This window comes from Kluyvera sp. Awk 3 (genome assembly GCF_028069715.1).
Taxonomy (GTDB): domain Bacteria; phylum Pseudomonadota; class Gammaproteobacteria; order Enterobacterales; family Enterobacteriaceae; genus Kluyvera; species Kluyvera georgiana_A.
This window is the reverse complement of sequence record NZ_JANEWH010000020.1, coordinates 1-48,215: the sequence shown is the minus strand read 5'-3', so window position 1 is coordinate 48,215 and position 48,215 is coordinate 1. Positions and strand designations below refer to the sequence as shown.

General features: G+C 61.1%; 45 protein-coding genes and 1 pseudogene. 33 read left to right on the top strand and 13 right to left on the bottom strand.

Going from position 1 to position 48,215, the window contains the following annotated elements:
• Positions 1-23: 23 nt before the first annotated feature.
• Positions 24-1,382, bottom strand: a complete 1,359-nt coding sequence (locus NNN71_RS06760; RefSeq protein ID WP_271458160.1) for an NtaA/DmoA family FMN-dependent monooxygenase — start codon at positions 1,380-1,382, stop codon at positions 24-26.
• Between the two features lie 231 nt (positions 1,383-1,613).
• Here NNN71_RS06760 and NNN71_RS06755 point away from each other — a divergent pair, with 231 nt between their 5' ends.
• The 12 genes from NNN71_RS06755 to NNN71_RS06700 are packed head-to-tail and all read left to right on the top strand — an operon-like array spanning position 1,614 to position 17,045.
• Positions 1,614-3,236, top strand: coding sequence for an ABC transporter substrate-binding protein (locus tag NNN71_RS06755; RefSeq protein ID WP_065356239.1), 1,623 nt, complete (start codon positions 1,614-1,616; stop codon positions 3,234-3,236).
• Positions 3,233-4,186: an ABC transporter permease gene (locus NNN71_RS06750; RefSeq protein ID WP_271458159.1), complete on the top strand. Its 954-nt coding sequence runs from the start codon at positions 3,233-3,235 to the stop codon at positions 4,184-4,186. The genes NNN71_RS06755 and NNN71_RS06750 overlap by 4 nt, the downstream gene beginning before the upstream one ends.
• Positions 4,187-4,188: 2 nt before the next feature.
• Positions 4,189-5,025: an ABC transporter permease gene (locus tag NNN71_RS06745; protein ID WP_163447920.1), complete on the top strand. Its 837-nt coding sequence runs from the start codon at positions 4,189-4,191 to the stop codon at positions 5,023-5,025.
• A gap of 12 nt (positions 5,026-5,037) precedes the next feature.
• Positions 5,038-6,678 (top strand): dipeptide ABC transporter ATP-binding protein, encoded by a 1,641-nt coding sequence (locus NNN71_RS06740; protein ID WP_271458158.1) that lies wholly within the window; start codon positions 5,038-5,040, stop codon positions 6,676-6,678.
• A gap of 21 nt (positions 6,679-6,699) precedes the next feature.
• Positions 6,700-8,106, top strand: coding sequence for an LLM class flavin-dependent oxidoreductase (locus NNN71_RS06735; protein ID WP_271458157.1), 1,407 nt, complete (start codon positions 6,700-6,702; stop codon positions 8,104-8,106).
• Entirely contained in the window at positions 8,103-9,254 is a 1,152-nt protein-coding gene (locus NNN71_RS06730; protein WP_167576236.1) for an LLM class flavin-dependent oxidoreductase, read from the top strand. Before NNN71_RS06735 ends, NNN71_RS06730 begins: the two co-directional genes overlap by 4 nt.
• Before the next feature lie 27 nt (positions 9,255-9,281).
• Entirely contained in the window at positions 9,282-10,502 is a 1,221-nt protein-coding gene (locus NNN71_RS06725) for an acyl-CoA dehydrogenase family protein (RefSeq protein WP_271458156.1), read from the top strand.
• A 10-nt stretch (positions 10,503-10,512) separates the two neighbouring features.
• On the top strand, positions 10,513-11,721 hold the full coding sequence (locus tag NNN71_RS06720; RefSeq protein WP_271458155.1) for a GNAT family N-acetyltransferase: 1,209 nt from the start codon (positions 10,513-10,515) through the stop codon (positions 11,719-11,721).
• Positions 11,722-11,741: 20 nt separating this feature from the next.
• On the top strand, positions 11,742-13,496 hold the full coding sequence (locus NNN71_RS06715) for an ABC transporter substrate-binding protein (RefSeq protein ID WP_271458154.1): 1,755 nt from the start codon (positions 11,742-11,744) through the stop codon (positions 13,494-13,496).
• A 9-nt stretch (positions 13,497-13,505) separates the two neighbouring features.
• Entirely contained in the window at positions 13,506-15,146 is a 1,641-nt protein-coding gene (locus NNN71_RS06710) for a dipeptide ABC transporter ATP-binding protein (protein ID WP_271458153.1), read from the top strand.
• Positions 15,124-16,053 carry an ABC transporter permease gene (locus NNN71_RS06705; RefSeq protein ID WP_167576241.1) on the top strand — a complete coding sequence of 310 codons (930 nt, stop codon included), beginning with the start codon at positions 15,124-15,126 and terminating at the stop codon, positions 16,051-16,053. The genes NNN71_RS06710 and NNN71_RS06705 overlap by 23 nt, the downstream gene beginning before the upstream one ends.
• Positions 16,054-16,055: 2 nt before the next feature.
• Positions 16,056-17,045 (top strand): ABC transporter permease, encoded by a 990-nt coding sequence (locus tag NNN71_RS06700; protein WP_271458152.1) that lies wholly within the window; start codon positions 16,056-16,058, stop codon positions 17,043-17,045.
• Between the two features lie 10 nt (positions 17,046-17,055).
• On the opposite strand, the gene NNN71_RS06695 is transcribed toward NNN71_RS06700, so the two are convergent.
• The gene (locus tag NNN71_RS06695) at positions 17,056-17,664 is read right to left on the bottom strand and encodes a class I SAM-dependent DNA methyltransferase (RefSeq protein WP_271458164.1); all 609 of its coding nucleotides are present in this window, start codon (positions 17,662-17,664) and stop codon (positions 17,056-17,058) included.
• A 151-nt stretch (positions 17,665-17,815) separates the two neighbouring features.
• Here NNN71_RS06695 and NNN71_RS06690 point away from each other — a divergent pair, with 151 nt between their 5' ends.
• Positions 17,816-18,631, top strand: coding sequence for an SDR family NAD(P)-dependent oxidoreductase (locus NNN71_RS06690; RefSeq protein ID WP_167576243.1), 816 nt, complete (start codon positions 17,816-17,818; stop codon positions 18,629-18,631).
• A gap of 16 nt (positions 18,632-18,647) precedes the next feature.
• On the opposite strand, the gene NNN71_RS06685 is transcribed toward NNN71_RS06690, so the two are convergent.
• The 4 genes from NNN71_RS06685 to NNN71_RS06670 all read right to left on the bottom strand — a co-directional run bounded on the left by NNN71_RS06685 (position 18,648) and on the right by NNN71_RS06670 (position 22,924).
• Entirely contained in the window at positions 18,648-19,547 is a 900-nt protein-coding gene (locus NNN71_RS06685; protein WP_223802284.1) for a helix-turn-helix domain-containing protein, read from the bottom strand.
• A 184-nt stretch (positions 19,548-19,731) separates the two neighbouring features.
• Complete coding sequence (locus tag NNN71_RS06680; protein ID WP_163447908.1) at positions 19,732-20,061, bottom strand: NIPSNAP family protein; 330 nt, start codon at positions 20,059-20,061, stop codon at positions 19,732-19,734.
• Positions 20,058-21,173, bottom strand: coding sequence for an NADH:flavin oxidoreductase/NADH oxidase (locus NNN71_RS06675; protein ID WP_271458151.1), 1,116 nt, complete (start codon positions 21,171-21,173; stop codon positions 20,058-20,060). The genes NNN71_RS06680 and NNN71_RS06675 overlap by 4 nt, the downstream gene beginning before the upstream one ends.
• A 14-nt stretch (positions 21,174-21,187) precedes the next feature.
• The gene (locus tag NNN71_RS06670; protein ID WP_271458150.1) at positions 21,188-22,924 is read right to left on the bottom strand and encodes an FAD-dependent oxidoreductase; all 1,737 of its coding nucleotides are present in this window, start codon (positions 22,922-22,924) and stop codon (positions 21,188-21,190) included.
• Positions 22,925-23,247: 323 nt separating this feature from the next.
• Here NNN71_RS06670 and NNN71_RS06665 point away from each other — a divergent pair, with 323 nt between their 5' ends.
• Positions 23,248-24,153, top strand: coding sequence for a helix-turn-helix domain-containing protein (locus NNN71_RS06665; RefSeq protein WP_271458149.1), 906 nt, complete (start codon positions 23,248-23,250; stop codon positions 24,151-24,153).
• On the opposite strand, the gene NNN71_RS06660 is transcribed toward NNN71_RS06665, so the two are convergent.
• A complete protein-coding gene (locus NNN71_RS06660; RefSeq protein ID WP_271458163.1) occupies positions 24,150-25,868 on the bottom strand; it encodes a cytochrome P450 in 1,719 nt (572 codons plus the stop codon). The two genes, NNN71_RS06665 and NNN71_RS06660, sit on opposite strands and share 4 nt — an antisense overlap.
• A 54-nt stretch (positions 25,869-25,922) precedes the next feature.
• Positions 25,923-26,912, bottom strand: a pseudogene (gene benC / locus NNN71_RS06655) (benzoate 1,2-dioxygenase electron transfer component BenC); the annotation flags it as partial.
• A 244-nt stretch (positions 26,913-27,156) separates the two neighbouring features.
• Here benC and NNN71_RS06650 point away from each other — a divergent pair.
• From NNN71_RS06650 to NNN71_RS06565, 18 genes are all read left to right on the top strand, one after another.
• The gene (locus NNN71_RS06650; RefSeq protein WP_271458148.1) at positions 27,157-27,879 is read left to right on the top strand and encodes a beta-ketoacyl synthase chain length factor; all 723 of its coding nucleotides are present in this window, start codon (positions 27,157-27,159) and stop codon (positions 27,877-27,879) included.
• Entirely contained in the window at positions 27,876-28,697 is an 822-nt protein-coding gene (locus tag NNN71_RS06645; RefSeq protein WP_271458147.1) for a lysophospholipid acyltransferase family protein, read from the top strand. Before NNN71_RS06650 ends, NNN71_RS06645 begins: the two co-directional genes overlap by 4 nt.
• Positions 28,672-28,929 carry a phosphopantetheine-binding protein gene (locus NNN71_RS06640; RefSeq protein WP_271458162.1) on the top strand — a complete coding sequence of 86 codons (258 nt, stop codon included), beginning with the start codon at positions 28,672-28,674 and terminating at the stop codon, positions 28,927-28,929. Before NNN71_RS06645 ends, NNN71_RS06640 begins: the two co-directional genes overlap by 26 nt.
• Positions 28,930-28,940: 11 nt before the next feature.
• Positions 28,941-29,192 carry an acyl carrier protein gene (locus tag NNN71_RS06635; RefSeq protein ID WP_064548954.1) on the top strand — a complete coding sequence of 84 codons (252 nt, stop codon included), beginning with the start codon at positions 28,941-28,943 and terminating at the stop codon, positions 29,190-29,192.
• A gap of 5 nt (positions 29,193-29,197) precedes the next feature.
• Positions 29,198-29,779, top strand: coding sequence for a hypothetical protein (locus tag NNN71_RS06630; RefSeq protein WP_271458146.1), 582 nt, complete (start codon positions 29,198-29,200; stop codon positions 29,777-29,779).
• Positions 29,776-31,134 (top strand): AMP-binding protein, encoded by a 1,359-nt coding sequence (locus tag NNN71_RS06625; RefSeq protein ID WP_271458161.1) that lies wholly within the window; start codon positions 29,776-29,778, stop codon positions 31,132-31,134. The genes NNN71_RS06630 and NNN71_RS06625 overlap by 4 nt, the downstream gene beginning before the upstream one ends.
• Positions 31,121-31,474 (top strand): ApeI family dehydratase, encoded by a 354-nt coding sequence (locus tag NNN71_RS06620; RefSeq protein ID WP_223802278.1) that lies wholly within the window; start codon positions 31,121-31,123, stop codon positions 31,472-31,474. The genes NNN71_RS06625 and NNN71_RS06620 overlap by 14 nt, the downstream gene beginning before the upstream one ends.
• Positions 31,465-33,156 carry a glycosyltransferase family 2 protein gene (locus NNN71_RS06615; RefSeq protein ID WP_271458145.1) on the top strand — a complete coding sequence of 564 codons (1,692 nt, stop codon included), beginning with the start codon at positions 31,465-31,467 and terminating at the stop codon, positions 33,154-33,156. Before NNN71_RS06620 ends, NNN71_RS06615 begins: the two co-directional genes overlap by 10 nt.
• Positions 33,157-33,159: 3 nt before the next feature.
• Positions 33,160-33,582: an acyl-CoA thioesterase gene (locus tag NNN71_RS06610; RefSeq protein ID WP_064548941.1), complete on the top strand. Its 423-nt coding sequence runs from the start codon at positions 33,160-33,162 to the stop codon at positions 33,580-33,582.
• Entirely contained in the window at positions 33,579-34,184 is a 606-nt protein-coding gene (locus NNN71_RS06605) for a LolA family protein (RefSeq protein WP_271458144.1), read from the top strand. The genes NNN71_RS06610 and NNN71_RS06605 overlap by 4 nt, the downstream gene beginning before the upstream one ends.
• A complete protein-coding gene (locus NNN71_RS06600; protein ID WP_271458143.1) occupies positions 34,153-36,465 on the top strand; it encodes an MMPL family transporter in 2,313 nt (770 codons plus the stop codon). The genes NNN71_RS06605 and NNN71_RS06600 overlap by 32 nt, the downstream gene beginning before the upstream one ends.
• A 2-nt stretch (positions 36,466-36,467) precedes the next feature.
• Positions 36,468-37,118 carry a DUF3261 domain-containing protein gene (locus NNN71_RS06595; protein ID WP_271458142.1) on the top strand — a complete coding sequence of 217 codons (651 nt, stop codon included), beginning with the start codon at positions 36,468-36,470 and terminating at the stop codon, positions 37,116-37,118.
• 1 nt (position 37,119) lies between these two features.
• On the top strand, positions 37,120-38,289 hold the full coding sequence (locus NNN71_RS06590; RefSeq protein ID WP_271458141.1) for a beta-ketoacyl-[acyl-carrier-protein] synthase family protein: 1,170 nt from the start codon (positions 37,120-37,122) through the stop codon (positions 38,287-38,289).
• The gene (locus NNN71_RS06585) at positions 38,286-38,762 is read left to right on the top strand and encodes an ApeP family dehydratase (RefSeq protein ID WP_271458140.1); all 477 of its coding nucleotides are present in this window, start codon (positions 38,286-38,288) and stop codon (positions 38,760-38,762) included. The genes NNN71_RS06590 and NNN71_RS06585 overlap by 4 nt, the downstream gene beginning before the upstream one ends.
• On the top strand, positions 38,759-39,490 hold the full coding sequence (locus NNN71_RS06580; RefSeq protein ID WP_271458139.1) for a 3-ketoacyl-ACP reductase FabG2: 732 nt from the start codon (positions 38,759-38,761) through the stop codon (positions 39,488-39,490). Before NNN71_RS06585 ends, NNN71_RS06580 begins: the two co-directional genes overlap by 4 nt.
• Positions 39,487-40,716: a beta-ketoacyl-ACP synthase gene (locus NNN71_RS06575; protein ID WP_271458138.1), complete on the top strand. Its 1,230-nt coding sequence runs from the start codon at positions 39,487-39,489 to the stop codon at positions 40,714-40,716. The genes NNN71_RS06580 and NNN71_RS06575 overlap by 4 nt, the downstream gene beginning before the upstream one ends.
• 1 nt (position 40,717) lies before the next feature.
• Positions 40,718-41,302, top strand: coding sequence for a 4'-phosphopantetheinyl transferase AcpT (acpT, locus tag NNN71_RS06570; protein ID WP_271458137.1), 585 nt, complete (start codon positions 40,718-40,720; stop codon positions 41,300-41,302).
• Positions 41,303-41,431: 129 nt separating this feature from the next.
• A complete protein-coding gene (locus NNN71_RS06565; RefSeq protein WP_064548925.1) occupies positions 41,432-41,668 on the top strand; it encodes a hypothetical protein in 237 nt (78 codons plus the stop codon).
• Between the two features lie 49 nt (positions 41,669-41,717).
• Here NNN71_RS06565 and dsbG read toward each other — a convergent pair whose 3' ends face one another.
• From dsbG to NNN71_RS06545, 4 genes are read right to left on the bottom strand one after another with little or no spacing between them, the layout of a single operon-like run.
• Entirely contained in the window at positions 41,718-42,476 is a 759-nt protein-coding gene (gene dsbG, locus NNN71_RS06560; RefSeq protein WP_163447890.1) for a thiol:disulfide interchange protein DsbG, read from the bottom strand.
• Between the two features lie 43 nt (positions 42,477-42,519).
• Entirely contained in the window at positions 42,520-43,242 is a 723-nt protein-coding gene (locus NNN71_RS06555) for a DsbA family protein (RefSeq protein ID WP_271458136.1), read from the bottom strand.
• Between the two features lie 3 nt (positions 43,243-43,245).
• Positions 43,246-45,270, bottom strand: a complete 2,025-nt coding sequence (locus NNN71_RS06550; protein ID WP_271458135.1) for a protein-disulfide reductase DsbD family protein — start codon at positions 45,268-45,270, stop codon at positions 43,246-43,248.
• Between the two features lie 47 nt (positions 45,271-45,317).
• Positions 45,318-45,680 (bottom strand): hypothetical protein, encoded by a 363-nt coding sequence (locus tag NNN71_RS06545; protein WP_163447887.1) that lies wholly within the window; start codon positions 45,678-45,680, stop codon positions 45,318-45,320.
• 154 nt (positions 45,681-45,834) lie between these two features.
• Between NNN71_RS06545 and NNN71_RS06540 the strand changes: the two genes are divergently transcribed.
• A complete protein-coding gene (locus tag NNN71_RS06540; protein WP_167576262.1) occupies positions 45,835-46,788 on the top strand; it encodes a hypothetical protein in 954 nt (317 codons plus the stop codon).
• A 23-nt stretch (positions 46,789-46,811) separates the two neighbouring features.
• On the opposite strand, the gene surE is transcribed toward NNN71_RS06540, so the two are convergent.
• Positions 46,812-47,687, bottom strand: a complete 876-nt coding sequence (surE, locus tag NNN71_RS06535; RefSeq protein ID WP_271458134.1) for a 5'/3'-nucleotidase SurE — start codon at positions 47,685-47,687, stop codon at positions 46,812-46,814.
• Between the last annotated feature and the right edge of the window lie 528 nt (positions 47,688-48,215).

Here is a 48,215-nt window from a genome sequence, read left to right as displayed (position 1 = left end):
CAAATAAAGAAACTTTATTTCCGCTATTTAATCTGCGCGGGATGATCGGCTGCGGGCTCGGCGCTGCCATCCGGGAATAAGCGCTGGCGCAACGTGGCGGCTTCGCCAGCATTGCCCAACAGCCCCCGCTGTTTTAGCGCGGGTATCACCCAGCGAGCAAAATCTTCAAAGCAGCCCGGCGACAGCCATTGCGCCAGGTTAATGCCGTCGGTGTCGCTCTCCTCCAGCCACTGTTCCAGCTGTGCGGCCACGCTGTCGCCGCTGCCGACAAACGTTTTTTGCCGCCCCAGACCCTGTTCAGGATGAAACACTTCACGCAGCGTGCGGCTAGGTTGCCCGTCTTCGCCGGTCACCATTTTCAGCAGCGAACGGTTAGAGTTTGTCTGCTGCCAGGCGAGCGGCGCATCCAGCGAATGACCGGCGAGATCGACCCCGGTGCTGGCCCCGTAGTGAATCAACGCCCCCTGCAAATCGTAGCGGGCGCGCCGTTCCGCATAGCGCGCCTGCGCGTCATGTTCGCTTTCCCCGGTAATCACCGTCACCGCGCTGATAAACTTAATCGCCCCCGGCGCGCGGCCCAACGCCGCCGCCCGCGCCTTAATTGCCGCCACCTGTCGGCGCACGCCGCTGGCGTCCAGCCCGGCGACAAATACCACTTCAGCATGCTTCGCGGCAAAATCAATGCCGCGCGGCGAGCCGCCAGCCTGGAAAATCACCGGCGTGCGCTGCGGGCTGGGCTCAGAAAGATGGGCATCCGGCACCGAAAACCAGCGTCCGCGATGGTTGACCGCATGCACTTTCTGCGGGTCGCTGTAGATGCCCGCCGCCTTATCGCGCCTCAGCGCCGCACGCTCCCAGGAGTGTTGCCACAATTTATAGCTCACGCTCAGAAACTCATCGGCGCGATCGTAGCGCTCGTCGTGGTCCATCTGTTTTTCCAGCCCCAGATTGCGCGCCGCGCTCTCCAGCTGTGACGTCACCACATTCCAGGCAATACGCCCGCCGGTCAGGTGATCGAGGGTGGTAAATTTGCGTGCCAGCAGATAAGGCTGTTCATAGGTGGTGGAGACCGTGATCCCAAATCCCAGCCGCTGCGTCTGCGCCGCCATGGCGGAAACCAGCAGCAGCGGGTCAATCAGCGGCGACTGAATCCCCTGCGCCAGTGATGCCGCCGGGCTGCCTTGCCAGCTATCAATCAGCCCCAGCGCATCGGCAATAAACAGGCAGTCAAAGCCGTTATCTTCCAGCAGCTTTGCCAGCGCCACCCAGTATTCAATATCGGTATAGCGATAACTTTGGTCCTGTGGGTCACGCCACATGCCGTAGTTAATGTGGGAAACCGCCGCCATCGTAAACCCACTGAGAATAATGTTATTGCGCATTTTATTTACCGAAATAAAAAGAACTGACCTTAAATAAAACAATTTTTATCGACAATGAATAAATCCGGCAAACTAAAGCCAAAAACCGCAAATAAGAAAAGCAGAAAACAAAATCACAAATGCGTATTTATTCTCTTTTTTATCCGGTGCTAGTATCGCCGTCTGACCTGATCCCAATAAAAAAATCAGGCAAATATTAAAAACACCTGCATTCGCAAATCGGACATCGTTATGAAAAACAATCAATTTTCATCCGGGATATCATTATCTCGCCGTAAGCTATTACAGCTCACCGCCATTTCCACCACATTATTTATGGGATTAGGATTACCCGGTTTGTCCTTTGCTGAAGACGGTGATGAGAAATCGCGTTATGGCAAAACGTTAATTATTGGCCAGGCGCTGGAACCGACCATTTACGATCCCAACCGCCAGTATTCTTATGAAACTTACCGGGTAGACAAACATATTTATGAGTCGCTGGTGGCCGAAGATCTCTCGGTTCCGGCGGCAAAGGGCACCCCGCCGATCGTTCCCGGCCTGGCGACCCATTGGGACGTTAACGACAACGCGACCGTCTACACCTTTCATCTGCGTGAAGGGGTTAAGTTCCACGACGGTACGCCGTTTGACGCCGAAGCGGTACGCTTCAACGTGCGCCGCTTTACCGACCCGCAGTTTGAATTCTTCGATGCCCGCTCACAGGCCACCATGGCTCAGGTTTATCGCGACCTGAAAGCGATTGAGGTTATCGACCCGCTTACCGTGCGTTACACCTTCAACCAGCCCTTCCCTGACTTCCTGCGTTTCCTGCCGCAGGGCAACTGGGTTTCCGGCATTTTTAGCCCGGCGGCGTTGAAAAAATGGGGCCAGGACGGTCTGGCGGAACACCCAACCGGGACCGGGCCGTACCGCTTTGTGCTGCGGGTTCGCAACGACCGTACCGAACTGGTGCGCAACGACGACTGGTGGGGCAAAAAACCGTATATGGAACGGCTGATCTTCCGCCCGATTCTCGACGGCAGTACCGGCGTCAGCGCGTTACAGTCCGGCCAGGTGGATATCCTGTCACGGACCCCGACCGACGCGGTCGATCTGCTCTCGCAGAGCGGCTACACGGTGCATGACAGCACCGAAGCTAACCAGCTGTTCCTCGGCTGGAACTTTGCCAATAAATATACCCGCCAGCTGGCCGTGCGCCAGGCGGTGATCAAAGCCATCAACCGTGAAGAGCTGGTGAAGTCGCTGCTGAACGGCCACGCGGTGGCAAGCTACAGCATTCTTAACCGCTCAAACGAAGCCTTCCTCGCCGAGCAGAAAGACTATACCTACGACCCGGAAGGGGCGAAAAAACTGCTGGCCGATGCCGGGTATCAGCCCGGTGAAGTGAGCTTCACCATCATCACTTACGATCAAAACCAGCCGGTGATTGAGTGGATCCAACGCGATCTGAGCAAGGTTGGCATTACCGTGAAGGTGGTGTCACAGGAGTGGATTACCTACAGCTCGCACCTGGCCAACCTCGCCGACGACACCGGGCTATTCACCATGGAATGGGGGCTGATTACCCCGCAGTGGCTGAACGTGGCATGGAAAAACTACGTGGTTTCCCGCGGCAAAGGCGAAAAGGTCATTACCGGCGTCGAGCCGCTGATCGCCGAGGCCAGCGTCACCACCGATCGGCAAAAAGCGTTGACGTTGTGGCATCAGGTTAACCAGCAGTTCCAGCAGCAGGCGGCGTTTGTCCCGCTGCTTGAGCTGAACCGCGTGTTTACCTCGTCGCCCGCCGTCCAGGGCTTTAACGTCCCGGCGCAGAATTTCTACGACCTGACCCGCGTGTGGTTGAAACCATGATTCGCATCGTACTGCTTCGCCTGGCGCAGGCCGTGCCGCTGCTGTTTCTGATCTCGCTGCTGGTGTTCCTGATTGCCAAGCTGGTGCCCGGCGACCCGATCGCCAACGCGCTGGCCGGGCAGCTCTCCAGCGAGGCCATCGAGCAAATTCGTCACGTTTACGGGCTGGATAAGCCTGCGGCGGTGCAGTACCTGCTGTGGCTGAAAAACCTGTTCAGCGGCGACTGGGGCACCTCGCTAACCCTGCGCGCACCGGTGATCGAGGTGCTGAGCAGCGCTTTCGCCAACACCGCGATTCTGACCGGCGCGGCGGTGCTGTTATGCCTGATACCCGGCGTCGCGGTAGGCGTAACGTGCGGCCTGTGGCAGGGCACCCGCCGTGACCGCCTGGTGATGCTGCTGGTCCAGCTCGGCCATAACATTCCCATCTTCTGGCTGGCGGTGTTTTTCATCTGGCTGTTTGCCGTGAAGCTGCGCTGGTTCCCGGTCTCGGGGATGTACGACATGCGCGGCGACCGCGGGCTGGGCGACCTGCTGCACCATCTGTTTTTACCGGCGCTCTCCACGGCGCTGATCTCGATGCTGATTCTCGCCCGTCAGGTGCGTCACAGCGTCATCGACATCATGAATGCTGACTACATCCGTACCTACCGGGCGCTGGGCTATCCCACAGCGCTGTTGCTGTGGCGACACCTGGGACGGAACCTGCTGGCGCCGATTGTCAGCATCACCGGGCTGCAAATTGGCTACCTGCTCAGCGGCGTCATCTTTATTGAGAAGATTTTCGCCTGGCCCGGCATTGGCTCTCAGCTGTATAACGCCGCTGCGGGCCAGGACTACCCCACTATCCAGACCGGGGTGATGTTGATCGCCGTCTGCTTCCTCGCCGTCAATCTGCTGAGCGACATCCTGCAGGACTGGCTGGATCCCCGCCACGAAGGAGCCCGTTAACCATGACCCCTACCCTCTTCCTGCGTCGGCTTTCACGACACGGGCTGGCGCTGCTCGGCCTGCTGATTCTGCTCTGCGCGCTGCTGGTGTCGCTGTTCGCGCCGTGGCTATCGCCCTATGACCCGCTCGCGGCCTTCGACGGCCTGCGTCTGGCGCCGCCGGGTACGCCGGGCCATCTACTGGGGCTGGATAATCAGGGGCGCGATGTCTTAAGCCGTATCATCTGGGGCGGGCGCAGCCTGCTCGCCGCCTCGGTGCTGCCGATTATCTTCGCCGCGCTGGTGAGCCTGGCGCTCGGCATGCTGGCAGGCTTTCGCGCGTCGGCCTTTTCCGAACTGATTATGCGCAGCATGGACATGCTGTTCGCCTTCCCGATGGTGCTGCTCGCCATCGGCCTGTCGGCGGTGCTGGGCAGCGGTTATCCCACGCTCATCATTACCCTGATTTGCAGCGTCATACCCTACCTCACCCGCGTGGTCTATCGCGATACCCGCGCCGAAGTGGCGAAAGAGTACGTCGAAGCGCTACGCGCTCAGGGGGCGTCGACTGCCGACATTCTGTTCCGTGAAATTATGCCCAACGTCGCCACGCCGCTGCTGGTGTACACCACCTCGCTGCTCGGCGGCATGGTGGTGTTCCTCGCCGGCCTGAGTTTTCTTGGCCTGGGCGTGCAGCCACCGCAGGCCGATTGGGGGCGCATGGTCGGCGAAGGCGCACAGATGATGATCCTCGGCGCGCCGCACGTGGCTACCGCGCCTGCCGTGGCGATCGTGCTGCTGTCGCTGGCGTTTAACTGGCTGGGGGACGGCTTGCGCGATCTCCTTGACCCTTACCAATAAGGAGCGGCAACCATGAGCCTGCTGCAGATTGCCCACCTTAACGTGCTTTTCCACCGCCAGAACGTCCAGGCGGTAAACGACGTCTCCCTGACCATTGCCCCCGGCGAAGTGCTGGCGCTGGCGGGGGAATCCGGTTCCGGTAAAAGCGTCACCGCCGCCGCCATTCTCGGCCTGCTGCCCGCAGACCAGGTGACACTGGGCGGCAGCATCACCTTCGACGGCCAGCCGCTGCTGCACCAGTCGACGGCACAGCTTAACCGCCTGCGCGGCCACGATATTGCGATGGTGTTTCAGAACTCGCTCTCCACCCTCGATCCCTCGTGGCGAGTGGGCAAACAGCTTCAGCACAATCTGCGTCGTCTGCACCCGGCGCTGGGGCGACGCGCCCTGCGCGAAGAGGCGATCGCCTGGCTGGTGCGCATGAAAATCCGCCAGCCGGAGCAGGTGATGGCGCTCTATCCGCACCAGCTCTCCGGCGGGATGCGCCAGCGTATTCTGATTGCGCTCGCCGCCATGTGCCGCCCGCGCCTGCTGATTGCCGATGAGCCCACCACCGCCCTCGATGCGACCGTACAGCGCGAGGTCCTCCAGTTGCTCAAAGAGCTGTGCCAGCAGCAGCAAATGGCGCTGTTGATCATCACCCACGATTTCGGCGTGGTGGCGGCCTTAAGCGACCGCGTTGCGGTAATGCAGCATGGGCGCATCGTTGAGCAGGCGGCCACAGCAGAACTTATTGCCGCACCGCAGCATCCCTATACCCAATCGCTGCTGGCGGCGGTGCCGTGGCCGAATATCTCACCGGTCGCCGCGCGACTCGTTGACGGCGCGCCGCTGCTGCAAACCCGCACGCTGGGTAAAGATTTCTGGCGACGCGAGCCACAGGGTTGGTGGCCGAAAAAGGTGCCGGTGACGGCGGTAAACAACGTCAATCTGCGCGTTCAGCGCGGTGAGATTGTTGGCATTATCGGCGAGTCCGGCTCCGGAAAATCAACCCTCGCGCGGCTGCTGGCGCAGCTGATCCCCGCCGATCGCGGCGAGATCCTGTTTGCTGGCGAGCCGGTGCGAACGGCTGATCCGCAGAGCGTCGCCGCCCTGCGCCGTCAGCTGCAATGCGTGTTCCAGGACAGCCTGGCGTCGTTCAACCCGCGCCTGACGCTGGAAGAACAGCTGGTGCGCCCGCAGTTTCGTCTCGGCACCGCCACACAGCGCTCGCAGGCGGTGGCCCGCGCCCAGTCGCTGTTTAGCGAAGTGGGGCTGGACGTCGGGCTGCTGCAACGCTACCCGCACCAGCTCTCCGGCGGCCAACGCCAGCGCGCCAATATCGCCCGCGCGCTGGTGGTGAATCCGCGTTTTCTGCTGCTCGACGAACCCACCTCAGCGCTGGATCTCACGGTGCAGGCGCAGGTGATGACCCTGCTCACCCGTATGCATCAACAGCACGCCCTGACCTGCCTGTTTATCAGCCACAACCTGGCGCTGGTGGCCCAGTTCTGCCAGCGCATTGTGGTGATGGCCCACGGCGAAGTCGTTGATGATTTCCCCCGCCACGCGCTGTATGCCACCGAGCGCCATCCGCTCACCCGGCAGCTGCTGGCCGCCAATTATCTGCTGCCACCGGGCGAGACAGAGACGGCCTTAAAACGATTTGCCTGACCAGTTTAATAAGGACACACCATGACAACCACGAAAAAACAACTGTTATTCAATGGCTTTATGATGAACGTCGTCGGCCACGTCTCCGCCGGGCTGTGGCGACACCCCGACGACCGCGCCAGCGAGTACACCACGCTCGACTACTGGCTGCACATTGCGCGCCTGCTGGATGACGCCGGATTCGATGCGATGTTTATCGCCGACGCGCTGGGGCAGATTGACGTCTACCAGGGCAAACCGGACGCCGCGCTGCGAACCGCCGCGCAGTCGCCGGTCAACGACCCGCTGCTGCTGGTCTCGGCGATGGCCGCCGCCACCCGTCAGCTCGGTTTTGGCATTACCGTCTCCACCACCTACGAACATCCTTACCTGCTGGCGCGCAAGTTCACCACTCTCGATCACCTGACCAAAGGCCGGGTGGCGTGGAACATTGTGACCTCGGTGCTGGAGTCCGCCGCGCGAAACCTCGGGCTGGAAAAACAGATGGACCACGACGAACGCTACGAGCGGGCGCAGGAGTTTCTGGAGGTCACCTACAAACTGTGGGAAGGCTCATGGGAAGACGATGCGGTACGACGCGACCGCGAGGCAGGCGTGTATACCGACCCGGCCAAAGTTCACCCGATTCGCCATCAGGGACGCTGGTTTACCGTGCCGGATGCCCATCTTGCCGAGCCCAGCCCGCAGCGCACGCCGGTGCTGTTCCAGGCCGGCACCTCGGATCGCGGACGGCTGTTCGCCGCGCAGAACGCCGAAGTGGTGTTCCTTGGCGGCACCACGCCGCAGTCCATTGCGCAGAATATCGACAAAATTCGTACCCAGGCGCACGAGCAGGGCCGTGCCGCCGACGCCATTCGTTTTATCACCGCCATCAGCGTAGTGGTGGATGAAGACGACGCCAAAGCCCACGCCAAATTCCAGGACTACCTCAGCTACGCCAGCCAGGAGGCGGCGCTGGCGCTGTTTTCCGCGTGGACCGGGGTGGACTGGTCCGGCTGGTCGCTGGACGCGCCGCTCAAATATATCGAAACCAACGCCAGCCGTTCCGCGCTGGCCGGGCTGACGCGCATCGACGCCGAGCGTCAGTGGACGGTGGGCGATATCAGCAACTATATCGGCATCGGCGGCATTCACCCAACGCTGGTGGGCAGCCCGCAGAGCGTCGCCGACCAGCTGGAAGCCTTCGCCGACGCCTCCGGCGTGGACGGCTTCAACCTCGCCTACGCCATCAGCCCCGGCAGCTTTGAAGATTTTGTCCGCTGGGTGGTGCCGGAGCTGCAGGCGCGAGGCCGCATGCGCCGCGCCGATGGTTCATCCCTGACCCTGCGCGAACGCCTGCAGGGCAACGGGCAACGGCGGCTGCGTGACGATCACCCCGGCACGCGTTTCCGCCAGCTGAGCGAGAGCTATATCCAGGAGGCGCCATGAGCATTCATCTGCACTGGTATCTGCCGACCAACGGCGACAGCCGGGGGATCGTCGGCGCGGGCGACGACTCCCAACATATCAGCGGCATCGGCGGGCAGTTCCGCCCCGCAACACTCGATTATCTGGTGGATATCGCCCGCAGCGCCGAACGTCTGGGCTTTGAGGGCGTGCTGACGCCGACCGGCAGCTGGTGCGAAGACGCGTGGCTCAGCACCATGGCCATCAGCCAGCACACCGAACGGCTGAAATTTATCGTAGCCTTCCGCCCGGGCTTTATTTCACCGACGTTGGCGGCCCATCAGGCCGCGAGCTTCCAGCGGCTGACCGAAGGGCGATTGATGATCAATATCGTCACCGGCGGCGATCCGGTTGAACAACGTCGCTACGGCGACCGACTGGATCACGATCAACGCTACGCCCGCAGCGGCGAGTTCATTGCCGCGTTTAAAGGCGTCAGCCATGCCAGAAATAGCGGCCAGCCGTTCGATTTTCACGGCGAGCACTATCAGCTGGAGCAGGCCACCCTACTGCCGTCGCCGTGGCCCGTACCGCCGGTGTTCTTTGGCGGTTCCAGCCCGGCGGCCCAGCAGGTCGCCGCCGCTCAGGCCGACACCTGGATTAGCTGGGGCGAGCCGCCGGAGCAGGTCGCGCCGCAGCTGGAAACCGTGCGCGCGCTGGCCGCAGCCCAGGGGCGCACGCCGAGCTTTGGCATTCGCTTTCACGTTATCAGCCGCGATACCGAGGAGGAGGCCTGGCGCGAAGCCGCACGCCTGCTCAACGGCATTACCCCGGAGCGTATTCACAGCGCCCAGTCGCTGTTGGGGCGCACCGAATCGGTTGGGCAAAAACGCATGAGCGCGCTGCTGGAGGATATTCAGGCCGAGCAGGTCAATCCAGAAAACGTCCGTCTGCTGGAGGTCGCCCCTAATATCTGGAGCGGCTATGCGCTGGTGCGCGGCGGCGTGGGAACCGCCATCGTCGGCAGCCACCAGCAGGTGGCGGAGAAAATCCAGGCCTTCCACGCGCTGGGCATCGAGCACTTTATTTTATCCGGCCAGCCGCATCTTGAAGAGGCTTACTGGTTCGCCGAGGGCGCAGGCGCCCTGCTACGCCGCAGCGGACTGCTGCATTCATCACATCAACCATAAAAAAACATCGCACCTAAGAGAGGAACTATGAGCCACGCTCAGGACATTTATGCCGGACTTAACCACCAGGAATTCGCCCACTGGAAAGCGGTGGCGCAGGAAGTCGCGGATCGCCTGTACGCCACCTTGCTGGAGCGCGATCGTGCCAACCAGCATCCGTTTGAAGAGATCGACTGGCTGCGCCAGAGCGGCCTGCTCAAATTAGCGGTGCCGAAGTCATTGGGCGGCGGCGGCGCGAATCTGGTGCAGGCGCTGGAGATTGGCCGCATTATCTCCGCGGCCGACGGCTCCCTCGGCCAGTTGATTACCTATCACTACTCCAACGGCGTCTGGAGCTACATTCTCGGCAACCGCGAGCAGTGGGAATTTATCGCCCGCGGCGTGGCGGAAAAAGGCTGGTTCCAGTCGAGCATCAGCAACCCGCGTGACCCGCGTCTGCAGCTGGAATGGGATGGCAGCGACCTGTACGTCACCGGACGCCGTACCTTCGCCACCGGTGCCGCCGTCTCGCAGGTGATGACCATCGCCGTATGGGTGGGCGATGAACTGGTGCAGTATCAGGTCACCGCCGACCAGCCGGGCATTACCTTTAACGATGACTGGGACAACCTCGGCCAGCGCCTCACCGCCAGCGGTACGCTGGAGTTCAACCGCCTGCGCCTGCAGGAGAAAGATCGCCTCACCGGGCTGGAGGAGAAGCCGCACAGCGCGCTGCTGCGCAACGCCCTGCGCAACCAGTTCAGCCAGCTGATCTTCGTTCACTTCTACCTCGGCATTGCCGAAGGCGCGCTGAAACAAGCCGCCGCCTATTTCCGCGACACCGTCCGCCCGTGGCCGGAGTCCGGCGTGGAGAGCGCGCTGCAGGATCCCTATCACCGGCTGAAGGCGGGGGAACTCTCTTCCGACCTCGCCGCCGGGATCGCGCTGGCGGAAAAAACCGCCCACGCCTTCCAGGACGCTTTCCACGCGGGCGACGATCTCAGCGAAACCCAGTGGGGCGAGCTGGCGCTGTTAACCGACCAGGCCAAGGTGATTGCCAACAACGTGGCGCTGAAAATCAGCAATGAAATCTACGAGCTGACCGGCGGACGTTCCACCAGCAATCAATACGGGCTGGACGTGTTCTGGCGCAACGTGCGTACCCATACGCTGCACGACCCGGTGGCCTACCGGACGCGCGAAGTGGGCGACTACGTGCTGAGCGGCAAGCTGCCGACGCCGCGCGTCTACGCGCCGCCGAAACGCTAAGGACGTCACGATGCCGGAGATTCGGACTCTTCATGACCCCGCCGAGCTGCTTGCCGCCGCGACGCTGTTTCGCCAGGCGATGTTCGGCCTGCCGGGAGGCGTTACGCCGGTCGATGGCTGGGCTGAGCGCTACGTGGTGCCGGGGCGCGTTTACGCCGCGTCGCTCGACGGGCAACTGGCGGGCACCAGCAATAGCTTTCCCGGTGAACTGACGCTGCCGGGCGGCCAGCGCGTGCCACATGCCGCCGTCACTCACGTTGGCGTACTGCCGCACTTCAGCCGTCGCGGCGTGCTGCGGGCGCTCTTCAGCCAACAGCTGGCGGATCTCTATCGGCAGGGCGTCGCCGTCGCCACGCTGCGCGCCTCGCAGGGCACGATTTATGGGCGCTTTGGCTTTGGTATCGCCACCGCGATTCAGGATCTGCGTATCGATAAACGTGAACTGCCGTCGCTGCCTGCGGCGGAGGGCGACATTCGTCTGCTGCCCGCCGCGAATGCCTGGGAGGCGCAACAAGCCATCGTCGCTCGCTTTCCACACCCTCACGCCGGCACGTTGGCCCGCTGGCCGCAGTGGTGGGCGCTCCAGCAGCATCGTCTGGCGCACAGCAACCTGAACCATTATGTCGCGCTGGCGCTGAAGGACGGCGAGGCGCAGGGTTTTGTCCGTTATCACGCGAAGCCCGACGACAACTGGCTCTACAGCACCGAGCGCACGCTGGTGGTTGACGATCTGCACGCCGCCGATCCACAGCTTGCCGCGCAGCTGCTCGGCTATCTGCTTCAGCTGGATATCGCGCGCTATATCGAACTGCCGCACCGCCCGGTGGATGACCCGCTCCCGCTACTGCTGGCCAACCCGCGCGCGGTCCAGCAAACGGGGCGCATCGACGAGAGCTGGCTGCGGATCATCAACGTCGAGCAGACGCTTAACGCCCGACGCTACGCAAGCGGCGAAGCGGTCACGCTGGCGATTAACGATCCGCTGTTGGCGGAGAACCACGGCGTCTGGCGGCTATCGTCGGACGGCATTCAGCGCAGCGCGAGCCGACCGGATATCACGCTGGGAATCGACGCGCTCGCCATGCTGCTGCTTGGCGAATACACCGCTCAGCAGCTCGCCAACGCCCGTCGCCTTCAACCGCACCATTCACAGGCCGCCGCGCGTTTAACGTGCCTGCTGGCCTGTCATGAACATCCCTGGTCGGGGATCTTCTTCTAACTTTTTCGGGAGATTTTTTGATGCACAGCATTCGTTGGCCCCTGGCGGGCCAGGCACTTTTCGTCGCGCTGGTCACCGGCGCGATGGTTCCGGCATTCGCCGAAGAGGCCGCCCCACAGCCGGGCGGCACCTTAAAAATCGCCTCATTGCAGCCGGACCTCGACGCCTTCGATCCGCTGACCGGCTATTCGGTAGATTCGTGGGAGATTCTGCGCGCGGTCACCCGCCAACTGGTCACCTACCCCGGCTCGCCACAGAGCCTGAAGGACGACACCACGCTGGTGGGCGATCTGGCAAAATCATGGGACGTCAGCGCCGACGGTAAAACCTATACCTTCCACCTGCGCGACGGCATTCGCTACGCGGGGCCAACCACGCGGCCCATTGTGGCGAAGGACTTCGTCTACGCCATTAAGCGTTTCTGCGACCCCAACAAACAGGTGGCGGCGGTCAACTACTTCAACCTCGCGTTCTCCGGATTTGCCGACTATTGCCAGGCCTTCAGTAAGGTGGCAACCGGCGATCTGGCCGCCAGCAAGGCCTTTATCGACAGCCATGAGATTGCAGGCGTCAGCGCGCCGGACGATAAAACCCTGGTCCTGCGGTCTGACAGCAAGAACTATGACTTCCTCAACATTCTGTCGATGAACTTCGTCACCCCGCTGCCGGAAGAGGTGGCCTCGCGCTACTTCCCGGACTCGCAGGAGTTCCGTAAAAACTTCCCGTCCAGCGGGCCGTACGAAGTCGCCAGCTATGTGAGCGGCCAGAAGCTGCTGCTGACGAAGGTCAAAGACTACAACCACGCGGAAGACCCGGCGCGTAAAGCGTGGGTTGACGCCATCGAAGTGAGCTTCACCGGCAATAACGAAGACAGCGTGATGCAGCGTATTCAGGCCGGCGATGCCGACCTGTCGCTGTACCTCGACGTCCCGCCGCAGGCCGCGGTACGCCAGTATCTGGTACAGAAAAGCCCGTATCTGCATGCCGCCAACAGCGGCGCGGCAAACTTTATCGCCATCAACGCCCAGCCGCAGGCCAAAAGCGCGGGTGCCACCGCGCTGCGCGACCTGCGCGTCCGCCAGGCGTTAGCCTACGCGGTGAACAAGGCGCACCTGGTACAGGCGCAGGGCGGGAAAATTGCCGCCCTGCCGCTGGGGCAGATTATCACCAGCACCCTGCTCGGCCATGAGCCGTTCGATCCCTATGCCACCCCTGATAGCAAAGGCGACCCGGAAAAAGCCAAAGCGCTGTTGAAAGAGGCCGGGCTAACTGATGGGCTGGCGTTGGATCTGGTTTATCGCGCCAATAACCAGTTCAGCACGCTGGCGGTGATCCTCAAAGAAGATCTGGCGCGCGCGGGCATTCGCCTGAACCTGATCCCGGTGCCGCCGCCGCAGTTTATGGCCTATCTGCAAAGCCCGGAAAACCGTTGGGATCTGGCGCTCGGCCAGACCTCGCCGGACTGGCAGGGTCCGGCGACGCGCATGCTGCTCGGCGGCTGGCTGAACTCAGACGCCTCACCGTGCGGGCGCGGCAACGTGTATGCCATCTGCTATAGCAACCCCAAACTGAACCAGCTGGCGAAACAGGCCTACAGCTCGGATAACCCCGGCCCTATCTGGCAAGAAGCCGACCGTCTGGTCTCCGCCGACCTGCCGTGGATCCCGCTGTTTGAGAAACGCCGCATCGCGGTGACCTCCGAGCGCGTGACCCACTGGACGTGGTCCTCTCTCGCCACGCAGGCCGATATCACCAATATTGCCTTGAAGCCTTAAGGGGGCGTGATGCCATTACTCAATGTACGCGGCTTAACGATTAGCCTTGACCCGCACAGCACGCTGGTCAACGGCGTCAGTTTTCACGTCGAACCGGGTGAAACGCTGGCGGTAGTGGGTGAATCCGGGTCCGGGAAAAGCCTCAGCTTACTGGCGGTGCTGGGCCTGCTGCCGACGCCGATGCGCGTGCAGGGAGAGATTGTCTTTAACGACCAGCCGCTGCACGCCTTTACCCCGGAACAGAAGCGTCAGCTGCGCGGCGCGCAAATTGGCTACGTGTCGCAGGATCCGCTCAGCAACCTGCACCCGCTGAAAAGCGTCGGGCGACAGATCGAAGAGGCGATTCTCGCTCACCGCCGCGTGGGGCGTAAAGCCCTGCGCGAGCAGGTGCTGGCGCTGCTGACGGAGGTGGGCATTGCCGATGCCGCCCGCCGCTATCACGAGCGTCCGGCAAAGTTCTCCGGGGGCCAGCGCCAGCGGGTGATGATCGCCATCGCCATTGCGCTGAATCCGGCGCTGATTATCGCCGATGAACCCACTACCGCGCTGGACGCCACCGTTCAGGCGTCGATTCTGCGCCTGTTAAAGCGGCTTCAGCAGCAGCACGGCTGCGCGCTGGTGTTTATCAGCCATAACCTACGGGTGGTTGCCGATATTGCCGACCGGATCGTGGTGATGCAGCACGGTCGCGTGGTTGAACAGGGGGCCACGTGCGCGCTGTTCGATACGCCGCAGCACGACTACACCCGCTCGCTGCTGCAGGCGGGCTGGCATCCGCGCGCGCCCTCGCCGTTTAGCCACGGCGAGGCGACGCCGCTACTCGAGGTGCGTCAGGTTTCGCGCCGCTTCGTTAAACCCTCGCTGTTCTTGTCGGGGAAAGCCGCCGCGCCGGTGCTGAATGACGTGAACTTTCGTCTGCACGAGGGAGAGATCCTGGGGCTGGTCGGCGAGTCCGGATCGGGGAAAAGCACGCTGGGGCGCATTGTCGTCGGGCTGGACGCTCCGGACAGCGGTACGTTGACGCTGTCAGGCCAGCCGTGGCGAGATCCGGGAAACCGCCATCCGGATCGCCACGCGGTGCAGATGGTGTTTCAGGATCCCTACAGCAGCCTGAATCCACGGCGACGCATCGACGACACGCTAGCGCAGCCGCTACAGCTCACCGCCCTGCGCGAACGCGGCCGGCTGCTGTCATCGACGGCGCTACGGGCGGCGATTGACGATCTGCTGGCGCAGGTGGAACTCCCCGCGGCCACCGCCTCCCGTTATCCATCGCAGCTCTCCGGCGGCCAGCGTCAACGGGTGGTGATTGCCCGCGCGCTGGCGATGAAACCGAAACTGATCGTCGCCGACGAGGCGGTGTCGGCGCTGGACATCACCACCCAGCACCGCATCATCCAGCTGTTCACCCGTCTGCGCAGCCGCTATGGGCTGTCGCTGCTGTTTATTTCCCACGATCTCGACGCGGTGGCGGCGCTGTGCGACCGCGTACTGGTGCTCCAGGCGGGGCAAATCATCGAGCAAGGCAGTACCGAACAGATCTTCCAGCGGCCGCAGCAGGCGTGGACCCGGCAGCTGCTGGCGGCCATTCCCGGCGCCGCCTACCGTTTTAGTGAGGAGGTCGGCTATGAGCCAGCCGTTGCTCTCTGAGCCATTCGCCCTCGTACCGTCGTCGTTCTGGCAACGGTTATGGCGAGAACCGAGCGCCCGCCGCGGGCTGGTGATTGTCGCGCTAATGGTTTTAGCCGCGCTGGCCGCGCCGCTGGTTGCGGCATGGCTCGGTCACGGAGAAACCGAGCAGTTTCGCGACAGCGCCCTGTCGGATATGGGGATTCCGCTGGGGCCAACGGCGGCGTTCCCGCTGGGCGCGGACGATAATGGCCGCGATGTGCTGGTGCGCACGCTGTACGGCACCCGCATTTCGCTGCTGATCGCCGTGCCCGCCACCACGCTGGCAATGGTGATTGGTCTGTTCGTCGGGCTGATTGGCGGCTATCGCGGTGGACGCATCGACGCGCTGTGCCAGCAGTTGATCAACCTGGTGCTCTCCTTCCCCTTCGTGGTGACGGCGCTGAGTCTGCTGGCGCTCAACCAGGGCGGCGAGAGCGGGCCGCGCGTCGATCCGCTGTGGGTAGTGATTTTCGTCATCACCTTCTTCTCCTGGGGCTATTTCGCGCGCCTGAGCCGGGGGCTGGTGCTGGATATTCGCCAGCAGGAGTTCGTCGCCGCCGCCACGCTGATGGGAGAAAGCCAGTGGCGCATTCTGTGGCGCGATATCATTCCCGGCGTGCTGCCGACGATGGGCATTTACTGGGCCATCCAGCTGCCGACCAATATTATCGCCGAGGCCACCCTTTCGTTTCTCGGCGTCGGTATTCCGGCCCCCGCCGCCAGCCTGGGCAATATGATTGCCGACGTGCAGCGCTCGGCGATGTATCAGGTGCAACCGTGGTTTTTAGCCGCTCCCGCGCTGGCGCTGTTTATTACCGTCCTGGGCTTTAACTGCCTGAGCAGCGGCCTGCGTAACGTCCTGGACCCTCATCTGGAGCGCCGATAGTCATGACTTTTTCTACGTTACTGAACACGCTGTTGCGTAGCGCCCTGACGCTGCTGCTGGTGCTCATTGTCGCCTTTGCGTTAACCCGTATCGCCTATCAGGATCCGGCGGTAATGCTGGCGCCGCGCAACGCCACGCCGGAGGCCATCGATGCCATCGCCCGGGCGCTACACCTTAACGATCCCTGGTACCAGCAGTTGCGCTATTTCCTGCTGCGCGGACCGGAGATTCAGGGAGCGCCGGTAGGCATGCTGCACTGGCCACCCGCGCTGGGTTACTCGTTCCGTTTCCAGACGCCGGTCACCCAGCTCATTTTGCAAAAAGTGCCGGTGACGCTGTCGCTGGCGCTGGGCGCGCTGGTCATCTGGACGGCGATATCGCTGCTCACCGGCGTGCTGGCGGCGCGCTATCGCGATCGTTTTGTTGACCGTCTGCTGGCATTCTTTGCCTATATCGCGCTGTCGCTGCCCACCTTCCTGAGCGGCATGCTGATTATCTTTTTCCTGTTTTATCAGCTATCGCTGCACAACCTTAACTGGTTTCCGGCGGGTGGCTATGTCGCCCTGCGCGAAGACCCGTGGCAGTGGGCGCGTCATCTGGCGCTGCCGTGGTTGACGCTGGCGCTGGCAGAGATGGGGATTTTCCAGCGCGTGCTGCGCAGCAGTATGCTGGACGTGCTGCACCGGGACTATATCCGCACCGCGCGGGCTAAGGGCGTCAGCGAGTGGCGAGTTTACTTCGACCATGCGCTGAAGCCGGCGCTCAGCCCGGTGCTGATGCTCACCGGGCTGGAGCTGGCGGCGATTATGGGCGGGGCGATTGTCACGGAGAAAATGTTTGGTCTCGACGGCGTTGGGCGGCTGGCGATTGACGCGGCGCTGGACGGCGATTTCCCGGTGGTGATCGGCACCACCATTTTCGCCGCCTGTGTGTTCATCGTCTGTAATCTGTTAACCGATGTGCTTCACCGACTGTTTTTGCGCAGCCATTAACGAGGCATCATCATGCAGTTTTCTGCGCCAGCCACACGGTATGACCACCGCATTGCGGATCTTCCGCGCGCATCTCAAGCACCGTAAAACCGTGCTCTGCCAGCAGCGCCCGATACGCCTCGGGCGCAAGGCTGGCGTGGAATAGCGGTTCGCCTTCAAACTCGCCCATCGAAATGCCGTCGCCGGGGCCGCTGGTGAACATCAGCGCGCTGCCGGGATGGCTGTGGCGGGCAAAGACCGCAAACATGGCGCGCTGATCCGCCTGGGTAAGATGGAAAAAACTGTCCCAGGCAATCAGGCCGTCGAAGGTTTCGCCCAGCGCCAGACCGCGCATATCCTGCTGTAGCCAACGCTGCGCAGGAAACTGCGCGCGGGCGTAAGCCAGCATCGCCTCACTACCGTCGACGCCGGTCAGGGCATATCCCCCGGCAATAAAATAGGCCGCGATCGGATCGCCGGTACCACAGCCCATATCCAGAATGCGCCCCGGTTTGCCGACGGCGGCGAGGAATTTATCCAGCCAGCTTTTTTCAAACAGCGCGCGCGAACGCAGGCGCACGAAGGCATCGGCGTGACGCTGATAAAGGTTGAGAATTTGCTGCGCGGCAGGATGCTCCATCATGAACCTCATGGCGATGATTGACGAACGTCGAGGTTAGCGAAATCACATCCAAAAGTCCCGGTCTGCTTTTCGTTCGTGCCTTCTCTTTCCCCGCTCCACGCCAAACAATGTCAGGGCATCTGTACACAAGAAAAACGTGGAGAAAACCATGACTGAATTACACGTATCCCCGGACTGGCTGGGCCTGCGCGGCCAGGTATTTGCCGTTACCGGCGCGGCAAGCGGCATTGGCGAAGCCATCGCCACGGCGCTGGCGCAACAAGGGGCCAACGTCGCCCTGCTCGACGCGCAGCCGCAGCGCGCCGACGCGGTACGCCTGAAGCTTGAACATCTGCCGGGAAAACGGGTGGCGCTGGCCTGCGATGTTAGCCGAGAAGAACAGGTCAAAGAGGCGGCGCAAAGCGTGCGCGCGCTGCTCGGGCCATGCCATGGGCTGGTCAACGCGGCGGGTATTTTACGCCCGGCGGGGCTGGCGGACATCAGCCTTGAGCAGTGGCAAACGCAGCTTAACGTCAACCTGACCGGCTATCTGCTGTGCGCGCGCGAGTTCGCCCACGATATGCGCGCGGCAAAACGCGGCAGCATTGTGCATATTGGTTCAATTTCCGGACGCATTCCCCAGCCGTGGAGCGGCGCCTATAGTCCCGGCAAAGCCGCCGTTGGCCTGCTGTCGCAGCAGATTGCCGTCGAATGGGGGCAGGATGGCATTCGCAGCAATCTGGTGGCGCCGGGGATGATTGAAACCGCGCTGACCGCCGACTACTACGCCCAGCCGGGCGTGCGCGAAAGCCGCGAAGCGTTTACCGCCAGCCAGCGCATTGGCAAGCCGGAAGATATCGCCAACGCGGTGCTGTTCCTGCTGAGTGAAAAATCGAGCTATATCAACGGTGCGGAGATTGGCGTCGACGGCGGCCTGCCGACCATGCTGATGGGCAAACTGCCGCGTCCCGGCTTCACCCGCTAATGACGGGCCTGCCCGGCTACAGCGCGTGGGCAGGCTCAGCGCAGGTTTGCGTCGGTTTATCGCGAAAATCACGCGGTGAAAAGCCCGTACTGCGGCGGAAAAAACGCGAGAAATAGGTGGCGTCGCTGAAACCGAGATAATCGGAAATCTGGCTGACGGTCATGCTGGTGTACAGCAGGCTGCGCTTGGCTTCCAGCAGCAGACGCTGATGCAGTACGCTGAGGGCGCTACAGCCGTGAAACTCGCGACACAGGGTATTGAGATGCACCCCGGACATGCCGATCTGGCTGGCGTAATGCGCCAGCGGGAAGTGTTCGCGATAGTGATTTTCCACCAGCTGATTAAAACGGCGTATCGCGGCACGCTTGCGCTCCACTTTATCGCTCACCGCGACCGGCGCGGCGGCCTGGCGATTCAGCCAGACCATCAGCGCGCTGAGCAGCGAATGCAGCATCATATCGCGCGCTTCGTTCTCCGCCTGATACTCCAGCTGTAACGTTTGAAACAGGGTATGAATTTGCTCGCCCGCCTCGCCCACCGGCACGCGGAAAGCCCGGTTCAACACCTGTAACGAGCGGCCAAACTGCTGTTCGAACTGCGCCACCAGCGGCGCGGCCAGCGACAGTGAAAACCCCTGGGTTCCCGGCGAAAAGCGAAAACCGTGAACGCAGAGCGCGGGGATAATCTGCACGCAGGCGCCCGCGAACGGCTGGCGGAGGCCTTCGATTTCAATCTCGCCCTGCCCTTGTTGAACGTAGAGGATCTGCACCAGATCGGTGTGCTGATGGGCGCGAATGCTCCAGTCGTAGAGGCTGCTGCGGCTTTGGATCGATTCACAATGCAGGAGATCCGGCGTCGGCCAGTGCCAGCTTTCGCCGTACAGTTTGAAGACCGGGATGCTGTTTGCCAGGTTCATGGTGCCTCCGTGAGTGTGGTGAGCGGTTTTCCCCTCACCCTAACCCTCTCCCCAAAGGGGCGAGGGGACCGATCGGCGCGGTTTGTCACCCTGCCACCCAACATCCAGGAAAACTGAGCGGCGCGGGTTTTCTCCCTCTCCCTTCCAGGGAGAGGGCCGGGGTGAGGGTTATCGCCGCACAAAACTACCCCGCCAACGACGGCATCGCCGTGGCGCGAATCAGCCGCGTCTCCTGCGCCACAATATACGGCTCCGACGCTTTAAGGTAGGCGGCAAAATCCGGATGCGCGTCGCGTAAACGGCTACGGCGCTCGTACTCCGCCAAGCTTTCATAACCCCACAGATGCACGAACTGGTTCTGCGGCCCGACAAAGCTGGTGTAAAACCCCAGCGGATTGCCCAGCGTCTCGCGCAGGACCGGCATCGCCAGGCGGTCAAACACCTCAATAAATTCGTTCATTTTACGCAGGCGAATGGTGTAAATACGGTGATCGATAATCGGCAACGTCATCATTTGGCCTCCTGAGCACGGTGCGTTGGCCAGCCCAGCGGCCCAAAGCGGTCGTACGGTTTCGGCCACGGCGCATTCTCGCCCAGCGCAATCGCCGCATGAATCGGCCAGTTGGGGTCATCAAGCATCCCGCGACCAATCGCCACCAGATCGGCCCGCCCCTCGCGCACGATAGCCTCGGCCTGCGGCGCTTCGTAAATCAGCCCCACGGTAATGACTACCGCCTCCGGCAGCGCCTTTTTCACCGCTTCGGCAAACGGCACCATATAGCCCGGTTGGTCGGCGTTGGGCGTCTGATGATAGATGTTATAGCCGCCGGAAACGTGGAGATAATCGTAGCCCAGCGCGTGCAGTTCGCGGGCAAACTGCACCGCTTCATCCAGCGACAGCCCACCGTCAGCGAATTCACCGCCGTTAAAGCGCACGCCCAGCGGGCGGCTTTCCGGCCACACTTCGCGCAGCGCGCGGGCCACCTGCAACGGGAAACGCATGCGATTTTCCGGGCTACCGCCGTATTCATCCTCACGCTGGTTGCTGAGCGGCGACAAAAACTGGTTCAGCAGATAGCCGTTGGCCGCGTGCAGCTCGATAAAATCGACCCCGGCGTTTAATGCGCGCTGCGCGGCGTCGACGAAGCCCTGGGTAATACGCGCCATTCCCGCTTCATCCAGCACCTGCGGTACGCGCCAGCCGGGTTTGTAAGGCATAGCCGAAGGAGCGACCGTCGGCCAGCCGCCTTCCTCATCGCCAAGCGATGCGCCCTGATTGCGCCACGGCGCATTGGTGCCCGCTTTACGGCCGGCGTGGTTAAGCTGAACGCCGATGGGCGTGTTGCTGTAGGTGCGAATATCGGCCAGCAGTTTTTGCAGCGCCTGCGCCTGTTCGCGATTCCACAGCCCCAGACAGTGCGGCGTAATCCGTCCGTCCGCGGTCACGCCGTGGGCCTCGCAAATCACCATCCCCGCGCCAGAAATCGCCAGGCCGCCAATGTGCTGCGCGTGCCAGGGCGTGGCGATACCGTCCGCCTGCGCCGAGTATTGCGACATAGGTGGGACAACGATGCGGTTCGCCAGCGTCAGCGGGCCAACCTGTAGAGGGCTAAAAAGTGTCGACATAGTGTTCTCCTGATTTATGAAGCTTCGCGGTCGAGCTGCATCGCGGTTTCACCGCGCGCCGCCATGCTGCGGGCGGCGATATAGCCAAAGGTGGCCGCCGGGCCGAGGGTAATCCCCGCGCCGGGGTAGCTGCCGCCCATCATGCTGGCCATTTCGTTACCGGCGGCGTACAGGCCCGGAATCGGCAGCCCCTGGTTATCCAGCACCCGCGCTTCGCCGTCGGTTTTCAGACCGTGGAAGGTGCCAAGGTCGCCCATGTACAGCTTCACGGCGTAAAACGGCCCCTGCTCAATGGGGGCGACGCAAGGGTTAGGCTGATGGGTGGCGTCGCCGAGATAGCGGTTATACGCCGACTCGCCGCGGCCAAACTGCGGGTCTTTGCCAAGACGGGCATCGGCGTTATAGCGACTCACCGTCTCTTCAAACGCCGCCGTCGGGACGCCCATTTTTTGCGCCAGCTCAGCCAGCGTTTTTCCTTCGACCAGATAGCCGTTTTTCAGGTAGAGCGAGACGGGAATCGGCGCGGGCTTGGCAAACCCCATGCCGTATTTGCGCAGCGCGCGGCGGTCGCAAATTTGCCAGGCGAAGGTTTCGTTGTCGTCACGGCAGGTTTCAATCATCGCGATACCGACGTCATGGTAGGAGTCAGCTTCGTTGCAAAAGCGCACGCCGTGGCGGTTGATCATGATAAAGCCCGGCTTGTAGCGGTCGACAAGATGCGGGAAGACGTACGACTGACGGCCAATCTGCACTTTTGATGCCGGGATCCACGCCGCGCCGTTGGCGTAGCTGTCGTCAAAGCGCGCGCCAATGCGCTCGGCCATGGCGATGCCGTCGCCGGTATCCACGCCGGGCGGCGTTGGCGACAGCTGAATACCGCCGCGTCGAACGTGCGGGTAGAGCTTTTTCAGCCGCGATTCATCGCGGGCAAAACCGCCGGACGCCAGCACCACGCCGCGTCGGGCATACAGCCTGACCCGCTCACCGTTGAGTTCAACCTCCACGCCGCGCACGACGCCGCGTTCAACGATCAGATCTTTCGCCGCGACGCCGGTATGGATCGGAATGCCGAGATCCCGCGCCGAGCAGGCAAGCCGTGCCACCACCGCGTTGCCGCCGTTGGCGGTGATGCCGCGCCCGTAGCGCGCCACCTCCAGCAGATGCCGACTCAGGCGCTTCACCACGTAGGCGAATGATGTCAGCGAACGGGTGGCGTTGAAAAAGTGCTTCAGATCGTTGTTTGATGAGCTGAACATCATGCCCATAAAGGTGATGGTACGCAGCGGTTTACGCAGGCGCGGCATCGCGTCGCCCAGTTCGCGGATATCAAACGCTTCAGGCACTACCGAACGGCCGCGCATCACCCCGCCGGGGGCGTCCGGATGGTAGTCAGGGTACTGGTACAAATTGCAGCGAAAGCGGGTTTTTTCTTCGAAAAAGCGCAGCATTTCCGGCCCGTTTTTCAGGAAGGCATCCACCACTTCCGGGCGGAAGCTCTCCCCGGCTTCGCTTTGCAGATAGGTGCGCGCGGCGGCCTGGCTGTCGTCGATGCCCTGCTGGCGCGCCAGATGGTTGTCGGGGATCCACAGCACGCCGCCGGAAAACGCGGTGGTACCGCCAAAGACCCGATCTTTTTCAATAACCTGGACGTCTAACCCATTCAGGCCCGCGGTCACCGCGGCGGATAGCCCACCGACGCCGCTGCCAATCACCAGCACGTCGCATTCGCGAGCGGGAAGTTCTACAGCCATAGGGTACCTCGCAGATGAATAATTTTTATTGTTTTGCTTATGTTATAAAAACGTTACATGTGCATTTTTCACAGCCCGCCGGGGAAACAGAAGGCCACTTTCACACCAAAACCTGCACTTTTCGACAATTGCGAAGAACTGTGTGCCAGCGCAAATTTTTGCCTGCGCTGCTATAGAGAAGCGCCCGCGTTGCCACCCGTTCCACATCACAAGATGAAGATTCCGCACTTGCGCGATCGCGCATTTTATCGCCGAATTTAATCTCATCCCCTTATCGGAGCATTGCCACATGCGGCACATAAAAACAGGACAAAACCGGCATCATGCCCGCTAACGCCGCGCGGAAAACGCTGCCCAACTACGCGCTGTATGGCGCGCAGGCCGCCGTCGACAGCGTCCATCACGAGCGCATTCCCGCACGCGCCAGCCGCTTTGGTTTTGAGATCGAGCCGCACTTTCACGAGGCGCTGATTCAGGTGCTTTACCTGACTGACGGCGGCGGCGAAACCTCGATAGACGGCCAGCTCTGGCGGCTGGAAGCGCCGTGCCTGGTGGTGATTCCCGCCCGCTCGGTGCACGGCTTTCGTTTTCACGAAGCGGTGGACGGCCACGTCATCACCACCGCGCAGTCGGCGATCGAGTCGATCGCCATGACCGCCGCGCCCGAACTGCTGGCGTTTGTCCGCACGCCAGCGGTACTGGCGGTCGACCCACAGAGTCGGCGCGGCGCGCCGCTGGAGGCGCTGTTCGACGCCATCGGTCGCGAAGCGGAGCATCCGGAACGCTGGCAGTACACCGCCGGGCTGGCGCTCACTATCGCCCTGTTTGTGCAGATTGCCCGCCAGAGCGAGCAGGCGCGGCTGGCGGGCAACCCTGCCCGCGCCGCTCTGGTGGCGCGCATTGAGCGTTTCCGGCTGCTGCTTGATGAACGCTGCCGTACCCGCCAGCCGGTGGCCAGCTATGCCGATGCGATGGGCATTTCCGCCGGTCAGCTCACCCGCATTTGCCGCGAGGCGTTTGGCATTTCGGCCATCGAAGCCATTGACCGGCGCGCCGTACACGAAGCCCGTCGGCTGCTGGTTTACTCGACGCTCAGCGTCAAGCAGATCGCCCGCGAGCTGGGGTTTCGCGACGAGGCCTACTTTGGCCGTTTTTTCCGCAAGCAAACCGGGCTGCGGCCCACGGAATACCGGCATCAGGAGCAGGGCCGCCTGTCGCACTCCGTTTAATCCGCCCGCGCGGTCATCTGCACATACAGGTGTTCAGGGCCGGAATTGGTGAGGTTATTGCCGCGTACGTACTGGATAGGCCGCGCCGGGTCGAGGCGAATATCACCCACTTTGCGGGCGATAAGCCGGGTGGCGATCAGCGTTTCGAGCTTGGCCAGCGGCTGCCCAAGGCACTTGTGAATGCCGTTGCCAAAGCCGAGATGCCCGCTGGTATCGCGATCGATATCAAACGTTTCGCCGTTGACGAATTTGCGGCTATCGCGGTTCGCCGCCGACAGCAGCAGACGTACCACCGCCCCTTTCGGGATCTCAACGCCCGCCACCGTCGTGGCCTCCGTGGTGATGCGGCTCACTCGCTGGACGGTGCCGCGATAGCGCGCCACCTCTTCCACGAAGCGATCGGCATCGTCCAGGTTGTCGTGAATACGCGCCACCAGCTGCGGCTGCTCGGCAAACATACGGAAAGCGTTGGCCACCAGAATGGTGGTGGTGTCATGCCCGGCGATAAAGACAAAGGCGCACAGCTCTTTGGCCTCTTTCTCCGACAGCAGCCCCTCTTTCCACATGCGGGCAATGTGGCCGCCAATCGACTGGCTGTTGCTGAGATACAGCCGTTCCATCGCCTCTTTCAGATAGGCGAAGAAGGCCATCGCGCTCTGTTCATCGGTGCCGGTACCGGGGGCGTTACGCGCCAGACGGCCAAAATAGCTGAAGGTTTCGTCCGACCAGAACTTCATCTTCTCTTCGTCTTCGTTCGGTACGTCAATCATCGTTGAAATGGTGGCGATACTGAGCGGAATGGCAAAATCTTCCACCACGTCGCCGCCGCCGTTCGCCAGCATCTGGTCAATCAGCGCCTCGGCGCGGCGTTCAATTTCCGGAATAAACGGCTCTAACGCGAGCGGCATAAACGACGGCTGCGCCACTTTGCGCAGACGAGTATGCCCCGGTGCGTCGAACAGAGTCAGGAAGGTCAGCGGCGGCGGGCTGACCACTTCGGACGAAAACAGTTTGGGGTTACGAATGGCCTGATACACGTCGTCATAACGCGACAGGAACCAGACGTCGGTGGTCGCCGACTGGCAGCGCAGCACCGGCGCGTGTTCGCGCATCCAGCGGTAGTGCTCGTAGGGGTCGCCCTGCGAGCCGTCGTCCACCACCTTAAACGGCGCCAGCCCTTCCGGCCACGCCAGCTCATGTGAGTAAGGCGGCAGCGATGGCTGCAGGTCATGGAACGGACAGCGCGGCGCTTCGGGTTCCGGCACGGGCGGCGTGACGACGACAGGCGCCGTCTTCAGCGCCAGCGCCCGGCTCATGGTGGTGCGGGAATGGTGCGCGTGCTGCGCCAGCACGTCGCGAGCGGCGTTGAGGTCGCCATATTCAAAGGCCGAGACTAAATCCCGGTGCTGCTGCACAATATCGCCGACGATTTCGACGCTGGCGGTCAGTGCGCGGTCAATGTAGTCACGCACCGTCAGCTGGGCGTAGAGCGCAATCAACTGCGCGTTGCGGGTGGCCTCAATCAGGAACTGATGGAAAGCGTGGTTGGCCGCCACATAGCCCGCCACGTCGAGGAAACGCCGCCCAGAAACAAACGCCGCGGTAGCGTCAGCCAGATGCCGGAAAGTGGTCAGCTGTTCGCCGGAGAGTCGTCCCATGGTCAGCTGCACCGCGCCAAGCTCCAGCGCCAGACGCAGGTCGAACGCGTCATCCATGTCCGCCGCCACCATGTGCTGCTCGCCGCTCTGCACAGGCTGCGTCGCCCCGGCAAATTTTTCATAGTAGAAGTTACGCGGCACCACCCCGACGTTGTCCAGATAGCTGCGCACCGCGTCCACCATCGGCGGGGGGCCACAGAGATAGACATCCACCTCACCGGCGTTAAGCAGGCGGGCATCAATGTGCTCAGTGACATAACCTTTATGCGGGTGGCGGCTTTCCGGGTCGGCAACGGTGCAGCGGTAGCTGAAGTTCGGTAAACGCGCGGCATAAGCGTCGAGGGTATCCAGCGCCACCAAATCTTCGTCACGGGTCACACCAAAAATCAGATGTACCGGCTGCGTGGTCTCGCCGTCGTCCGCCAGCTTCGCCAGCATCGACAGGAACGGAGCCAGCCCGGTCCCTCCCGCCAGAAACAGCGCCGGGCGCTCGAGAGGGCGCAGGTAGAAGCTGCCCATCGGCCCGCGAAAAGTCATCGCCTCACCGACGCGGGCGTGCTCGCTCAACCAGGTCGACATCAGTCCCTGCGGCACGTTGCGGACCACGAACGACACCTCGTTTTCTGAGGGGCCGGAACTGAAGGAGTAGGAGCGCGTCAGGTCGCTGCCGGGTACCTGCACATTGACATACTGCCCCGGCAGGAAGCTCAGCGCCTGACGGTCATCGAGGGCAATCGAGAAAGTCAGGGTCGACGGCGACAGCGCGCGGCTGGCGGTGAGGTGCCCGTGGAAGGTTCCCACGCCAGCGGCGTCCGACGCGGCGGCAATCTCAATCACGCAGTCGCTGGACGGACGCATCTGGCAGGTCAGCACCCTCCCCGCCTGCGCTTCTTGCGCTGAAAGCGCTTCATCAACGTAGTCGCCGTGCTGATAGTCACCGGCAGCGCAGGTGGCCTTGCAGGTACCGCAGACGCCGTCACGGCAGTCCAGCGGAATGCTGACGCGGGCGCGCAGCGCCGCATCGGCGACGGACTCACCGGCGCGACAGTCAATCATCTGCGTCGCGCCATCCTCAAAACGAAGGGTAATCTGATGGGTCATCTCTTCTCATCCTCCAGGCAGTTGCGGTCGGAAAATCCGATGCCTCATCAAATGCTGGATGCCGTTTTGAATCAACGGACAGAGATGACATTAAACAGGACAAAACCGGCATCCTGGCCGGTTAGCGCGCGCGGTCACATTTGTGAGCGGCCGGGATGTCATAAGAAATCGCGTTAAGACGGCGTGGTATGGTATTTTGACGTTCACCCAAAGGCTGGTTGACTCATAAATTGGGCGCGAATGCATGAAATTATCACTCAACATCATTGACTGGCAGGCCGCTGCGCCAGGGCTCGCCAGCGATGAGCAATGGCGAGACTGGTCGCTGCACGCACAGGCTATCGATCCATCGGCGCCGCTGGCCAAACCCACGGCGCTACCGATGATGACCGCGCGCCGCCTCAGTTCGGGCAGCAAGCTGGCCGTTGAGTGCGGTCTGACGCTTCTGCGCCGCCAGCCGGTCGATGCCGTGTTGTTCACCAGCCGCCACGGCGAACTGGAACGCAACTTCCGTCTCCTGCAGGCGCTGGCGACGGAACAACCGCTCTCGCCGACCGATTTCGCCCTTTCGGTACACAACTCGTCGGTGGGCAATCTGACCATTGCCGCCCAACAGCCGCTGGTCTCTTCCTCGCTTTCGGCAGGTAGAGATACGTTTCAGCAAGGGTTATGTGAAGCCATCGCCCTGATTCACGCGGGATACCGCCGCGTTTTGCTGGTCGATTTTGATGGTGAGTTGCCCGCGTTTTATCATCCGCATTTGCCGCCGACGATGCCGACCTGGCCCTATGCCGTCGGGCTGGTGCTGGAAGCCGGGGACACATGGCGCTGCCAGACGCAGCCGGGTACCATGCGGGATGAACCCGCGCTGCCGCAAAGCCTGCTGTTCCTCAGGCACTACCTTCAGGATGCCCGAGTCTTTACCGTCGACGGCGAGCGTATGCAGTGGTGCTGGAGCCGGACATGAGCGGGAAAAGTGGTCGTCTGAACCGCCTGTGGCGCGCCGCGATGACCGGCGTCTGTTTCGCCCTGTTTGGCGTAGGCGGTCTGCTGCTCTCGTTGATTTGGTTTAATTTATTACTGCTGATCGTGCGCGACAAAACGCGCCGCAAGCGGCTGGCGCGGCGCAGTATCTCGGCCAGCTTTCGCCTGTTCTTAGCGGTGGTGAAAGCTGTTGGCGTGCTGGACTACCGCATTGAAAACGCCGACGCGTTGCGTGAGGATCGCGGCTGTCTGGTGGTGGCGAACCATCCTAGTCTGATTGACTACGTCATGCTGGCCTCTATCATGCCGGAAACCGATTGTCTGGTAAAAAGCGCGCTGCTGCGAAATCCCTTCGTTAGCGGCGTGATTCGCGCAGCGGATTATCTGATTAACGACCGGGCCGATATCCTGCTGCCGGCCAGCTGCCAACGCGTGCAGCAGGGCGACACAATTTTGATTTTTCCCGAAGGAACGCGTACCGTGCCGGGCGAAAAAATGACGCTCCAGCGCGGCGCGGCGAATATTGCCGTCCGCTGCGGCTGCGACATTCGCATCGTGGTGATTCGCTGTACCGAATCTATGCTAAGTAAACAGCGTAAATGGTACGATGCGCCCCCCACCCGACCCCGGTTTACCGTTACGGTGGGTGAACGGGTCAGCGTCGAGGCGTTTTATCCAACAGAAGAACAAGAACCGGCGCTGGCTGCAAGACGATTAAATCGGCACCTTTTGCTGAAATTACAAACAAATACTGAGACTGGCATAGGAATTAATGATGCAAGCGCTTCATCTCGAAATTAAGCATCTCATCATCAACACATTAAATCTGGATGAGCTTATCGTTGAGGATATCGATAGCGAGGCGGCGCTGTTTGGCGACGGACTCGGTCTGGACTCGATTGACGCCCTTGAGCTGGGTCTGGCGGTAAAAAATCAGTACGGCGTGGTGCTCTCCGCGGAAAGCGACGAGATGCGCCAGCACTTTTTCTCGGTCGCCACCCTGGCGTCTTTCATTCAATCACAGCGCGCATAAGGAGCCAGGCTATGAACGAACAACACGCAATTTACGCCGAAGTCTCCGCGCTGCTGGAGACGCTGTTTGAGATAGATCCGCAGGATATTAAGCCGGAAGCCCGTCTGTACGAAGACCTTGAGCTGGACAGCATTGACGCTATCGATATGGTCGTGCAGCTGCAAAAAAAGGTCGGTAAAAAAATTAAGCCGGAAGAGTTCAAAGCCGTTCGTACCGTGCAGGATGTGGTCGATGCGGTGGCCGGCCTGCTGAAAGAAGCGTAACCGCCGTGTCGAGCGCGCGCTCGCTGCCGTTTGTCGCCCTGATAACGGGCGCACTCCTGCTCGCCTGGCCTCTGCTGATTGGCTACGCGCTGGCGCATCATCGCCTGCAATGGCTGTTGCCGCTCATGGCGCTGCTATTTCTCCTGCGTTTTTGCCAGACCGGTCGGCAGGCCGGGCCGCTGCGCGTGGTTACGCAGATCGTCGCCGCGGCTGGCGTTACGCTGTGCGTGGCCAGCTACCTGCTGAAAACCCATCAGCTATTGCTGCTATACCCGGTGGTGGTCAACGCCGTGATGCTGGCGGTATTTGGCGGTTCGCTGTGGTCATCTATGCCGATTATTGAACGGCTGGCGCGACTGCAAGAGCCCAATCTGCCCCCGCAGGCAGTGCGCTATACCCGGCGGGTGACGCAAATCTGGAGTGGTTTCTTTATCGTTAACGGCAGCGCGGCCCTCTTTACCGTGGTGTACGGCGACATGACGCTATGGACGCTGTGGAACGGCATGATCGCCTATCTGTTGATGGGCGGGCTCATGGCGGGAGAGTGGTTGGTTCGTCGTCACCTGAGAAAGCGGGGGTCGCAGTGAAGCCGCCGCTGACGCTTGCCGAATGGCTCACCGCCCCTCGCCCTTCGACGACACCCATCGCCTGGCAGCATGAACGCCTGTGGACGCTGGCGCATTTACGCAGCGACGTTGCGCGCTTGGTGGCGCGCTTGCAGCACCAGCAGGGCGACCGCTGGGCGCTGTGCTGTGAAGACGGTTATCGGTTTATCATCGCCCTGCTGGCGACCTTGCACGCGGGCAAAATCCCGGTGCTCCCCGGCCATAGCCGCCCCGCGCTGCTCAATGAACAGCGCGCGCTGTTCGACGGCATACTGAGCGATGCCCCGCTGGAGTGGCCGGGAACGCAGCTGGTAGTGGACACCGCTCCAACGCTCAACGACGTCGTTCAATTTCCGCCCTTGCGCGACGATGCCGTGATCGAGCTGTTCACCTCCGGCTCCACCGGGCAGCCCAAGCGTATCGTCAAGCCGATTGTCTGTCTCGACCGTGAGGCCGGGCTGCTGTCCGCACAGTTTGCCGAACGCCTTGCCGGTTGTCGTGTCGTCGCGTCCGTCACGCCGCAGCATCTTTATGGCCTGACGTTTCGCATTTTCCTGCCGATGGCGCTCGGTCTGCCGTTGCATGCCACGATGCTCGCGTTCCCCGAGCAGCTGGCTGCGCTGAGCCACGCGCATCGCTACGCGTTTATCAGCAGCCCGGCCTTTCTCAAACGCCTCGATCCGCAGCTGACGCCGCCGCCGTTGGCGCTGGCCCTCTCCGCTGGCGGCGTGCTGGACTGGCAGGATGCGCAGCGCAGCGCCGCCTGGCTGAAGGTCTGGCCGGATGAAATTTACGGCAGCACCGAAACCGGCGTGATCGCCTGGCGCTACCGTGAAGGGGAAAATCCCCGCTGGCAGCCTTTCCCGGGTATCCATTTCGACCGGCAAGGCGCGGCGTTTCGCGTGTATTCGCCGCTGATCGCCGACGTTAACGGTTTTATGCTCGAAGATGTTTTACAGCTTTCCGCGAACGGTCATTTCCATCTGCTTGGCCGCCATGGCCGGGTGGTTAAAATTGAAGAGAAACGCGTTTCGCTCAGCGAAATAGAGCAACGCCTGCTGGCGCTGGAGGGCATTCGCGAGGCCGTGGCGCTGGCCGTCAATCGCCACGGTCGCCAGTGCGTGGGCGTGCTGCTGGTGCTGGAGGATGACGCCCGTCAGCGCTGGCAAAACGGCGGGGGGAAAGCCCAGGAGCGGGCGTGGCGACGCGCGCTGCGTCCCTGGCTGGAGCCGGTGGCCGTGCCGCGCTACTGGCGCATTATCGATGAAATTCCGGTTAACAGTATGAATAAGCGTGTCTATGCGCAATTGCAGGAGTTATTGCATGAAACCCCGTGAAATTGAGCGTCATCAGGCACCGCCGCAGCAGCTTGAGATTGTGCTCTCTCTCGATCCCGATCTTTGCTGGTTCCAGGGGCACTTTGCCATTCAGCCTCTGCTGCCCGGCGTGGCGCAGCTGGACTGGGTGATGCATTACGCCGCCACGGAGCTGGCCCCCGGCTGGCGTTTTCACAGCCTGCAGAACGTGAAATTTCAGGCTCCGCTTCTGCCATCGATGGTGGTCACGTTGACCCTGAACTGGCAGGAAGCGCGCGGGCTGCTGACGTTCAGCTACCTGCGCCACGATGGCGACGCGCGCCACACGGCCAGCAGCGGGAAGATTCGGTTATGTCGTTGACCTTTTCCCCCTGCGTGGTCATTCCCTGCTACAACCACGGCCCGATGATGGCGAACGTGCTCGCACGCCTGCAGCCGTTTGGCCTGCCCTGCATCGTGGTCGACGACGGCAGCGATGCCGCCACCCGCGAAGCGCTGCAACAGCTGGCCGCGCAAACCGAGAACCTGACGCTGATTCGGCAGACGGAAAACGCCGGTAAAGGCGCGGCGGTGATCCGTGGGTTACAGGCGGCAGCAGAAGCGGGCTATAGCCATGCCGTCCAGCTGGATGCCGACGGCCAGCACGCGATTGAAGATATTCCGAGACTGCTGACGCTGGCGAAAACACACCCAACGGCGCTGATTTCCGGGCAGCCGATTTACGACGACTCGATTCCCCGTTCGCGCCTGTATGGCCGCTGGGTGACCCATGTCTGGGTATGGATTGAAACGCTGTCGCTGCAGCTGAAAGACAGCATGTGCGGTTTCCGCGTCTACCCGCTTGCCGCCACGCTCCAGCTCGCCCAACGCGTGAAGCTTGGTCAGCGGATGGATTTTGATACCGAAGTGATGGTGCGGCTCTACTGGCAGGGCAACACCAGCTATTTTGTCCCGACCCGCGTGACTTATCCGTCGGACGGGCTTTCCCATTTCGATGCCTTCAAAGACAACCTGCGCATTTCATGGATGCACACACGGCTGTTCCTTGGCATGCTGCCGCGCCTCCCAACGCTGCTATTTCGCCGCGCCTCGCCGCACTGGGCGCGCCAGCAGGAGGTCAGAGGCTTATGGGGGATGCGCCTGATGCTGCAAGTGTGGCGCTTACTGGGACGAAAAGCCTTTACGCTGCTGCTCTACCCGGTGGTGGGCGTCTACTGGCTGACGGCCCGCCGCGCTCGCCACGCTTCACTGCGCTGGATAACGCGCGTGCATGAACAGCTCACCGAGCGCGGCATGCCGGTGCCGAAAAACCTCACCAGCTATCAGCACTTCCTGCGTTTTGGCAACGCGATGCTCGATAAAATCGCCAGCTGGCGCGGCGAACTGCAACCTGGCCGCGACGTGGTCTTCGCGCCCGGCGCACAAGCGACCTTAAACGGCGGCGGGGGCCGCGGCAAGCTGCTGCTGGTCTCGCATCTGGGCGATGTTGAAGTGTGTCGCGCGCTGGCGCAGCGGGAGGGCAGCACGGTTATCAACGCGCTGGTGTTCAGCGATAACGCCCAGCGCTTTAAACAGATTATGCAGGAGATGGCCCCGCAGGCCGGGATTAACCTGCTGCCGGTGACCGACATTGGCCCGGACACCGCCATGCTGCTGCAGGAAAAACTGGACCGTGGCGAGTGGATTGCTATCGTCGGTGACCGTATTGCGGTCAGTCCGCAGCGCGGTGGCCAATGGCGCGTGTGCTGGAGCCGTTTTATGGGCCAGCTCGCGCCGTTCCCGCAGGGGCCGTTTATTCTCGCCGCCCTGCTGCGCTGCCCGGTCGAACTGCTGTTCGCGCTGCGCCAGCAGGGGCAGTTGCACATTCACTGTGAACCGTTTGCCGACCCGCTGCCGCTACCGCGCGCCGACCGCCAGCAGGCGCTTCAACACGCCATCGACCGCTATGCCGAACGCCTCGAGCACTATGCGCTGCAGTCACCGCTCGACTGGTTTAACTTTTTTGATTTCTGGCAGTTGCCGGATCCGCAACACAAGGAGTAAAGGGTGCTAAACGATCCCCGTTTTACGGCTGAAGTTGAGCTGACCATTCCTTTTCACGACGTCGACATGATGGGCGTCGTCTGGCACGGCAACTACTTCCGCTATTTCGAAATCGCCCGCGAAGCGCTGCTAAACCAGTTCAACTACGGCTATCGGCAGATGAAAGCCTCCGGCTACCTGTGGCCGGTGGTCGATACCCGCGTGAAGTACCGTCACCCGCTGACCTTCGAGCAGCGCATTCGCGTCCGCGCGCGCATTGGCGAGTTTGAAAACCGCCTGCGCATCAACTACGACATTTTCGATGCCGAAAGCGGCCAGCGCGCCACCAGCGGCTACACCATCCAGGTGGCGGTGGACGACGCCAGCGGCGAGATGTGCTTCGTCAGCCCGGATATTCTGTTTGAACGTATGGGGGTCACGCCATGAGATGGCTGCCGCTGCTGGCGCTATTGATAAGCCCGTTTGTCAGCGCACTGACGCTCGACGCGCTGCAACAACGCTTTACCGAACAGCCGGTGATTCGCGCACACTTCGACCAGACCCGGACCATCAAGGATCTGCCGCAGCCGCTGCGTTCTCAGGGGACGATGCTGATTGCCCGCGATCGGGGGCTGCTGTGGGATCAAACCAGCCCGTTCCCGATGCAGCTCCTGCTCGATGACAAACGCATGGTGCAGGCCATTAACGGCCAGCCGCCGCAGACCATCACCGCGGAAAACAACCCGCAAATGTTCCAGTTTAACCACCTGCTGCGCGCACTGTTTCAGGCCGATCGCGCCGTGCTTGAGCAAAACTTCCGCGTCGATTTTAAAGACCAGGGCGCAGGCCGCTGGACGCTAAGCCTGACGCCAACCACGACGCCGCTGGATAAAATCTTCGCCACCATTGATTTGGCCGGTAAAGACTATCTGCAGCGCATTGTGCTCAACGATAAACAGGGCGATCGCACCGATATTGTCCTCTCTCAACACCAGCTGACGCCCGCCCAACTGACCGATGACGAACGCCAACGCTTTGCCGCCCAGTAAACGCCCGGCGCTGCTGTGGGCTTTCTGCTGTCTGCTGATGCTGGCGGCGCTGCTGACGCTGCTGCCGAAAGCGCGGCTGAACAGCAGCGTGCTGGCCATGCTGCCGAAACAGGCAATGGGCGCGATTCCGCCGAGCCTTAACGACGGGTTTATGCAGCGCCTCGACCGTCAGCTGGTTTGGCTGGTCAGCCCCGGCAAACAGGCCGACCCGCAGGTCGCCCGCGACTGGCTGGCGCTATTGGAAAAATCGCAGGCGCTGGCGGAAGTCAAAGGCCCGATGGATGCCGACAGCCAGCAAGCCTGGGGCGTTTTTTTCTGGCAGCACCGTAACGGCTTGATTGACCCGGAGACCCGCGCGCGGTTGCAAAACGGCGGCGCAGCGCAGGTGCAGTGGATCCTCTCCCAGCTCTATTCGGCCTTCTCCGGCGTGAGCGGCAAAGAGCTGCAAAACGACCCGCTGATGCTGATGCGCGGCGCGCAGCTGGCGATGGCGAAAAATGGCCAGCGGCTAAGGCTGATGGACGGCTGGCTGGTGACGCAGGATGGCGACGGACGCTACTGGTATCTGCTGCACGGCGAGCTGTCCGGCTCGTCGTTCGACATGCAGCAAACGCACCGGCTGGTAACCACGCTGAGCACACTGGAAAGCGAGCTGAAGGCCCGCCATCCGCAGGCACAGCTGCTGTCGCGCGGGACGGTGTTTTACAGCGACTACGCCAGCCAGCAGGCGAAGCAGGATATCTCAACGCTCGGCACAGCAACGATACTCGGCGTAGTGCTGTTGATCCTTCTCACTTTCCGCTCGCTGCGCCCGCTGCTGCTGTGTCTGACCTCCATCGCCATCGGCGCGCTGGCGGGCACCGTCGTCACGCTGTTGGCGTTCGGCGAGCTGCACCTGATGACGCTGGTGATGAGCATGAGCATTATCGGTATTTCCGCCGACTACACGCTCTACTATCTGACCGAGCGCATGGTGCATGGCGCGGAAGCCTCGCCGTGGCAAAGCCTCGCCAAAGTGCGTAACGCGCTGCTGCTGGCGCTGCTGACCACCGTGGCGGCGTATCTGATCATGATGCTCGCCCCCTTCCCCGCTATTCGGCAGATGTCGGTATTTGCCGCCGTCGGCCTCTCCGCCTCCTGTCTGACGGTGATTTTCTGGCATCCGTGGCTGTGTCGTGGTCTGCCGGTGCGCCCGGTTCCGGCGCGGGGGCTGATGCTGCGCTGGTTGGCCGCATGGCGACGCAACCGAAAACTGTCCGTCGGCCTGCCGGTGGCGCTGGCGCTTTTCTCTCTGGCGGGCCTCGCCGCGTTGCGCGTCGATGACGATATCTCGCAGCTTCAGGCGCTACCGCAGCACATTCTGGCGCAGGAAAAGGCGATTACCGCGCTAACCGGGCAGCCCGTCGATCAAAAATGGTTTGTGGTTTACGGCAGCTCTGCACAGCAAACGCTGGAGCGGCTGGAAGGGTTTATTCCCGCGCTGGAGCAAGCGAAACAACGCGGCTGGATCAGCGGCTATCGCACGATTCCGCTGAATTCCCTCGCCCGGCAGCAGCAGGATCTCAAGGCGTTGCAAACCGCCGCGCCCGCCATAGCTCAGGCGCTAGGCCGTGCCGGGATCTCCATGGTGAATCCGGACCTCAAACCTATGCCGGTGACGGTCGATAGCTGGCTGAGCAGCCCGGCCAGTGAAGGCTGGCGTCTGCTGTGGCTGACGCTGCCCAACGGTGAAAGCGGCGTGCTGGTACCCGCTGAAGGGGTCAAAGAAAGCGCGGCGCTGGATGCGCTGAGTAAAAAACAGCCCGGCGTGGCGTGGGTGGATCGTAAACACACTTTCGATGCGCTGTTCGCGCTCTATCGCCATATTCTGACCGGCCTGCTGGGCGTGGCGCTGGCGGTGATTGCCTGTGGCGCAATCGCCCGCCTCGGCTGGCGGAAAGGGGTCATCAGCCTGGTCCCCTCACTGCTGTCATTAGGCTGTGGGCTGGCGGTGCTGGCGTTCAGTGGACATCCGCTGAACCTGTTCTCGCTGCTGGCGCTGGTGCTGGTGTTGGGGATCGGTATTAACTACACCCTATTTTTCAGCAATCCGCGCGGTACGCCGCTGACGTCGCTGCTGGCGATTACGCTGGCGATGCTGACCACCCTGCTGACGCTTGGCATGCTGGTCTTTAGCGCCACGCAGGCCATCAGCAGTTTCGGTATCGTACTGGTGAGCGGCATTTTCACCGCCTTTCTGCTATCGCCGCTGGCGATGCCGACGAAAAGAGAGAAGAAATAACGATGATGACAGCGACCTTTTTTGCCGGATGGCGGCGTCGCCTTATCCGGCCTACAGCGTACCGCGACGCGTGTCGCCATCCGGCAATCAGCGCCCTTTTTCTGATAGGCACTCTGCTGCTGACCGCCTGCAGCCACACGCCACCGGCGCCATCCGCTCGCCCGCAGGCGTGGCTGGAGCCGGGAACCCGCGTGCCCCTACCGGCGCCGGGCATCTCTCCGGCGCTCCGTTCTCAGCAGCTGCTGACCGGCAGCTTCAACGGTCAGACCCAGTCGCTGCTGGTCATGCTGAACGCCGATGATGAAAAACTCACCCTCGCGGGCCTGTCGTCGGTCGGTATTCGTCTGTTTCTCGCCACCTACGACGAACACGGGCTGCACACCGAACAGTCGATCGTTGCGCCACAGCTGCCGCCCGCCAGCCAGGTACTGGCCGACGTGATGCTCAGCCACTGGCCCATCAGCGCCTGGCAGCCGCAGTTGCCCGCCGGCTGGACGTTGACCGACAGCGGCGATAAGCGCGAGCTGCGCAACGCGCGTGGTAAGCTGGTGACCGAAATCACCTACCTCAACCGCCACGGCAAACGTGAGCCAATCAGCATTGCGCAGCACGTTTTTAAATACCACATCACCATTCAATATCTGGGTGACTGAGATGATCTATATTTCGGCAGTCGGCATGATCAATGCGCTGGGCAACACGCTCGATGAGATCGCCGCGAACCTGACGCGCGGCGTGGCCCCCGGCATGCGCCCAAGAACCGGCTGGCTTCAGGGACATCCCGAGGCAGTGCTGGGCGGCGTCGACGGCGAGCTGCCCGTCATTGCTGATACCTTTCGCGACCACCGCTCGCGCAACAACCAGCTGCTGCTGGCCGCGCTGGCGCAGATTCAGCCGCAGGTGGATGCCGCCATCATGCGGTATGGCCATGAGCGGGTTGCCGTGGTGCTCGGGACCAGTACCTCCGGACTGGATGAGGGCGACGCACACGTCAACCTGACCCTGAACGGCGAAGCCAGCACCGCGTGGCGCTATCCGCAGCAGGAACTGGGCGACCCGTCGCGCTTTCTCAGCCACTGGTTGGCGCTAGACGGCCCGGCGTTTACCCTTTCAACCGCCTGCTCCTCCAGCGCTCGCGCGATCATCAGCGGTCGTCGCCTGATTGAGGCCGGACTGGCGGACGTGGCGATCGTCGGCGGCGCGGACACTCTGAGCCGGATGCCGATTAATGGTTTCCACAGCCTGGAATCGCTCTCCACCACGCGGTGCCAGCCGTTTGCTCAGGATCGTTGCGGCATCACCATCGGTGAAGGCGCGGCGTTGATGCTGCTGACGCGTGAGCCGCAGCCTATCGCGCTGCTGGGCGTCGGCGAGTCGAGCGATGCTTACCATATTTCCGCGCCACATCCCCAGGGAGAAGGCGCGATTCGCGCGATTCAGCAAGCGCTCAACGACGCGGAGATGGCCGCTGCCGATATCGGCTACATTAATCTGCACGGCACCGCAACGCCGCTGAACGATCGGATCGAATCTCGCGTGGTGAACGCGCTGTTTGGCGAAGCGGTACCCTGTAGTTCCACCAAGCACCTGACCGGCCACACGTTGGGCGCGGCAGGCATCACCGAGGCGGCGCTCAGCATGTTAATATTACAACGAAATCTACCGCTTCCTGCCCAGGACTTTAGCCTGTCGCCGCGCGACCCGGCACTGGCACCCTGCGGGATTATTACGCAGCCGCAGACGCTGAAGCGCCCGGTTATCCTGTCAAATTCGTTCGCGTTTGGCGGCAACAACGCCAGCATCCTGCTCGGGAGGGTTTCATGAGCCGCTATTTATCACCCGGCGACTATCTGCCGCACGACGCCCCGATGCTGCTGCTGGAAGAGGTGGTGAGCGTGACCGAGGAAACCGCCATGTGCTGCGTCGCCGTAACGTCCAACGGCGTGCTGGGGCCGTATCTCGATCCGCAAGGAAACCTCCCCGGCTGGTTCGCGCTGGAGCTGATGGCGCAGACTGTCGGCGTGTGGTCCGGCTGGCATCGTCAGCAGAAAGGGCTGGAGGCGATGGCGCTGGGGATGGTGCTCGGCGCCCGTGAGCTGGTTTGCACCGCGGGCGCGTTGCCGGGCGGAAAAACGCTTTCTGTCGCCATCAGCCGCCTGATGCAGGACGAACGTTTCGGCAGCTTTGAATGCACAATTCATGTCGGCGCGGAGCCGCTGGCATCGGGTCGTGTGAATACCTTCCAGCCGACGGCGGAAGAACTTCATTCTCTCTTTCAACAAGGAGCGTGCGCATGAGTCGTTCAGTTTTAGTGACCGGTGCCAGCAAGGGGATCGGGCGCGCCATCGCCCAAAAGCTGGCGACGGAAGGTTTTGTGGTCGGCGTTCATTATCATCATGACGAGGCCGGCGCGCAGGAGACATTGGAAGCGATTCATGTCCTTGGCGGCGCGGGTCGTCTGCTGCAATTTGACGTCGCAAATCGTGCGCAGTGCCGCACGGTGCTGGAGCAGGATATTGCGGCGCATGGCGCATGGTACGGCGTGGTGAGCAATGCTGGCATAACGCGCGACGCCGCCTTCCCGGCGCTCGGCGATGACGACTGGGATGCGGTGATCCACACCAATCTCGACAGTTTCTACAACGTCATTCAGCCCTGTATTATGCCGATGATTAGCGCGCGCCAGGGAGGACGCATTATCACGCTCTCTTCCGTCTCTGGCGTGATGGGCAACCGGGGCCAGGTGAACTACAGCGCCGCCAAAGCGGGCATTATTGGCGCCACCAAAGCGCTGGCGATAGAGCTGGCAAAACGCAAAATCACCGTCAACTGCATTGCGCCGGGCCTTATCGATACCGGCATGCTGCAGATGGAAGAGACGGCACTGAAAGAGGCCATGGCCGCTATCCCGATGAAACGCATGGGCCAGGCGGACGAAGTGGCCGGACTGGCCGCTTATCTGATGTCCGATATTGCCGGTTACGTGACTCGCCAGGTTATTTCCATTAATGGAGGGATGCTATGACGCGCCGTGTGGTGATTACCGGGATGGGCGGCGTCACCGCCTTTGGCGATAACTGGCAGGACGTTTCCACCCGGCTGCTGGCCTACGAAAACGCCGTACGGTATATGCCGGAATGGCAGGAATTCGACGGGCTGCAAACGCTGCTGGGCGCGCCGATAGAAGACTTCAGGCTGCCGGACCATTACACCCGTAAACGCATCCGCGCGATGGGCCGCGTGTCGCTGCTGTCGACGCGGGCCACCGAGCTGGCGCTGGAGCAGGCGGGTTTGCTCGACGATAAGGTGCTGACTAATGGTGAAACCGGGATTGCCTATGGTTCCTCAACCGGCAGCACCGGCCCGATGAGCGAATTCGCCACCATGCTGACCGAGAAGCACACCAATAACATTACCGCCACCACCTACGTGCAGATGATGCCGCACACCACCGCCGTGAATACCGGCCTGTTCTTTGGCCTGCGCGGGCGGGTTATCCCCACCTCCAGCGCCTGTACCTCGGGCAGCCAGGCGATTGGCTACGCGTGGGAAGCCATCCGCCACGGTTACCAGACCGTGATGGTCGCGGGCGGCGCAGAGGAACTGTGCCCCTCAGAAGCGGCGGTCTTTGATACGTTGTTCGCCACCAGCCAGCGCAATGACCAACCGAAAACAACGCCCTCCCCGTTCGACGAGAAACGCGACGGTCTGGTGGTGGGTGAAGGTGCCGGAACGCTCATTCTTGAAGAACTGGAGCACGCAAAAGCGCGCGGCGCGACCATCTTCGGCGAGATCGTCGGCTTTGCCACCAACTGCGATGCCGCCCATATCACCCAACCCCAGCGCGAAACCATGCAAATCTGTATGGCGCAGTCGCTGAAAGTGGCAGGCTTAAGTCCGCAGGATATCGGCTATATTTCGGCCCACGGCACCGCAACGGATCGCGGCGATCTTGCCGAAAGCCAGGCAACAGCGGCCCTATTCGGTGACCACGTCCCCTTTTCCTCGTTGAAAGGCTATTTTGGTCATACCCTCGGCGCCTGTGGCGCGCTGGAGGCCTGGATGAGTCTGCAGATGATGCGCGAAGGCTGGTTTGCGCCAACGCTCAACCTGCGGCATCCGGATGAAAACTGCGGCACGCTGGACTACATCATGGAGAAGGCCCGCCGGGTGGATTGCGAGTTCCTGCAGAGTAATAACTTTGCCTTCGGCGGCATCAACACCTCGATGATTATTCAACGCTGGCCCTGAAATGTACCGGCTTTATCTGGGGAACATTCCGGCCTTAAGCGCCATTCCGCTCGCCGCAGAAATTATGGCGGCGGCACCGCCGGGCGCAAGACGCGCCGCCTGGCTGGCGGGTCGGGCGCTACTTTGCCACGTCTGCTCGCCGCTGCCGGAGATTATCTATGGCGAACAGGGGAAACCGGCGTTTGGGGGGGAGCAGGCGCTGTGGTTCAACCTGAGCCACAGCGGCGACAACATCGCCCTGCTACTCAGCGATGAAGGGGAAGTGGGCTGCGATATCGAGGTTATCCGCCCGCGCCCGCGCTGGCCATCGCTGGTCAGCGCGTTTTATAGCGACGGCGAACAGGCGGAAATTGCCGCCGAACGCCCGGAACACCAGCTTGCCGCCTTCTGGCGCATCTGGACGCAAAAAGAGGCTATCGTGAAGCAGCGCGGCGGCGGCGTGTGGCAGATGGCCGACATCGACAGCACGCAGCCTGCGACGCATTTTATTGCTCATTGCCAGCAAAATGCGCTCAGTCTGGCCGTCTGTACGCCAACACCGCTCAACATTCAGGACATAATTGTCGACATCAGCCCACAACGTTGATTTTGGTCAACTACACGCCTACGCATAAGCTGCATTTTATGCGCACTTTATATTTACAGGGTGAATAGTTCATTGGTATTACGACTCGAACAAATGTTTGTCCGGCCCGCCAGCCTGTGGGGTTGGCTGATGTGCAACGCGCTTAACGGCATTGCTATCGTGCTCTGTTTTAGCGCCGTCAGCGCCTGTGTTGGCATCCGGGAATCGGTATGGCATATCGTCGTCACGCTGGCGATTATTGTCTCCACCTTTTACAGCGCCAACTATTTCTCCGCGCTGGAATCTCGCAACGACAAGCGGCGCTATTTTTTGTTAGCCTGGGTCATCGTGACCGTGTTACTGAATTTTATCCACGTCTGGGGCTAAACGGGCGCCGGAGGGGTCACCCCCGCCCCAGCGCGCACGTTGCTATGACTTAGGGGCGTGGGCCGAACATGTCAATCAGTTGCTTTTCATCCGGCATGCCGACCACCTGCTGCAGCTCATTTTTATCATTCATATAATAAATGGCCGGTGTCGCGCTCGCCCCCAGATCGTCCATCAGCTTCTGGTGCTGCTGGAGCAAATTGAAGGTTTCACGCGGCGTGGTGCCCGTAAACGGCGGCAGTTTTTTGCCGCCAGAGAGCTCATACTCCCGCCAGGCCGCCACCGGGTCATCGGCGTTCAGAATGGCCGTGGCGTTACGCCCGCTTTGTGGGTTGAGGAACGCCACCAACAGCGTATTAAGCTGCACTTTACCCGCCGCCACCCAGGGCTGGGCCGCCGACCAGAACGTTTTGCAATACGGACAGAACGGATCGGCGAAGACCACCACCTTGCGTTCCGCCGTATCGGCCCCCTCTTTCAGCGCGTGGGCGCTGTTGAGCTTTTGCCACATCTCCCGGCCCATCGGGATATAAATTTCGCTTTTGAAATAGTCTTCACTCAGGTTTTTACCTTTATCGTCATAAAGATAACCGGACACCACGTGCTTGCCATCCGGCGTCAGAAACAGCGTCACGCCCATATCCTGATACTGACCGACCCAGCTTTTCATGCCGCCGGGGGCGTCTATCTCTTTGACTATCGTGATGTTCTGCTGCTCGCTAAAGCGTTTTACAATGTCGGGCAGCGGCGCGCTGGCAAAGGCCAGCGTCGGGATTAAGGATAACGCCATCAGCGCGATCGGTTTCATACTCGTCTCTCCTTAACGCGGGGGAGTCCCCCCGCGAGTCAATTTACTGTTTTTTCAGCGCTTCGCTGACCATTGCGTCAAATTGTTCATACGGGATCCAGCCCGACAGCAGTTCGCCGCCAATCAGCGTGGCGGGCGTGCCCTGAATCCCAAGCTGCTGCGCGACCGCCAGGCTTTTCTTCAGCGTTTCCAGGCTTTGTTCATCGGGCTTATCCACCACCACTGCGGCTTTCTTTTTCGCTTCAGCAATACTGGCATCATCGTGATAGCCCTTTCTCGCCATCAGGATATCGTTGAAACGGAGGAACTGCTCAGGATGCGTACGCCACACGGTCAGCGCATCGCGTGCCGAGGTGACCGAACTTTCTGCGCGGTAAGGCAGAAACTTAAACACCACCGCCACGTCGGGGTATTTCGCCACGATTTTTGCCAGATACGGGTCAAATTTCTTGCAGTACGGGCAGTTGTAGTCGGTAAACACGACCAGCGTCAACCGGGGATGCGCCGCCCCCATGCGCGGAGAGTTCGGGTCATTGAAGAGAAAGTCTTCATGTTGCTTCAATACCCTCTGCAACTGCTCGCGATCGGCCTGCGCGCTCTGCTGGTCGAGCTTTTCCGCCGCCGCAGCGAGGATTTCCGGATGGTTAATCAGGGTCTCCTGCACCAGCTCCTGGACGCGCGCTTCCTGTGCGGGCGTCAGCGGCGGCGCGGCGAAGGCACGCAGTGAAGCAAGGATCAGCAAGCCAAAAATCAGCGTTTTTTTCATGGATTATTCACCTTTAACAGGGTTCAGAGCGGTCAACAGGGTCTTTTTGTCCAGCAGCGGCGGGAGGATCTCGCCGACGGCTTGCCCCGGCCCGTAGACTTCATTGAAAGGGATGGCAAAGCGGTTACGTTTTTGCAGGAAAGCAGCGATGGCATCTGAGGGTTGGCTCCAGTCACCGCGTAGGGCTACCACATCAGGCACATTCAGCGCGGCGATAATCTCCGGCTGATTCAATACCCGTATTTCATTCACTTTGCAGGTCACGCACCAGTCTGCCGAGATATCGACAAAGACCCGCTTCCCGTCCGCGACGGCCTGTGCAATTGCCGCTTCACTCAAGGGTTGCCAGCGGATCGCCGTTTCAGCCCTGGGCGCAGGCGAAGCCTGGAGGATCCCATGCAGCTGGTAACCGCTTAAGGCCACCAGCAAAACCAGAACCATAAAGAAACTCGCTCCCCGACGTTTGGTTACGAAGATAAAAGCGAACAGCGCCAGCAGCGTGAGCGTCAGCACCATAACCCCGCTGATTCTGTCGCCGATATGCTGGGCAAGCAGCGTCGCCAGCCAAAGGCTGGAGGCCAGCATCATCAATGCGAGCAGCGTTTTCACCCCGTTCATCCAGCGTCCTGGGCGCGGCAGCAGCAAGGCGATTTTCGGCACCATTGCCACCAGCAGCCACGGGAGGGCCATGCCGATACCGAGCGCGATAAAAATAAGCCACAGCGTCGTCAGCGGTGCGCCCAGCGCAAAGGCGACAGCGGTACCGAGAAACGGTGCCGAACACGGCGTCGCCAGCAGCGTGGCAAAGACCCCTTCAAAGAAGCTGCCCAGCGTACCGATGCCCCCTGCCGTCGCCATTCTGTCCGTCATCGTCGATGGCAGCAGCACGTTGAACACGCCGAACAGATTGAGCGCAAACACAAAGGTGACGGCCACCATCAGGCCGATAAACCACGGGTTCTGGAACTGAATGCCCCAGCCGAGTGCCGCCCCCGTCAGCTTCAGCGCGGAGACCATCGCCGCCAGCAGCGCAAAGGAGAACAGGATCCCCGCGCTGGTCGCCAGAAAGCGTAGCCGGATCTTACGCCTGTCCGTACCGGCATGCAGCACCGCGCTGAGCTTCATCCCCAGCACCGGCAGCACGCAGGGCATCAGATTGAGGATCAGACCACCGAGCAGCGCAAACAGCAGCATCTGGCTCAGGCCGGTCGCCGTGTCATCGTGCAATGCAGCGCTATCAGGGCCGACCGTGAGGGTCGTTTGCTGTGCCCGGTCATGATTGGTGAGCACAAAAGAGAGCGTTTTCCCTGCCAGCGTCGCGGGAACTTCACCCCATTCGTCGGTGACCGGTACGGTCACGGTCAACGCCTTGCCGCGCGTTTGCACCTGAGGCTCTCCGGGCAGAATGCCCCCGTCCAGCGGGTCGAAATAGATTTCCGGCGAGCGCCATTCGTCCGGCGTTGTTCCGCTAATCACCAACTGCTTCCCTGCCAGATGCGCGCTGAGATCGGCGGAAACGCCGCTGCTGGCCGGAACCGTCCGCATCGCCTGTTCGAAGTCGTCCTGGAAGGTTTCGTCGGTGGGATGATTAAGATTAAGTTGCAGCGGGTAGTCTGTTAACAAGCAGACGTTGCTACAGGTGGACAGCGTGAGCGTTCCAGCCAGCGTATCCCCGAGGTTCCCGGTGATGATCATCGGAATCGCCACCCGCCGATGGTAGCCTTGCGTGGTGAGCCCGGAAATGTCAAAGCGCGACGGCACCGGCCAGTACCACTGCGCCTTCTCGCCGTTCTGCCAGACTATCTCGGGCGCAACGCCCCCTTCCCCCGGCGAGCGCCAGTAGGTTTTCCAGCCGGGCTGAAGTTCAACGGTCAGCAGACCGTACACTCGGCCCTCGCCTCTTTCGGCCTGGAAACGAATGCGGGCGTGATCGTTTTGCGGGGAGGTTAACCACCCGCTATCCGCTGCGTGGGCAATGCCCGTGCAGCTGAGCAACAGGAGGAGGAATCCCCTGAAGATATTCAACATGTGTTTTCTCCGTAAATGAAAAATGAAATCGCTAAGACGGCGATGTTTTATTCACGGAAAACGCAGTTTTTGAGGTGTATTCGTAAGGTTGGCGGTCGCCGTGGCACGTCGCGAAAGACAAACGCGCGCACTTCGACAAACAGCGGCATCAGGGCCAGGAAGAGGATAACGGCAGGGAGCGCGCCGTCAAAGAACATCGGCTGGGCGCACAGTAGCGAGCTGGCGCTCAGCTGACACGGTGACGGGCCAAGTTCCGCTTCCGGAGTTGCCGGGCTGGAGAAGACCTGAACCGGGTTGCTGGCCTGCGCAAGAAAATGGTGCAGATAGACAGCCCGTTGGACCAGGCAGATAGCCATCGCCAGACAGGTCATCATCAACAGCCATTTTGCTACCAGCGGACGATTATGCATTATTCACCCAATCAATCAGGACCGACGAATCATAAACAATACTCAATGATCCGCAAGGGGGTGAGTGTAAGGTTTTGTCTGCTCCACCGCTGCGCTGAGCAAGAAATCCTGCTCTATAGTTAATCTATCTTCTCTGGTTGAGGCTGCTCGCACCATGATTGCAGCATATCCCGGCATCACCCTACTCCTGCTCGCGTCGCTGGCATTCAGCCCGGATGCCGTAGCGGCGGAGGGCCAGCGGATCAAGCAGCGCGCCGACGCGGTGCTGACCTTAATGAGCTTTATGATCGTGCCGGATATCACCGCCAGCGATCTCAATATTGGCTCCGGTTCCGATGATAAAACCGAGCTCTCCATTACCCAGTTTGGCGGCGGCGCCACCATGGGGGAGTCCTTTCCGTTGTATCTGGAAGGCGCATTGGGCTACAGCCGTTATGATCCGCAGTTTGTGATCAGCGACGGCGACCAGAGTCGACGTATTCCTACCAAATGGAACAGCCTGACCACCACCGGCGGTATCGGCTGGGATTTCAACCTGCACCGCGACCGCTGGGGCGGCAATCTGGTGCTGCGTCCCATCGCCAACGTCATGCTCGGCACCATGGCCAGCGATCTGCGCGTGGGCGCCTGGGCGCTGGAGCGGCATAAAAACGCCGATTACGATTTCCTCGACGGCGGCCGACTCAATGCCTACGGGCTGGGCGGTTCGTTGATGCTCGACTATGAGCTTCTCTCCCCGGCACAGGATATCGATGTGGAGTTACGCTACACGGGAATGAATCTGCAAACCTTCGGCAGCACCTCTCGTGCCGTTGAAGGAAGCGCCACGGCACAAAACCTCGGGCTGTATCTGCGCCGTCGTGCGCCATTGTTCGACTGGACGCTGCTGAAAAGCCCGGTGCGCTATGTGCTGGAGGGCGCGCACACCGAATACCTCGGCGAGCAGCGCGGCAAGCTCGGATTCGATAGCCTGAGCTCGGTGGGACTGGGCATTGAAATGGACAGCAGCAAGTACCCGGTCTTTATTACCCGAACGCGGCTGGTGGCGCGCTATATGTTCGGCAACGGCACCAGCGGCTATGGCGTAGGGCTGGCAATGAGCTTTTAATGACCATCGCCACCCGCCACGTTTCAGGGATTCAGCAATGCCTTATATTGGGCTTCATACTGCGGCGCATTCCATGAACCATCGAAAATGGTGTAGGTGATATAGCCTTTATTCAGCCAACCAGAATCACTGTCGTCGAGTACCGGTTTTAACGACTGTGGATTCATCGTCTGTTTCGCCGTACCGTCGGGCAGAATATCGTAGCCAATTTGGGCGACCGGAAAACGCTGATTATCGACATAGCGCACGCCTTTAATATCCGCCGACGCCAGCGCCGGATAGTTAATACTTAACCCGGTACCCGCAGGTAATAACGGCTGCCCTTTCACACGCTGACTATTCAGTTTATCCACAACGCCAACGACATAATCGACGGAGTCGGGCCAGTATTTATGCGTACTTGGCCATTTATTTTTCATCTCTTCGTCGGTAAACCGATAGCCAATACTGGCGGCAATGGCCGGGACGCCGTAGCGAACTGCGCGAGCGGCGGCGCTGACGGTTCCGGAATTCACCTGTGCCATCCCGGTATTCGGGCCGTCGTTGACGCCGGAAATCACTAAATCAGGCGCGGCCTCTTTCAGCAGGCCATGGAGTCCAAAGTCGACCGAGTCCGCTGGCGTGCCCGGGAAGCAATAGCGCTGCTCGGCGACCTTTTTCACATCAAAAATTTTCCCCGTTTTGAAGGTAATGGCCGAGCCAATACCGCTTTGATTCGTGGCCGGAGCAACCATCCAGACATCATAGCCTTTTGCCTTAAGTTTATCCTGAAGCGATATACTACCCGGCGATTCACAGCCATCATCGTTGACGACCAATATTTTCAGCGGTGCCGCTCCGGCCTGAACCGAAAAAGCGCATATAGCGAACAACGGGGCAATAACTTTCAGTAAATTCATCGTAACTCCTCGGATAAGGGGAACAGGTGCTTATGACAAGCAAAAAAAAACCTAAGACACCCGCCGCCCATGCAGAGCAACAAGTGTCTTAGGTTTTGCCTTATTTCAGTAACAATCCTGAGATGGCTGTGAAAATACCGTCTAAGCCGCTCAAGGTCCAGAGGGGCTATTCCTTTTCTGTGACCAGTATCATAATATCATTCCAGATGAAGATGACATCCTCCCTGTTTTAATTTCACGCATAAGCCATTCTTTGGTTAAGCAGAGAAAAAATCACCTGACTAAATCATCCCAAAAAAAGACTTGAAGGCGATCACAAATATAAGCCCGAGATAAAATAATTACTGCCATTTAAAATTGATGGTGCTATTGTCCGGCAAAACTGGATTGTTACTGTTTGCAACAGGCAAAACCTGCGTCATTTCTCAAGCATGCTATTTTGATGATTGAGAAGGGGCGCGGGTTTTTTGTTTTTTATTAAAAGTATAAAAAGGATACCCAATGAAAAAATGGCTGATTGCTTTAATG

Coding starts and splice junctions, on each gene's coding strand:
- NNN71_RS06720 (WP_271458155.1), top strand. CDS start 10,513: ATGCCGGAGATTCGGACTCTTCATGACCCCGCCGAGCTGCTTGCCGCC.
- NNN71_RS06745 (WP_163447920.1), top strand. CDS start 4,189: ATGACCCCTACCCTCTTCCTGCGTCGGCTTTCACGACACGGGCTGGCG.
- NNN71_RS06555 (WP_271458136.1), bottom strand. CDS start 43,242: ATGAAAAAAACGCTGATTTTTGGCTTGCTGATCCTTGCTTCACTGCGT.
- NNN71_RS06675 (WP_271458151.1), bottom strand. CDS start 21,173: ATGTCGACACTTTTTAGCCCTCTACAGGTTGGCCCGCTGACGCTGGCG.
- NNN71_RS06580 (WP_271458139.1), top strand. CDS start 38,759: ATGAGTCGTTCAGTTTTAGTGACCGGTGCCAGCAAGGGGATCGGGCGC.
- NNN71_RS06585 (WP_271458140.1), top strand. CDS start 38,286: ATGAGCCGCTATTTATCACCCGGCGACTATCTGCCGCACGACGCCCCG.
- NNN71_RS06545 (WP_163447887.1), bottom strand. CDS start 45,680: ATGCATAATCGTCCGCTGGTAGCAAAATGGCTGTTGATGATGACCTGT.
- NNN71_RS06700 (WP_271458152.1), top strand. CDS start 16,056: ATGACTTTTTCTACGTTACTGAACACGCTGTTGCGTAGCGCCCTGACG.
- NNN71_RS06660 (WP_271458163.1), bottom strand. CDS start 25,868: ATGGATGACGCGTTCGACCTGCGTCTGGCGCTGGAGCTTGGCGCGGTG.
- NNN71_RS06575 (WP_271458138.1), top strand. CDS start 39,487: ATGACGCGCCGTGTGGTGATTACCGGGATGGGCGGCGTCACCGCCTTT.
- NNN71_RS06755 (WP_065356239.1), top strand. CDS start 1,614: ATGAAAAACAATCAATTTTCATCCGGGATATCATTATCTCGCCGTAAG.
- NNN71_RS06690 (WP_167576243.1), top strand. CDS start 17,816: ATGACTGAATTACACGTATCCCCGGACTGGCTGGGCCTGCGCGGCCAG.
- NNN71_RS06550 (WP_271458135.1), bottom strand. CDS start 45,270: ATGTTGAATATCTTCAGGGGATTCCTCCTCCTGTTGCTCAGCTGCACG.
- NNN71_RS06695 (WP_271458164.1), bottom strand. CDS start 17,664: ATGGAGCATCCTGCCGCGCAGCAAATTCTCAACCTTTATCAGCGTCAC.
- NNN71_RS06725 (WP_271458156.1), top strand. CDS start 9,282: ATGAGCCACGCTCAGGACATTTATGCCGGACTTAACCACCAGGAATTC.
- NNN71_RS06645 (WP_271458147.1), top strand. CDS start 27,876: ATGAGCGGGAAAAGTGGTCGTCTGAACCGCCTGTGGCGCGCCGCGATG.
- NNN71_RS06715 (WP_271458154.1), top strand. CDS start 11,742: ATGCACAGCATTCGTTGGCCCCTGGCGGGCCAGGCACTTTTCGTCGCG.
- NNN71_RS06685 (WP_223802284.1), bottom strand. CDS start 19,547: ATGAACCTGGCAAACAGCATCCCGGTCTTCAAACTGTACGGCGAAAGC.
- NNN71_RS06730 (WP_167576236.1), top strand. CDS start 8,103: ATGAGCATTCATCTGCACTGGTATCTGCCGACCAACGGCGACAGCCGG.
- NNN71_RS06665 (WP_271458149.1), top strand. CDS start 23,248: ATGCCCGCTAACGCCGCGCGGAAAACGCTGCCCAACTACGCGCTGTAT.
- NNN71_RS06670 (WP_271458150.1), bottom strand. CDS start 22,924: ATGGCTGTAGAACTTCCCGCTCGCGAATGCGACGTGCTGGTGATTGGC.
- NNN71_RS06600 (WP_271458143.1), top strand. CDS start 34,153: ATGACGAACGCCAACGCTTTGCCGCCCAGTAAACGCCCGGCGCTGCTG.
- dsbG (WP_163447890.1), bottom strand. CDS start 42,476: ATGAAACCGATCGCGCTGATGGCGTTATCCTTAATCCCGACGCTGGCC.
- NNN71_RS06640 (WP_271458162.1), top strand. CDS start 28,672: ATGCAAGCGCTTCATCTCGAAATTAAGCATCTCATCATCAACACATTA.
- NNN71_RS06620 (WP_223802278.1), top strand. CDS start 31,121: ATGAAACCCCGTGAAATTGAGCGTCATCAGGCACCGCCGCAGCAGCTT.
- NNN71_RS06595 (WP_271458142.1), top strand. CDS start 36,468: ATGATGACAGCGACCTTTTTTGCCGGATGGCGGCGTCGCCTTATCCGG.
- surE (WP_271458134.1), bottom strand. CDS start 47,687: ATGAATTTACTGAAAGTTATTGCCCCGTTGTTCGCTATATGCGCTTTT.
- NNN71_RS06735 (WP_271458157.1), top strand. CDS start 6,700: ATGACAACCACGAAAAAACAACTGTTATTCAATGGCTTTATGATGAAC.
- NNN71_RS06615 (WP_271458145.1), top strand. CDS start 31,465: ATGTCGTTGACCTTTTCCCCCTGCGTGGTCATTCCCTGCTACAACCAC.
- NNN71_RS06605 (WP_271458144.1), top strand. CDS start 33,579: ATGAGATGGCTGCCGCTGCTGGCGCTATTGATAAGCCCGTTTGTCAGC.
- acpT (WP_271458137.1), top strand. CDS start 40,718: ATGTACCGGCTTTATCTGGGGAACATTCCGGCCTTAAGCGCCATTCCG.
- NNN71_RS06710 (WP_271458153.1), top strand. CDS start 13,506: ATGCCATTACTCAATGTACGCGGCTTAACGATTAGCCTTGACCCGCAC.
- NNN71_RS06705 (WP_167576241.1), top strand. CDS start 15,124: ATGAGCCAGCCGTTGCTCTCTGAGCCATTCGCCCTCGTACCGTCGTCG.
- NNN71_RS06650 (WP_271458148.1), top strand. CDS start 27,157: ATGAAATTATCACTCAACATCATTGACTGGCAGGCCGCTGCGCCAGGG.
- NNN71_RS06750 (WP_271458159.1), top strand. CDS start 3,233: ATGATTCGCATCGTACTGCTTCGCCTGGCGCAGGCCGTGCCGCTGCTG.
- NNN71_RS06565 (WP_064548925.1), top strand. CDS start 41,432: ATGTGCAACGCGCTTAACGGCATTGCTATCGTGCTCTGTTTTAGCGCC.
- NNN71_RS06635 (WP_064548954.1), top strand. CDS start 28,941: ATGAACGAACAACACGCAATTTACGCCGAAGTCTCCGCGCTGCTGGAG.
- NNN71_RS06680 (WP_163447908.1), bottom strand. CDS start 20,061: ATGATGACGTTGCCGATTATCGATCACCGTATTTACACCATTCGCCTG.
- NNN71_RS06740 (WP_271458158.1), top strand. CDS start 5,038: ATGAGCCTGCTGCAGATTGCCCACCTTAACGTGCTTTTCCACCGCCAG.
- NNN71_RS06540 (WP_167576262.1), top strand. CDS start 45,835: ATGATTGCAGCATATCCCGGCATCACCCTACTCCTGCTCGCGTCGCTG.
- NNN71_RS06590 (WP_271458141.1), top strand. CDS start 37,120: ATGATCTATATTTCGGCAGTCGGCATGATCAATGCGCTGGGCAACACG.
- NNN71_RS06760 (WP_271458160.1), bottom strand. CDS start 1,382: ATGCGCAATAACATTATTCTCAGTGGGTTTACGATGGCGGCGGTTTCC.